Annotated in this window: 48 protein-coding genes, 3 pseudogenes and 1 riboswitch (1 of these 52 running past the window's edge); of the genes and pseudogenes, 39 read left to right on the top strand and 12 right to left on the bottom strand. The window is 72.8% G+C overall.

Annotated elements, in window-relative coordinates:
* The 13 genes from infB to dapB all read left to right on the top strand — a co-directional run.
* Positions 1–401: the final stretch of a translation initiation factor IF-2 gene (infB, locus tag AB0B85_RS19410; RefSeq protein WP_357409086.1), read on the top strand. It extends 2,620 nt beyond the left edge of the window; 401 of the gene's 3,021 nt are visible here — the last part of the coding sequence; its start codon lies off the left edge, out of view; it ends in the stop codon at positions 399–401.
* 90 nt (positions 402–491) lie between these two features.
* The gene (locus tag AB0B85_RS19405) at positions 492–788 is read left to right on the top strand and encodes a DUF503 domain-containing protein (protein ID WP_357409084.1); all 297 of its coding nucleotides are present in this window, start codon (positions 492–494) and stop codon (positions 786–788) included.
* Positions 789–913: 125 nt separating this feature from the next.
* On the top strand, positions 914–1,414 hold the full coding sequence (gene rbfA, locus AB0B85_RS19400) for a 30S ribosome-binding factor RbfA (RefSeq protein WP_357409082.1): 501 nt from the start codon (positions 914–916) through the stop codon (positions 1,412–1,414).
* A gap of 53 nt (positions 1,415–1,467) precedes the next feature.
* Positions 1,468–2,469 carry a bifunctional oligoribonuclease/PAP phosphatase NrnA gene (locus AB0B85_RS19395; protein WP_357409191.1) on the top strand — a complete coding sequence of 334 codons (1,002 nt, stop codon included), beginning with the start codon at positions 1,468–1,470 and terminating at the stop codon, positions 2,467–2,469.
* Between the two features lie 102 nt (positions 2,470–2,571).
* Positions 2,572–2,979 carry a hypothetical protein gene (locus AB0B85_RS19390; protein ID WP_357378125.1) on the top strand — a complete coding sequence of 136 codons (408 nt, stop codon included), beginning with the start codon at positions 2,572–2,574 and terminating at the stop codon, positions 2,977–2,979.
* The gene (locus AB0B85_RS19385) at positions 2,979–3,188 is read left to right on the top strand and encodes a DUF6186 family protein (RefSeq protein ID WP_357409189.1); all 210 of its coding nucleotides are present in this window, start codon (positions 2,979–2,981) and stop codon (positions 3,186–3,188) included. Before AB0B85_RS19390 ends, AB0B85_RS19385 begins: the two co-directional genes overlap by 1 nt.
* Before the next feature lie 726 nt (positions 3,189–3,914).
* Entirely contained in the window at positions 3,915–5,237 is a 1,323-nt protein-coding gene (locus tag AB0B85_RS19380) for an MATE family efflux transporter (protein ID WP_357409080.1), read from the top strand.
* 112 nt (positions 5,238–5,349) lie between these two features.
* Positions 5,350–6,234, top strand: coding sequence for a tRNA pseudouridine(55) synthase TruB (gene truB / locus AB0B85_RS19375; RefSeq protein ID WP_357409078.1), 885 nt, complete (start codon positions 5,350–5,352; stop codon positions 6,232–6,234).
* Between the two features lie 25 nt (positions 6,235–6,259).
* Positions 6,260–7,189 carry a bifunctional riboflavin kinase/FAD synthetase gene (locus AB0B85_RS19370; RefSeq protein WP_357409075.1) on the top strand — a complete coding sequence of 310 codons (930 nt, stop codon included), beginning with the start codon at positions 6,260–6,262 and terminating at the stop codon, positions 7,187–7,189.
* Positions 7,190–7,383: 194 nt separating this feature from the next.
* Entirely contained in the window at positions 7,384–7,653 is a 270-nt protein-coding gene (gene rpsO, locus AB0B85_RS19365; RefSeq protein WP_030337594.1) for a 30S ribosomal protein S15, read from the top strand.
* 227 nt (positions 7,654–7,880) lie between these two features.
* On the top strand, positions 7,881–10,268 hold the full coding sequence (locus AB0B85_RS19360) for a polyribonucleotide nucleotidyltransferase (RefSeq protein ID WP_357409073.1): 2,388 nt from the start codon (positions 7,881–7,883) through the stop codon (positions 10,266–10,268).
* A 47-nt stretch (positions 10,269–10,315) separates the two neighbouring features.
* Positions 10,316–11,746 (top strand): pitrilysin family protein, encoded by a 1,431-nt coding sequence (locus tag AB0B85_RS19355; protein ID WP_357409071.1) that lies wholly within the window; start codon positions 10,316–10,318, stop codon positions 11,744–11,746.
* 117 nt (positions 11,747–11,863) lie between these two features.
* The gene (dapB, locus tag AB0B85_RS19350) at positions 11,864–12,616 is read left to right on the top strand and encodes a 4-hydroxy-tetrahydrodipicolinate reductase (protein ID WP_357409069.1); all 753 of its coding nucleotides are present in this window, start codon (positions 11,864–11,866) and stop codon (positions 12,614–12,616) included.
* A 42-nt stretch (positions 12,617–12,658) separates the two neighbouring features.
* Here dapB and AB0B85_RS19345 read toward each other — a convergent pair whose 3' ends face one another.
* The gene (locus tag AB0B85_RS19345) at positions 12,659–13,234 is read right to left on the bottom strand and encodes a GNAT family N-acetyltransferase (RefSeq protein ID WP_357409067.1); all 576 of its coding nucleotides are present in this window, start codon (positions 13,232–13,234) and stop codon (positions 12,659–12,661) included.
* A 35-nt stretch (positions 13,235–13,269) separates the two neighbouring features.
* Here AB0B85_RS19345 and AB0B85_RS19340 point away from each other — a divergent pair, with 35 nt between their 5' ends.
* Positions 13,270–14,544, top strand: coding sequence for a glycosyltransferase family 87 protein (locus AB0B85_RS19340; protein WP_357409065.1), 1,275 nt, complete (start codon positions 13,270–13,272; stop codon positions 14,542–14,544).
* On the opposite strand, the gene AB0B85_RS19335 is transcribed toward AB0B85_RS19340, so the two are convergent.
* A complete protein-coding gene (locus AB0B85_RS19335) occupies positions 14,443–14,994 on the bottom strand; it encodes a GNAT family N-acetyltransferase (RefSeq protein WP_357409063.1) in 552 nt (183 codons plus the stop codon). The genes AB0B85_RS19340 and AB0B85_RS19335 overlap by 102 nt on opposite strands.
* A 79-nt stretch (positions 14,995–15,073) precedes the next feature.
* Here AB0B85_RS19335 and AB0B85_RS19330 point away from each other — a divergent pair, with 79 nt between their 5' ends.
* From AB0B85_RS19330 to AB0B85_RS19310, 5 genes and pseudogenes are all read left to right on the top strand, one after another.
* A complete protein-coding gene (locus AB0B85_RS19330) occupies positions 15,074–16,303 on the top strand; it encodes a crosslink repair DNA glycosylase YcaQ family protein (protein ID WP_357409061.1) in 1,230 nt (409 codons plus the stop codon).
* Positions 16,304–16,667: 364 nt separating this feature from the next.
* Positions 16,668–17,105: pseudogene (locus AB0B85_RS19325) on the top strand (DUF2752 domain-containing protein); the annotation flags it as partial.
* Between the two features lie 895 nt (positions 17,106–18,000).
* On the top strand, positions 18,001–18,741 hold the full coding sequence (thyX, locus tag AB0B85_RS19320; protein ID WP_357409187.1) for an FAD-dependent thymidylate synthase: 741 nt from the start codon (positions 18,001–18,003) through the stop codon (positions 18,739–18,741).
* A 47-nt stretch (positions 18,742–18,788) separates the two neighbouring features.
* Complete coding sequence (dapA, locus tag AB0B85_RS19315) at positions 18,789–19,715, top strand: 4-hydroxy-tetrahydrodipicolinate synthase (RefSeq protein ID WP_357409059.1); 927 nt, start codon at positions 18,789–18,791, stop codon at positions 19,713–19,715.
* 52 nt (positions 19,716–19,767) lie between these two features.
* Positions 19,768–21,456 (top strand): ribonuclease J, encoded by a 1,689-nt coding sequence (locus AB0B85_RS19310; RefSeq protein WP_357409057.1) that lies wholly within the window; start codon positions 19,768–19,770, stop codon positions 21,454–21,456.
* Between the two features lie 202 nt (positions 21,457–21,658).
* Here the strand turns inward: AB0B85_RS19310 and AB0B85_RS19305 are convergent, their stop codons facing one another.
* Positions 21,659–23,257: a YbjN domain-containing protein gene (locus tag AB0B85_RS19305; RefSeq protein WP_357409185.1), complete on the bottom strand. Its 1,599-nt coding sequence runs from the start codon at positions 23,255–23,257 to the stop codon at positions 21,659–21,661.
* A gap of 104 nt (positions 23,258–23,361) precedes the next feature.
* The gene (locus tag AB0B85_RS19300; protein ID WP_357409054.1) at positions 23,362–23,841 is read right to left on the bottom strand and encodes a YbjN domain-containing protein; all 480 of its coding nucleotides are present in this window, start codon (positions 23,839–23,841) and stop codon (positions 23,362–23,364) included.
* Between the two features lie 113 nt (positions 23,842–23,954).
* On the opposite strand from AB0B85_RS19300, the gene AB0B85_RS19295 reads away from it, so the two are divergent.
* On the top strand, positions 23,955–26,411 hold the full coding sequence (locus AB0B85_RS19295; RefSeq protein ID WP_357409052.1) for a DNA translocase FtsK 4TM domain-containing protein: 2,457 nt from the start codon (positions 23,955–23,957) through the stop codon (positions 26,409–26,411).
* Positions 26,412–26,480: 69 nt separating this feature from the next.
* On the opposite strand, the gene AB0B85_RS19290 is transcribed toward AB0B85_RS19295, so the two are convergent.
* Together AB0B85_RS19290 and AB0B85_RS19285 are read right to left on the bottom strand one after the other, a co-directional pair.
* A complete protein-coding gene (locus tag AB0B85_RS19290; protein ID WP_357409050.1) occupies positions 26,481–26,723 on the bottom strand; it encodes a hypothetical protein in 243 nt (80 codons plus the stop codon).
* Between the two features lie 82 nt (positions 26,724–26,805).
* Positions 26,806–27,120: an SMR family transporter gene (locus tag AB0B85_RS19285; RefSeq protein ID WP_357409183.1), complete on the bottom strand. Its 315-nt coding sequence runs from the start codon at positions 27,118–27,120 to the stop codon at positions 26,806–26,808.
* Positions 27,121–27,179: 59 nt separating this feature from the next.
* Positions 27,180–27,244, bottom strand: a riboswitch (guanidine-III (ykkC-III) riboswitch).
* A gap of 114 nt (positions 27,245–27,358) precedes the next feature.
* Between AB0B85_RS19285 and AB0B85_RS19280 the strand changes: the two genes are divergently transcribed.
* The 7 genes and pseudogenes from AB0B85_RS19280 (at position 27,359) to AB0B85_RS19250 (ending at position 33,875) form a co-directional block, all read left to right on the top strand.
* A complete protein-coding gene (locus AB0B85_RS19280) occupies positions 27,359–28,282 on the top strand; it encodes an ornithine cyclodeaminase family protein (RefSeq protein WP_357409048.1) in 924 nt (307 codons plus the stop codon).
* 104 nt (positions 28,283–28,386) lie between these two features.
* Complete coding sequence (rimO, locus tag AB0B85_RS19275) at positions 28,387–29,895, top strand: 30S ribosomal protein S12 methylthiotransferase RimO (RefSeq protein ID WP_357409046.1); 1,509 nt, start codon at positions 28,387–28,389, stop codon at positions 29,893–29,895.
* A gap of 65 nt (positions 29,896–29,960) precedes the next feature.
* Positions 29,961–30,551, top strand: a complete 591-nt coding sequence (gene pgsA / locus AB0B85_RS19270) for a CDP-diacylglycerol--glycerol-3-phosphate 3-phosphatidyltransferase (RefSeq protein ID WP_357409044.1) — start codon at positions 29,961–29,963, stop codon at positions 30,549–30,551.
* 129 nt (positions 30,552–30,680) lie between these two features.
* A pseudogene (locus AB0B85_RS19265) lies at positions 30,681–31,199 on the top strand (CinA family protein); the annotation flags it as partial.
* A 372-nt stretch (positions 31,200–31,571) separates the two neighbouring features.
* Positions 31,572–32,012 (top strand): helix-turn-helix transcriptional regulator, encoded by a 441-nt coding sequence (locus AB0B85_RS19260; protein WP_357409042.1) that lies wholly within the window; start codon positions 31,572–31,574, stop codon positions 32,010–32,012.
* Between the two features lie 202 nt (positions 32,013–32,214).
* Positions 32,215–33,087: a PspA/IM30 family protein gene (locus AB0B85_RS19255; protein WP_357409040.1), complete on the top strand. Its 873-nt coding sequence runs from the start codon at positions 32,215–32,217 to the stop codon at positions 33,085–33,087.
* 23 nt (positions 33,088–33,110) lie between these two features.
* Entirely contained in the window at positions 33,111–33,875 is a 765-nt protein-coding gene (locus AB0B85_RS19250; RefSeq protein WP_357409038.1) for a hypothetical protein, read from the top strand.
* Between the two features lie 39 nt (positions 33,876–33,914).
* Here the strand turns inward: AB0B85_RS19250 and AB0B85_RS19245 are convergent, their stop codons facing one another.
* Together AB0B85_RS19245 and AB0B85_RS19240 are read right to left on the bottom strand one after the other, a co-directional pair.
* Entirely contained in the window at positions 33,915–37,532 is a 3,618-nt protein-coding gene (locus AB0B85_RS19245) for a hypothetical protein (protein WP_357409036.1), read from the bottom strand.
* A 164-nt stretch (positions 37,533–37,696) separates the two neighbouring features.
* A complete protein-coding gene (locus AB0B85_RS19240; RefSeq protein ID WP_357409181.1) occupies positions 37,697–38,506 on the bottom strand; it encodes a DNA-formamidopyrimidine glycosylase family protein in 810 nt (269 codons plus the stop codon).
* A 109-nt stretch (positions 38,507–38,615) separates the two neighbouring features.
* Between AB0B85_RS19240 and AB0B85_RS19235 the strand changes: the two genes are divergently transcribed.
* Positions 38,616–39,875, top strand: coding sequence for a hypothetical protein (locus AB0B85_RS19235; protein WP_357409034.1), 1,260 nt, complete (start codon positions 38,616–38,618; stop codon positions 39,873–39,875).
* 25 nt (positions 39,876–39,900) lie between these two features.
* Here AB0B85_RS19235 and AB0B85_RS19230 read toward each other — a convergent pair whose 3' ends face one another.
* Genes AB0B85_RS19230 through AB0B85_RS19220 form a run of 3 tightly spaced genes read right to left on the bottom strand, consistent with a single transcriptional unit; the run spans position 39,901 to position 41,476 of the window.
* On the bottom strand, positions 39,901–40,143 hold the full coding sequence (locus AB0B85_RS19230; RefSeq protein WP_110566168.1) for a CPCC family cysteine-rich protein: 243 nt from the start codon (positions 40,141–40,143) through the stop codon (positions 39,901–39,903).
* A 25-nt stretch (positions 40,144–40,168) separates the two neighbouring features.
* A complete protein-coding gene (locus tag AB0B85_RS19225) occupies positions 40,169–40,969 on the bottom strand; it encodes an SAM-dependent chlorinase/fluorinase (protein WP_357409032.1) in 801 nt (266 codons plus the stop codon).
* A gap of 9 nt (positions 40,970–40,978) precedes the next feature.
* Positions 40,979–41,476 (bottom strand): GNAT family N-acetyltransferase, encoded by a 498-nt coding sequence (locus tag AB0B85_RS19220; RefSeq protein ID WP_357409030.1) that lies wholly within the window; start codon positions 41,474–41,476, stop codon positions 40,979–40,981.
* Positions 41,477–41,620: 144 nt separating this feature from the next.
* On the opposite strand from AB0B85_RS19220, the gene AB0B85_RS19215 reads away from it, so the two are divergent.
* Positions 41,621–42,226 carry a hypothetical protein gene (locus AB0B85_RS19215; protein ID WP_357409028.1) on the top strand — a complete coding sequence of 202 codons (606 nt, stop codon included), beginning with the start codon at positions 41,621–41,623 and terminating at the stop codon, positions 42,224–42,226.
* A gap of 89 nt (positions 42,227–42,315) precedes the next feature.
* Here AB0B85_RS19215 and AB0B85_RS19210 read toward each other — a convergent pair whose 3' ends face one another.
* Positions 42,316–47,088 (bottom strand): DEAD/DEAH box helicase, encoded by a 4,773-nt coding sequence (locus AB0B85_RS19210; RefSeq protein WP_357409025.1) that lies wholly within the window; start codon positions 47,086–47,088, stop codon positions 42,316–42,318.
* Positions 47,089–47,264: 176 nt separating this feature from the next.
* Between AB0B85_RS19210 and AB0B85_RS19205 the strand changes: the two genes are divergently transcribed.
* From AB0B85_RS19205 to AB0B85_RS19160, 10 genes and pseudogenes are all read left to right on the top strand, one after another.
* Complete coding sequence (locus AB0B85_RS19205; RefSeq protein ID WP_357409023.1) at positions 47,265–47,651, top strand: hypothetical protein; 387 nt, start codon at positions 47,265–47,267, stop codon at positions 47,649–47,651.
* 250 nt (positions 47,652–47,901) lie between these two features.
* Entirely contained in the window at positions 47,902–50,733 is a 2,832-nt protein-coding gene (locus tag AB0B85_RS19200; RefSeq protein ID WP_357409021.1) for a Na+/H+ antiporter subunit A, read from the top strand.
* 58 nt (positions 50,734–50,791) lie between these two features.
* Positions 50,792–51,271, top strand: coding sequence for a Na(+)/H(+) antiporter subunit C (locus AB0B85_RS19195; protein ID WP_357409019.1), 480 nt, complete (start codon positions 50,792–50,794; stop codon positions 51,269–51,271).
* The gene (locus AB0B85_RS19190) at positions 51,271–52,776 is read left to right on the top strand and encodes a Na+/H+ antiporter subunit D (RefSeq protein WP_357409017.1); all 1,506 of its coding nucleotides are present in this window, start codon (positions 51,271–51,273) and stop codon (positions 52,774–52,776) included. The genes AB0B85_RS19195 and AB0B85_RS19190 overlap by 1 nt, the downstream gene beginning before the upstream one ends.
* Complete coding sequence (locus tag AB0B85_RS19185; protein WP_357409015.1) at positions 52,773–53,384, top strand: Na+/H+ antiporter subunit E; 612 nt, start codon at positions 52,773–52,775, stop codon at positions 53,382–53,384. Before AB0B85_RS19190 ends, AB0B85_RS19185 begins: the two co-directional genes overlap by 4 nt.
* Positions 53,381–53,644, top strand: a complete 264-nt coding sequence (locus AB0B85_RS19180; protein ID WP_030489433.1) for a monovalent cation/H+ antiporter complex subunit F — start codon at positions 53,381–53,383, stop codon at positions 53,642–53,644. The genes AB0B85_RS19185 and AB0B85_RS19180 overlap by 4 nt, the downstream gene beginning before the upstream one ends.
* Entirely contained in the window at positions 53,644–54,003 is a 360-nt protein-coding gene (gene mnhG, locus AB0B85_RS19175; RefSeq protein WP_357409179.1) for a monovalent cation/H(+) antiporter subunit G, read from the top strand. Before AB0B85_RS19180 ends, mnhG begins: the two co-directional genes overlap by 1 nt.
* A 171-nt stretch (positions 54,004–54,174) precedes the next feature.
* Complete coding sequence (locus AB0B85_RS19170; protein WP_357409013.1) at positions 54,175–55,530, top strand: hemolysin family protein; 1,356 nt, start codon at positions 54,175–54,177, stop codon at positions 55,528–55,530.
* A complete protein-coding gene (locus AB0B85_RS19165) occupies positions 55,527–56,591 on the top strand; it encodes a hemolysin family protein (protein WP_357409011.1) in 1,065 nt (354 codons plus the stop codon). Before AB0B85_RS19170 ends, AB0B85_RS19165 begins: the two co-directional genes overlap by 4 nt.
* A 123-nt stretch (positions 56,592–56,714) precedes the next feature.
* Positions 56,715–57,581, top strand: a pseudogene (locus AB0B85_RS19160) (sporulation protein); the annotation flags it as partial.
* Positions 57,582–57,671: the final 90 nt, after the last annotated feature.

Genomic DNA, 57,671 nt, shown 5'->3' with positions numbered 1-57,671 from the left:
TGGCCGACCGCGAGGGCGTGGAGATCCGGTACTACACCGTCATCTACCAGGCCATCGAGGAGATCGAGGCAGCGCTCAAGGGCCTGCTCAAGCCGGAGTACGAGGAGGCCGAGCTGGGCACCGCGGAGATCCGCGACGTGTTCCGCTCGTCCAAGATCGGCAACATCTCCGGTTGCATCGTCCGGTCGGGCATCATCCGGCGCAACGCGAAGGCTCGACTGCTTCGGGACGGGACGGTCGTGGCGGACAACCTCACGATCACCTCGCTCAAGCGGTTCAAGGACGACGCCACCGAGGTCCGCGAGGGCTTCGAGTGTGGTCTGACCCTGGGTGGTTACAACAACGTCCAGGTCGGCGACGTCATCGAGACCTTCGAGATGCGGGAGAAGGTTCGCGCCTGATCCGGCAGTGACACGCTGATCAAGGGGTTTACGCCGTACGGCGTAAACCCCTTGATCATGCGGGGCGGGTTGGCGGTATCGTCCGGGGCGATGTTCACCGGAACCGCGGTCTTCGACCTGCTGCTGCCGGGCGACTCCAGGTCGCTCAAAGCCAAGAGATCATATGTACGGCCGATCGTGGCGGCGCTGCGCCGCTTCGAGGTGTCGGCCGCCGAGGTGGGTGCGCTCGACCTGCATGGTCGAGCGCAGCTGGCGGTGGCCGTGGTGGCCGCCGAGACGGCGCACGTCCGCGAGGTGCTCGACTCCTGTGAGCGCCTGGTGGCCGGTCGCCCCGAGGTCGAGTTGCTGTCGGTCCGACGCCGGTTGTACGGCGAGGACGACGACTGACCCCGGAGCCGGCTGTGCCGGGCGACCGGTGCGGCCGCGAAGGTAGTGTTCGAGATGTTGGCCGGTCGGCCGGAGACCCCCGGGTCACCTGCCGACCGGGAGCAGGACGCCGTGGAGGTGGCGAGATGTCTGATCCGGCCAAGGTACGCCGGCACGCGGAACGGGTGCGTGAGCTGGTCGCGTCGGTGGTGCGGAGCCAGATCAAGGACCCGCGGCTCGGGATGATCACCATCACCGACGCCCGGATCACCGCTGACCTGCGCGACGCGACGGTCTTTTACACGGTGCTCGGCGACGCGGTGGCCCAGGCGGACACCGCCGCCGCGTTGGAAAGCGCCAAGGGGATGCTGCGCAGCACTGTCGGCAAGGCGCTCGGGCTGCGCCACTCGCCGACCCTGACCTTCGTCCTCGACGACGTGCAGGACCAGGTCAAGCACATCGACGACCTGCTCGCCGCCGCCCGTAACGCCGACGCCGAGGTGCAGCGGCTGGCCGCCCAGGCGAAGTACGCGGGCGAGGCTCAGCCGTACCGGGTTGACGACGAGACCGATGAGGACGACGAGGCGGATGAGGCCGACGCGGCCACCGACGTGAAGGACGCCGCACGGGGTGGGGAAACGCGGTGACCAGCACCGCCAGCGTTCCGCTAGCCGGTGCGGCCGGGGTCGACCCGGCCGAGATGGACTGGGCTGCGGCCGAGGCGCTGGTGCGGGCTGTCCCGCCGGCTGGCCGGGTGCTGCTGATCTGCCACGTCAACCCGGACGGTGACGCGCTGGGCAGCATGCTCGGCTTCGGTCTGGGCCTGCGGCAGTTCGGTATCCACCAGGTGCAGGCGACCTTCCCCGGGCCGCCGGAGGTGCCCGAGCCGTTCCGGGAGCTGCCCGGGCTGGACCTGCTGGTCCCGGCGGGCGCCGCCGACCCGGCACCCGACCTGGTGATCTGCTTCGACGCGGCGAGTGAGTCGCGACTCGGTGAGCTGGCCGGGCGGTTGTCGTCGGCGGGCGCGGCGCTGGTGCTCGACCACCACGCGTCGAACCGGGGCTTCGGCACTGTCAACCTCGTGGACCCGGGTGCGGCGGCGACCTCGGTGGTGGCGGAGCAGTTGCTGTCCCGGCTCGGGGTGGTGGTGGATCCGGCAATCGCGGAGTGCCTCTACGTGGCGCTGACCACCGACACTGGTTCGTTCCGGTTCGCGGCGACCACCCCGGCGGTGCACGAGATGGCTGCCCGGTTGCTGGCCACCGGCATCTCGCCCGGGGACATCTCCCGCCGGGTCTTCGACACCCGGCCCTTCGGGGCGGTGCGGCTCTTCGGTGAGGTGCTCGGGCGGGCCCGGCTGGAGCCGGCGGCTGCCGGCGGCCGAGGGTTCGTCTGGACCTTCGCCACCCTCGATGACCTGGCCCGCCACGACCAGCGGCCGTACGTGCTCGAGGCGCTTATCGACTCGGTGCGATGCACCGCCGAGGCGGATGTGAGCTGTGTGGTCAAGCAGACCGCGCCCGACGAGTGGGCGGTGTCGATGCGCAGCAAGGGTGCGGTGGACGTCAGCCGGGTCGCGGTGACGCTTGGCGGTGGTGGCCACCGGTTCGCGGCCGGGTTCACCGGTCGGGGCACCGCCGAGCAGGTGGTCGAGTCGATCCGCGGCCAACTGGACAGCGCGCTGCTCCGCCCCGACGCCTGACCCGGACGATCGCCGTCATCGATCGTTCGATCCAAAGGATCAGGGTCAACTCCGGGGAGTGTCGGTCTTCCCGCGCTCGGTGAGACCGGGAAGAATTGCGGGATGGAGCAGCCGCACGACCTCACCGTGGAGGCCCCCCGCGCCTGGGACCGGCCCGCCGTCTCCGTTCCCGTTCTCGTCTGCCTGTCGCTTGTCGGCGGCCGGTTCGCGTCGTTCTCCACCGAGGCGAATCTGTTCACCATCGGCACCGGCGGAGTGCTGATCTGGCTCGGTCTGAGCAACCGGGTGCCACGCCGACCGGCACCGCGCCGGCTGGGCTCGGGGGCGGTCTGGTGGGCGGTGCCGGTGGTGGTCTTCGGGGTCTTCGAGGGCGTGACCTTCGTGATGGCCGCCGGTGACGACTTTCCCACCTTCTCCCGGCTGGCAGATCCACTCCTGGAAGATCATCTGACCCGGTCGGCGGTGTGGTTCGCCTGGCTGGCCGCCTTCTGGGGGCTGGTGCGCCGATGATGCGGGCGCTCGCCATCGGCGGTTTCCTCACCGCGTTGGTGCTCTTCGCGACTGTCGAGTGGATGGCCCGGCGGGAGGGTTCCCGGATTCCCACCCTCGGCGAGGTCTGCGCGTACGTGATGCGCTACGAGGTCGGCTCGGTGCCGGTGGGCCGGATCGGTCTGTTCGGGTTCTGGTGGTGGCTGGGCTGGCACTTCCTGGCCCGCTGAGCCGGGTCGCCGTATGTCCAAATGGCGGGAACCGAGAGCAGCATATGGACCTGAACGATAACTTGGGAGAAGGCCGGGTACCGCGTAGCGGTGCAGGTCATGGGTGGTGGCGCCACACCTCGTGCTGCCTCCCTCCAGGGTCGGATCGACCCGGGCTCACGCTGCCCAGTCGGCTGCTCCGGTAATCCCGGACCGCCGTGGGGCGCGCAGGACGACCGCCCGCGAGGGCCGCCGCGCGCCGGTGGCCTGCTCCCTGGAAGGACCACCGCCATGCCGAACAAGCCCAAGCCCGAGACCACCGACGACGCCCGCGAGCAGGCCCGCCGCGCGTTGCAGACGTCGATGGACACCCGTCAGTGATCCGAGCTGTCCGGCGGTGCCCCTCCCGCGGACTCGGTCGGGAGGGCGTCGGGCGTCTCCGCCTGAGCCTTTGGAGCTGAATCGTCTGCGACATCGCGACCTGATTCGTCTGCGAGGTCACGGCGTGATTCGTCTGCGACCGTCGCGACGAGATTCGGGCACACGTCACGGCGTGATTCGTCTACGACATCAGCTCCAAAGCCTCTGACCAGAGACCCACGCCCCGACTGCCCGGCAGGTGCTGCGCGGGGGCCGCGCTGAGACGGACTACCAGCCGCCGACCGGGCCCAGCGGTCCAGGCGCCGGTCGAGGTAAGCGCTCGGCAGGATTGCGCTCCTTACGTAGCTCGTGCCAGGATCGGCGGCGATGAGCCAGACCGTCACCGCCCACCGCTCCGCCTCACCCCGGCGGATCGCCAGCCTCGCCCTGCCGGCCCTCGTGGTGCTCGCCGCCGAGCCGCTCTACGTGCTTGTCGACACCGCGGTGGTCGGCCACCTCGGCCGGGTGCCGCTCGCCGCGCTCGCCGTCGGGGGCACGGTGATGACGCTCACCGCGTGGGTCGGCACCGTTGTCGCGTACGGCACCACCGGGCGCGCGGCCCGTCGCTTCGGGGCAGGTGACCGGGCAGCCGCGGTAGCCGAGGGAGTCCAGTCGTCCTGGCTGGCGTTCGGTGTCGGCCTGCTGATCGCGATCGGCATGCAGTTCGGCGGTGGCGCGCTCGCGCGTACCCTCGCCGGCGGTGGTGGCGACGTGGCCGACGCCGCCGCGCACTGGCTGCGGATCGCGGCCCTCGGCGCCCCCGGCCTGCTGCTCGCCGCCGCCGGCAACGGCTGGCTGCGCGGCGTGCAGGACACCCGCCGCCCGTTGTACTTCGTGCTCGGGCCCAACCTGCTCTCCGCGCTGCTGTGCCCACTGCTCGTCTATCCCGTCGGGCTGGGCCTGATCGGCTCGGCGGTGGCCAACGTCGTCGCGCAGACGCTCTGCGGGGTGCTCTTCGCGGCGGCGCTGGTCGCCGAGCGGGTGTCGCTGCGGCCCCGGCCTCGCGTGATCCGGCAGCAACTGGTGCTCAGCCGGGACCTGCTGATCCGAGGGGTGGCGTTCCAGGCCAGCTTCCTCTCCGCGACCGCCGTCGCCGCCCGCTTCGGGGCCGCCGCCGTCGGCGCCCACCAGATCGCCCTGCAACTCTGGTTCTTCACCGCGCTGGTGCTCGACGCCCTCGCGATCGCTGCCCAGTCCCTGGTCGGCGCCGCGCTCGGGGCCGGCGACGACGCGGGCGCGCGGGCGCTCGCCCGCCGGATCGGGCTGCTCGGCGGTGGCTGCGGCGTCGCCTTCGCGCTCGTCGTCGCCGCCGGCGCCGGCGTCGTACCGTCGTGGTTCAGTTCCGACGCGGGGGTACGCGAGCAGGCCATGGTGGCCTGGCCGTGGTTCGTCGCCATGCTCCCGCTGGCCGGGGTGGTGTTCGCCCTCGACGGCGTGCTGATCGGCGCCGGTGACGTGCGTTACCTGCGCGACCTCACCATCGTGGCGGCGCTCGGCGGCTTCCTGCCGGCCATCTGGCTGGCGTACGCGCTGAACCTCGGGCTGGGCGGCATCTGGGCCGGGCTCACTCTGTTCGTGGTGATCCGGCTGGTCGCGCTCCTGCTGCGCCTGCGCAGCGGCGGTTGGGCGGTGACCGGCGCGGTTCGCTGACCAGGTCGCCGGCCGCCGCGATCCGGCCCGCACCGCACGGCGCGGCCGCGGGCCTCACCGCCGGCCTGCCCAGCCACCAGCCGGTACGGGCCGTCTGGCAGGCTTGGGCGTCGTGAGCACCGATGGTCTGATCGTGGTCGACAAGCCCGGCGGCATGACGTCGCACGACGTGGTGGCGCGGATCCGCCGGCTGGCCAGGACCCGACGGGTCGGGCACGGCGGCACCCTCGACCCGATGGCGACCGGGGTGCTGGTGATCGGGGTCGGCCGGGCCACCCGGCTGCTGACCTACGTGATCGGTGCGGGCAAGAGCTACACCGGCACCATCCGGCTCGGTCAGAGCACCGTCACCGACGACGCCGAGGGCGACGTGATCGCCACCACCCCGGCCGGGCTGGTGACCGACGAGGCGATCCGGTCCGCGCTGGCCGGGCTGAGCGGCGAGGTCGACCAGGTGCCGAGCGCGGTGAGCGCCATCAAGATCAACGGACAGCGGGCGTACAAGCGGGTCCGCGACGGGGAGAGCGTCGAACTGCCCGCCCGGCGGGTCACCATCTCCCGGTTGGCGGTGCTGGCGATCCGCCGCACCGAGCCGGACGTGGTGGACGTGGACGTGGACGTGACCTGCTCCTCCGGCACGTACATCCGGGCCATCGCCCGGGACGCGGGCCTGGCGCTCGGCGTCGGCGGCCACCTGACCGCCCTGCGGCGGACCGCGGTGGGTGGCTTCACCCTCGCCGAGGCGGCAACCCTCGACGAGTTGGAGCAGCGCGCCCCGGACGTGGTGAACCTGCCGTTGGACGCGGCGGCCGACCGGTTCTTCCCGCGTCGGGAGGCCACCGCCGACGAGGCCCGGGTGCTGGCCCACGGTGGGCCGCTGGACCCGACCGGCCGCGCCGGGCCGTACGCGGTGTTCGGGCCCGCGGGCGGCCTGATCGCTATCGTCAGCGAGCGGGACGGGCGGGCCCGCGCGGAGATCGTGCTCGCCCCGGCCTGAGGCCGGGCGACAGGGGAGGAACAGCATGCAGCGGTGGCGGGGGTACGAGGCGGCGCCCGGTGGGTGGGGGCGCTCGGTCGTCACCATCGGCGTCTTCGACGGCGTGCACAAGGGGCACCAGGCGACCATCGGGCACACAGTGGCCCGGGCCCGGGAGTTGGGCGTGCAGTCGGTGGTGGTCACCTTCGACCCGCACCCGGCCGAGGTGGTCCGCCCCGGGTCGCACCCGGCGGTGCTCAGCGAGCAGGCCCGCAAGGCGGAACTGATCGAGGCGCTGGGCGTGGACGTGCTCTGTGTGGTGCCGTTCACCGCCGAGTTCTCCCGGCTGTCGGCCGAACAGTTCGTCCACGACGTCCTGGTCGAGAACCTGCACTGCGCGCTCGTGGTGGTCGGTGGCAACTTCCGGTTCGGGCACCGGGCTGCCGGCGACGTGGCGCTGTTGGAGCGGCTCGGTCAGACCTTCGGCTTCGGGGTGGAGGGCAGCCCGCTCGTTGTCGAGGAGGGCACCGTCTTCTCCTCCACGTACATCCGCTCCTGCGTCGACGCCGGTGACGTCGGCGCGGCCGCCGCCGCGCTCGGCCGCCCACACCGGCTGGAGGGTGTGGTGGTCCGCGGCGACCAGCGGGGGCGGGAACTGGGCTTCCCCACCGCCAACCTGCTCTGCCACCGGTACGCGGCGGTCCCGGCCGACGGGGTGTACGCGGCGAGGCTGATCCGTCGCGGGCGGCACGAGCCCCTGATGGCGGCGGTGTCGGTGGGCACCAACCCGACGTTCTCCGGTCGGGAGCGGCGGGTGGAGGCGTACGCGCTGGACTTCAGCGGCGACCTGTACGGCGAGCGGCTGGCCCTGGACTTCGTGGCGCACCTGCGTGGCCAGGTCCGGTACGACTCGATCGAGCCGCTCATCGCCCAGATGAATCTGGACGTCGAAAGCACCAGGCGCGCGCTGGCCTGAGCATCGTGCGGCGACGCCGCCGAGGCCCTTCGCCGGGTGTTACCAGCGAGTGCTGGTAGTCTTGCCGAGACGTCGGGTGACCGGCGTGGGGCCTCGCGTGCCTGCTCGACGCCGCGGGTGCGAGGTACCGGTCCGTTCCCGGTCCATCTGGACGACGGACACCCACTTGATCAACCCATCGAAACAGGGAGAACATGGCGCTCGACCAGGAAGCCAAGGCCAGCATCCGCGCGGAGTACGCGACCGCCGAGGGCGACACCGGTTCGCCGGAGGTCCAGGTCGCGGTCCTCACCAAGCGGATCGCCGAGCTGACCGAGCACCTGAAGGTGCACAAGCACGACCACCACAGCCGCCGTGGGCTGCTGCTGCTGGTCGGCCGTCGCCGTCGGCTGCTCAACTACGTCCAGAAGAAGGACATTGCCCGCTACCGGTCGCTCATCGAGCGGCTCGGCCTGCGCCGGTGACGTGACGGGGGAGTGGCCTGTTGGCTGCTCCCCCGTACCGCGTCCCACCTGAAGAAACACGGGCCGCGCGACCACCCGAGAGGGAGCCGGTCAGCGTACCGGTCTCCGGTAGTGGCCCCCGGGAACCCCGGCATCATGCCGGCCACCCGGGCGCTTCGATCGAAGACCGGCCGGCTGAGCAGCTCCCCGATGTCGTGGGCCCACGACGCGAAGGAGCACGACAGCACATGACCGAGACCAAACTCGGCACCGAATCCCGCACCGCCGTGATCGACAACGGGTCCTTCGGCACCCGCGAGATCACCTTCTCCACCGGCCGGCTGGCTCGTCAGGCCGCCGGTTCCGTCATCGCCCAGCTGGGCGAGACGGTCGTTCTCTCCGCCACCACCGCCGGTAAGCACCCGAAGGAGCAGTTCGACTTCTTCCCGCTCACCGTCGACGTCGAGGAGCGGATGTACGCCGCGGGCCGCATCCCCGGCTCGTTCTTCCGCCGTGAGGGTCGGCCCAGCGAGGACGCGATCCTCACCTGCCGGCTGATCGACCGGCCGCTGCGCCCGTCCTTCGTGAAGGGCCTGCGCAACGAGGTCCAGGTCGTCGAAACCATCCTCGCGCTCGACCCGCAGCACCCGTACGACGTCGTGGCGATCAACGCCGCCTCGATGTCGACCAAGCTCTCCGGCCTGCCGTTCTCCGGCCCGATCGGGGCGACCCGCGTCGCCCACATCGACGGCCAGTGGGTCGCCTTCCCGACCCTGGAGGAGCTGGCCCGCGCCACCTTCGACATGGTCGTGGCCGGCCGCACCCTCGAGGACGGCGACGTCGCGATCATGATGGTCGAGGCCGAGGCCACCCCGAACGCCGTCGCGCTGATCTCGGCCGGCGCCGCCGCCCCGACCGAGGAGGTCGTGGCCAGCGGCCTGGAGGCCGCCAAGCCGGCGATCCGCGAGCTGTGCCGCGCGCAGAGCGAGCTGGCCGAGGTCGCCGCCAAGCCGGTCACCGAGTTCCCGGTCTTCCTGGACTACCAGGACGACGTGTACGACGCCGTCGCCGACCTGGCCCGCGGCGACGTCGCCGAGGCGATCACCATCGCCGGCAAAGCCGACCGCGAGGAGGCCCTGGACCGGGTCAAGGCGCGGGTCGCCGAGGAGCTGGGCGCCCGGTTCGAGGGCCGCGAGAAGGAGCTGTCCGCAGCCTTCCGCTCGCTCACCAAGTCCGAGGTGCGCAACCGCGTGCTGCGCGAGCAGGTCCGGATGGACGGGCGTGGCCCGCGCGACATCCGGCCGCTGACCGCCGAGGTCGGCGTGCTGCCCCGGGTGCACGGTTCGGCGCTGTTCGAGCGGGGCGAGACCCAGATCCTGGGCGTCACTACGCTGAACATGCTCCGGATGGAGCAGATGGTGGACACGCTGTCCCCGGAGAACCGCAAGCGCTACATGCACAACTACAACTTCCCGCCGTACTCGACAGGTGAAACCGGCCGAGTCGGCTCGCCGAAGCGGCGCGAGATCGGCCACGGCGCGCTCGCCGAGCGGGCCCTGATCCCGGTGCTGCCGTCGCGCGAGGAGTTCCCGTACGCCATCCGGCAGGTGTCCGAGGCGCTCGGCTCCAACGGCTCCACCTCGATGGGTTCGGTCTGCGCGTCGACGCTGGGCCTGCTCTCCGCGGGTGTCCCGCTGAAGGCGCCGGTCGCCGGCATCGCGATGGGGCTCATCTCCGACGAGGTGGACGGCAAGACCCAGTACGTCACGCTCACCGACATCCTCGGTGCCGAGGACGCGTTCGGTGACATGGACTTCAAGGTCGCCGGCACGCCGGAGTTCGTCACCGCGCTCCAGCTCGACACCAAGCTCAACGGCATCCCGTCGGACGTGCTGGCCGCCGCGCTGCAGCAGGCGAACGAGGCCCGGCAGGTCATCCTCGGCGTCATGAAGGCCGCGATCGAGGCTCCGGCCGAGATGTCGGACTACGCGCCGCGGGTCACCACCGTCAAGATCCCGGTCGACAAGATCGGCATGGTGATCGGCCCGAAGGGGCAGACCATCAACGCGATCCAGGACGAGACCGGCGCCGAGATCTCCATCGAGGACGACGGCACGATCTACGTCGGTGCCACCAACGGCCCGTCGGCCCAGGCGGCCGTCGACCGGATCAACGGCATCGCCAACCCGACGCTGCCGAAGCAGGGCGAGCGGTTCCTCGGCACGGTGGTCAAGACCGCCGCTTTCGGTGCGTTCATCTCGCTGCTGCCGGGTCGTGACGGCCTGCTGCACATCTCCAAGGTGGGCGACGGCAAGCGGGTCGAGCGCGTCGAGGACTTCCTCAACGTCGGCGACCGGGTCGAGGTCGAGATCGCGGACATCGACGCCCGCGGCAAGATCTACCTGGACAAGGTCCGCCCGGAGGGCGCCGAGGCGCCGGCCGCCGGTGAGGCCGCTGGCGGCGACCGGCCGGCTGGTCGGGACCGGGGCGACCGGGCTCCGCGTGACCGCGGCGACCGCGAGCGTGGCGGCGACCGGGGCGGCCGTGGTCCGGAGCGTGGCGGCGAGGGCGGCAACGGCGGGGGCGAGGGTGGCGAGGGCGGCGAGCGTCCGCGCCGCCGGACCCGGCACAGCTGACCGTCGTACATCGCATCACCCACCCCTCGTCGAACCGGGAGCAACACGTGAGTCGGGCCTTCAGTGCGCCGTTTCCACCGGATCGACGGGGGGTGGCCCCGTCTGGCTGGCAAGCCAGTGAGTCGGGTCGAGCCCGGGCCGCCGGGACGGGCGGCCGCTCCGGCGGCACCGCCCGCGCGGTGACCCGGACGCTCAGCGACGACCCGCTGGGTGGCACGGTACGACGTACCGTGCTGCCCAGCGGCCTGCGCGTCCTCACCGAGGCGATCCCGACGATGCGCAGTGTCTCGTTCGGCATCTGGGTGGCGGTCGGCTCCCGCGACGAGACCGGCCCGCAGGCCGGCGCCGCGCACTTCCTCGAACACCTGCTCTTCAAGGGCACCCACAAGCGCACCGCGCTGGAGATCTCCTCGCAGATCGAGGCGGTGGGTGGTGAGACGAACGCGTTCACCACGAAGGAATACACCTGCTACTACGCCCGGGTGCTGGACGAGGATCTGCCGCTGGCGATCGACGTGATGTGCGACCTGGTCGCCGACTCGCTGCTCGAGCCGGCCGACGTCGAAACCGAGCGCGGCGTCATCCTGGAAGAGATCGCCATGCACGACGACGAGCCCGGTGACGAGGTGCACGACCTCTTCGTCGAGGCCGTCTACGGCGACCACCCGATGGGTCGGCTGATCTCCGGCACCGCCGCGACAGTCACGCCGATGACCCGCAAGCAGATCCAGAACTTCTACCGGAGCCGCTACACCGCGCCGCAGATCGTCATCGCCGCCGCCGGCAACCTGGACCACGCCACGGTGGTCAAGCTGGTCCGCCAGGCGGTGCAGGGCACCCCGCTGGACAGCGACCCGGCCACCCCGGCACCGCACCGGGCGGCCACCCCGGCGGTACGCACCAAGCCGGCGACCACCAAGGTGGAGCCGAAGGAGACCGAGCAGGCGCACGTCATCCTCGGCTGCCCCGGCATCGACCGCCTGGACGACCGGCGCTTCGCCCTCGGGGTGCTCAACAACGTGCTCGGCGGTGGCATGTCGAGCCGCCTGTTCCAGGAGATCCGTGAGCAGCGCGGCCTGGCGTACTCGGTCTACTCCTACGCCAGCCAGTACGCCGACACCGGCCTGTTCGCCGTCTACGCCGGCTGCGCGCCGGGCAAGGTGGACGAGGTGCTGGCCCTGACCCGCGCCGAGCTGGCCCGGGTCGCCGCCGACGGATTGACCGAGGCCGAGGTGGCCCGCGGCAAGGGGATGAGCAAGGGCTCGTTCGTGCTCGGCCTGGAGGACACCGGCTCACGGATGAGTCGGCTGGCCAAGGGTGAGCTGCTCTACGGCGACCTGATGCCGGTGGACGAACTGCTGCGCCGCGTCGACGAGGTCACCGTGGCGGACGTCAACACCCTCGCCGCCGAACTGCTCAGCAGGCCGATGTCGCTGGCCGTGGTCGGCCCCTTCGGCGCGGGCGACTTCGCGGTCTGAGGTTCTGCCGCGCGGCACGGTGTCCCGGTCCGGGTGTGCCGGTCCCGGCGTCCCGGCCGGTGGAGCGCACCCGATCCGGCCGGAGGGGCACGTCCCGATTGGGATAGGTTGTGCCCCGTGACTGACGAGCAGGGCAAGACCCGGGTCGGCGTTTTCGGTGCGCGGGGCCGGATGGGCATCGAGGTCTGCAAGGCCGTCGCCGCCGCCGACGACCTCGACCTGGCGGCGTCGATCGACCAGGGCGACGACCGCTCCGCCGTGTCCGGCACCGACGTGGTCGTCGACTTCACCACGCCGGACGTCGTCATGGACAACCTCCAGTGGTGCATCCAGCAGGGCATCAGCGCTGTCGTCGGCACCACTGGCTTCACCGAGCAGCGGTTGGAGCAGGTGCGCGCCTGGCTGGCCGGCAAGCCCGAGGTGGGCGTGGTGATCGCCCCGAACTTCGGCATCGGCGCGGTGCTGATGATGCAGTTCGCCGCGCGGGCCGCCCGGCACTTCGAGTCCGTCGAGATCATCGAGCAGCATCACCCGCGCAAGTTGGACGCCCCGAGCGGCACCGCCACGCACACCGCCCGGCAGATCGCCAGGGCCCGGGCCGAGGCCGGCCTCGGCCCGGTGCCGGACGCCACAAAGGACGAGGTGCCGGGTGCGCGCGGTGCCGACATCGACGGGGTACGCGTGCACGCGGTACGCGCCACCGGCCTCGTCGCGCACCAGGAGGTGCTCTTCGGCGGCACCGGCGAGACGCTGACCATCCGGCACGACTCGTACGACCGGGTGTCGTTCATGCCCGGTGTGCTGCTTGCCGTCCGCGCGGTGCGCAACCGGCCCGGCCTCACCGTCGGCCTGGACGCCCTGCTCGACTGAGCGGGGCGGCTGGACCGTCCCGGTGCGGAAGCCGGACCTCCGTCACTCGACCTTCTCGGTCGGCACCGCGACGTGCAGGCGCACCTGCGGCACCAGCATGTCGTCGACGTCGAGCGCGCGGGCCGCGCCGTCAGCCTCCCAACCGGTGCTGGTGAGAAACTTCCGGGTCGCCTCGTCAGCGTCGAACGCCCAGGCCACCGCCCGGCTCATCCCGTCCTCCCGCCACAGGTCGACGGCGGCGGCGAGCAGCCGACTGCCGTGCCCCCGCCGACCCCAGCGCGGCTCGACAAGCAGGTCGGTCACCGCCGCCACGTCCGGGCCGAGCGCGTCGGCCGGCTCTCCGGGAGCCAGCGCCTCGCCGTCGGCCGGGCCGGAGGCGGCGAACCCCACCAGATACGATTGCTCGGCCTGTTCGACGGCGACCAGCACCCGGTGCGCGCCCGAGGGCGGCTCCAGCACCGCGGCGTTCCACCGCCGGGCGAGGAACGCCTCGTCCAGGTTGTCGAGCACGTGCCGAGGCAGGATCCGGCGGTACGCGACCCGCCAGGTCGCGAGTTGGATGCGTGCGATCTCGCCGGCGTCCTCAGGACGCGCCGGGCGGACGTACCCGAGAGCCATGGGACGGAAGCCTACGCAGGGCGAGGGAGGCGACGGTGGTGCAGGGTGCCAGGAGGACGACCGCGCAGGTCGTCGGGGTGGTGGTGCTCGCCGCGGCGGTCGCCGCGTTCCTCGCCGTCGCCGCCGTGCGGCACGGCTTCTTCGACCTGAAGGTCTACTACGGTGCGTTGACCTGGTGGGTGCACGACGGCGGCGAGATCTACGACTACCTCAAGCCCGGCACCCAGTACGGCTTCACCTATCCGCCGTTCGCCGCGCTGGTCATGCTGCCGATGGCGTACCTGCCGTGGTCGGCCGCGATCGTGGTGAGTGTGCTCGCCAGCGTGGTCAGCACCACGGTGCTCATCTGGTGGCTTGTCGACCCGATCGCCCGCCGCGCCGGCTGGACCCGGTGGTTCGCCCTCGCGGTGGCGCTCTGCCTGGCCGCCGCGTTCGAACCGATGCGCGAGACCGTCAACTTCGGTCAGGTCAACACGCTGCTGCTCTTCCTGGTGGCGGTGGATCTGCTGCGCCTGCTGCCGGCCGGCAACAGGTGGGCCGGGGTGGGCATCGGGCTCGCCACCGCGATCAAACTGACACCCGGTGTCTTCATCGTCTACCTGCTGGTGACCGGGCGTTGGCGGGCGGCGCTCACCGCCTCCGGCACCGCCGCCGGGGTGTCGTTGCTGGCTGGTGCGCTCTTCCCGGACGCGTCCCGGGAGTTCTGGACGGAGGCGCTGTGGAACACCGGTCGGGTGGGTGAGCTGGCCTTCGTCTCCAACCAGTCGCTGCGCGGGGTGGTCGCCCGACTCGACCCGCAGCACCCGAGCACACTGCTGTGGCTGCTGCTGGTGCTCGGCACCCTGGCACTCTGGGCCTGGCGGTCCCGGGCCGCCGTCCAGGCCGGTGACGAGGCCACCGGCCTGGCGTTCACCGGCGCGGTGATGTGCCTGGTCAGCCCGGTCACCTGGGTGCACCACCTGGTCTGGCTGCTGCCCGCGCTGATCCTGCTTGTCGACAACGCGATGGCCGCGCCGGCCGGCCGCCGCCGGCGGGTCCTGCTTGTCGCCGCGACCATCGGGTACGCGCTGCTGATCAGCCGCACCGTCTGGTTCTGGGAGAAGGACTTCACCGGGTTGGACGGCTTCCTGGGCAGCAACGCCTACGTGTGGATCAGCCTGGCGCTGCTGGCCTTCCTGCCGATCCGCCGCTGGCTGACCTCGAACGGGTCAGCCGTCGAGGCGTCCGGCGTACCGCAGCTCGACCAGCCCGACCGGCGGACTCCCACCGGCCAGCGGCACCTGGTAGGTCGACCGCTCACCGTCCGCTGACAGGCCGGCGCGCTCGCAGAACCGGCGGGCCCGCCGGTTGTCCGCCAGTACCCACGCCCGGTAGTCACCCCAGCCCCGCTCGGCGAGCCCGGTCCGAGCGGCGGCCAGGAGCGCGGCTGCGCTCCCGTCCCCCCAGTACACGGGCTCCACGTACAGCGCCACCACCTCACCGACCGTCGGGTCCAGGTCGTCCCGGTCCTGGTTGCGGCGGTACGGCCCGAAGGTGGTGAAGCCGACGACCAGCCCGTCCACCTCGCCGAGGAGCGTGGTGAACGGATGTTCCGGGTCGGCGGTGCCGATGTCCCGGCGGCGCTGCGCCCAGGCCGCCACGTTCAGCCGCCCCAGCACCTCGGCTGGCATGAAGCCGGCGTAGCCCGCCTGCCAGCCGTGCACGTGCACCCGGGCGACCGCCTCGGCGTCGTCCGGCTCCTCCCGACGGATGGTCAGCATTGCACCGTTCTATGCCCCGTTGGTCCTCACGTCCAGCTTCCCGCACCGGCGTCGTACCGATGAATTAGGGTCGCCGACGATGACCGCACCGGAATCACTCTCGCTCGCCCAGGCCCGCCGCGTGGCACTCGCCGCCCAGGGCTTCGCCGACCCGGCGCCTGCCGGCGTGCCCACCCGCCGGCACCTGCGCCGGGTGCTCGACCGGGTCGGGTTGATCCAGATGGACTCGGTAAACGTGCTGCAACGCGCGCACTACCTGCCGCTCTACAGCCGGCTCGGGCCCTACCCGACCACGCTGCTCGACCAGGCCGCCTACCGCCGTCCGCGCGAGCTGTTCGAATACTGGGGCCACGAGGCGTCGCTGGTGCCGGTCGAGCTGCACCCGGTGCTGCGCTGGCGGATGGAACGCGCGCACAGCGAATCCTGGGGCGGCATGCGGCGGATCGCCCAGGAGCAGCCGGAGTTGGTCGCCTGGGTGCGGGACGAGGTGGCTGCCTGCGGCCCGCTGACCGCTGCCGAGATCGAGCACGACGCGCCTCGGGAGACCGGCAACTGGGGATGGAACTGGTCGGCGGTCAAGCGGGCATTGGAGTTCCTCTTCTGGGCCGGCGAGGTGACCGCCGCGGAACGCACCACCTCCTTCGCCCGCCGCTACGACCTACCCGAGCGGGTGCTGCCCGCAGCGGTGCTGGCCGCGCCCACCCCGACCGACGCCGAGGCGTACCGCACGCTGGTCGCTCTTGCCGCGCGGTCGCTCGGGGTGGCCGCCGAGCCGGAACTGCGCGACTACTTCCGGCTGCCGCTGGCCGGTGCCCGACAGGCCGTCGCCGAGCTGGCCGAGGCCGGTGAGCTGGTGCCGGTCACCGTGGCGGGCTGGCGTCAGCCGGCCTGGCTGCACGCGTCCGCCCGGCTGCCCCGGTGGATCCGGGCCAACACCCTGGTCAGCCCGTTCGACCCGCTGGTCTGGGAACGGGCCCGCACCGAGCGGCTGTTCGACTTCAGCTACCGGATCGAGATCTACGTCCCGGCGCCCCAGCGGGTCTACGGCTACTACGTGCTGCCCTTCCTGCAGGGCGACCGGTTCACCGCCCGGGTCGACCTGAAGGCCGACCGCAAGGCCGGGGTGCTGCTGGTGCCGGCCGCGTGGGTCGAGCCCGGCGCCGACCCGGGGGAGACCGCTGTGGCGCTCGCCGCCGAGCTGTACCGACTCGCTGGCTGGCTCGGCCTTGACGCGGTGGCGCCGCCGCTGGCCGGCGACCTGGCCGGCCCGCTCACCGCCGCCCTGGCCGGCGTGTCCGGTGTAGCGTGAGAGCGTGACGAGCGCTCCCGGACCGCTAGACATGCCGCAGCCCGCCCCCGGGGCGCTGCACACCGTGCCGGCTGACCCCGGCGCCGCCGCTTCCGTCGGAGCCGATCCGGTTGGCGCTGGTTTTGTTGGCGCCGATCCGGGTGGCGCCGCTTCGGTTGGTGTCGGTCCGGGTGGTGCTGGTCCGGGTGGCGCCGCTTCTGTTGGGGCCGGTCCGGTTGGTGTCGGTCCGGGTGGTGTCGGTCCGGTTGGGGCCGGCCCGGTTGGTGTCGGTCCGGGTGCTTGGTCGGCGTCCCCGCCGGGTGGCTACCCGGCGCACGAGTCGGACCGCTTCACGCAATACCGGCGGGAGGTGCCGGCGGACGTCCTCACCCGGTTCGTGCTGCGCCTCCACGCGCGTTCACCGCGCTGGGCGGCGCCGCTTGCCGCACTCGGCTGTGTCGGCGTCGGCATGGGCTACGCGCTGCTCAGCAACCCGGCCCACGCCGCCCCGGACGCCGCGCCCACCTGTCTGCTCAAGCTGACCACCGGGCTGGACTGCCCGGGCTGCGGCGGCACCCGCGCACTCTGGTACGTGCTGCACGCCGACCTGCCGGCCGCCGCCCGGCACCACTTCCTGTTCGTCTTCGCCCTGCCCTTCCTCGCGTACCTCTTCGTGGCCTGGGCGGGAAACCAGGCGTTCGGGTGGCGACTGCCCGAGCTGCGGCTCAGCTCGAAGGTCATCGTCGGGTTCATGGGCGCCTGGCTGGCCTTCTCGGTGCTGCGTAACCTGCCCTGGGCGCCGTTCACCTCGCTCTACGTCTGAGCGCCCCCGCTGCTCGCCGCGCCGCTCCGTCGATCCGGCGCTCGACCGGCATGCCCTGTGCGGACGTCCTTTGGACCTGACTCGTTTACGACATCACGTGCCGCCGCCTCCGCCTCCCGCGCCCTCCTCCCGCCCTCCGCCTCCGCCTCCGCCTCCCGCCCTCCGCCTCCGCCGCCTCCGCCTCCCGCCCTCCGCCTCCGCCGCCTCCGCCTCCCGCCCTCCGCCGTCTCCGCCTCCCGCCCTCCGCCGCCTCCCGCCCTCCGCCTCCGCCTCCGCCTCCTGCCTCCTCCCGCGCTCTCCTGCCGCGCCCCCGTGATCGACTCGATATTCAGGAAACCGGGCGATCCACTCGCCCCGGACACCCCGACTTCCGGAAACCCGAGTCGATCACCCGGTTATGTCCGGCCCTGGCTCGGCACTGTGGCACGGCTCGGCCTCGCCGCACACTCGCGCCCTCGCTGCACAGTCGCGCCCTCGCTGCACACTCGCGCCCTCGGCGCACGGCGGCGGCCGATCCTGTCCCAAGATCGTGCTCGATTCCGGATGTGGTGGGGTCAGGTGCGCCGGAGGCCACTACATCCAGGATGTTGTTACCGATCTTGCGGATGGCGGCGGCTGACGGGGCAGTCGGGCGCTTGGGCGGCGCTTGTCGGTCGGGCGCTTGGGTGGCGCTTGTCGGCTTGGTGGTTCGTCCGCGGGGCTGATGTCGCAGACGATTCAGCTCCAAAGGACCCGTTGGAGGCGTCCGCCCCCGGCCTCGGCGACGATGCGCGGACCCGCCCCTCGCCCAGGGCGTCGTCGGCTTCCATCGCTGACCGAGTGATCGACATTGCAGGAGGCGTGCCTGAGTTGGGCCGGGAGGGGCCTCGCCACTACAGTCCCAGGAATGCCGGAGATGGTGCAGCCCCAGGTCAAGTTGATCGCGTGGACCCAGTTCGCGGCCCCGGACGATGTGCCGTGGTCGACCGATGCGGAGGGTGGCCAGGCGCTTGCCGAGTTCGCCGGCCGGGCCTGTTACCAGTCCTGGAAGAAGCCGAACCCGGCCACCGCCACCAACGCCGGCTACCTGGCGCACATCCTGGATGTCGGTCACCTGTCGGTGCTGGAGCACGGCTCGGTCACCTTCTACTTCACCGGGGTGTCCCGCTCCTTCACCCACGAGCTGATCCGGCACCGGCACTTCTCGTACTCCCAGTTGTCCCAGCGCTACGTACCGGAACGGGACGCGGCAATGGTCGAACCGGCGGTCATCGCCGACGACCCGGAGCTGCACAAGAAGTTCGTGGCCGCCGCCGAGGCGAGCGTTCAGGCGTACACCGAGTTGCTGGAGGGCCTCGAACAGCGCTTCTCCGACGAGCCGAACCCGACGCTGCGCCGCAAGCAGGCCCGGCAGGCCGCTCGGGCGGTGCTGCCCAACGCCACCGAGACCCGGATCGTGGTCAGCGGCAACTACCGGGCCTGGCGGCACTTCATCGCGATGCGGGCCACCGAGCACGCCGATGTGGAGATCCGCGAGCTGGCCGTGGAGTGCCTGCGCCAGCTGCAGGGCGTCGCCCCGAACGTGTTCGCCGACTTCGCGATCTCCACGCTGCCGGACGGCACCGAGGTGGCCGCCAGCCCGCACGAGGCGTCCTGAGCCCTTCCCTGGCGGGCCCCGGCTGGTCGTCCGCTAGGTTGGAGGGTATGACGCACGACCACCTCGACGCCGCCGCCCGACCGGTGTCCCGGCCCTTCGGCCGGCTGCTCACCGCCATGGTGAGCCCGTTCACCCCCGACGGCTCGCTCGACCTGGACGGTGCCGCCCGGCTGGCCAGCCACCTGGTAGACGAGCAGGGCAACGACGCGCTGGTGGTCAACGGCACCACCGGCGAGTCGCCGACCACCACCGAAGCGGAGAAGGAACAACTGATCCGGGCCGTGGTGGAGGCCGTCGGGGACCGGGCCAAGGTGGTCGCCGGGGTCGGCACCAACGACACCCGGCACACCATCGAGTTGGCCGCCGCCGCCGAGAAGGCCGGTGCACACGGCTTGCTGGTGGTCACCCCGTACTACAACAAGCCGCCGCAGAGCGGGTTGCTGCGACACTTCACCGCCGTCGCGGACGCCAGCGGCCTCCCGGTGATGCTGTACGACATCCCACACCGCTCCGGCGTGCCGATCGACACCGAGACGCTGGTCCGGCTCGCCGAGCACGGCCGCATCGTCGCGGTCAAGGACGCCAAGAGCGACCTGATCGCCACCGGCTGGGTGACCAGCCGGACCGGCCTCGCCTTCTACTGCGGCGAGGACGCCCTCACCCTGCCGGCGCTGGCCGTTGGCAGCGTGGGCGTGGTCGGTACCTCGACGCACTTCACCGGGGCACTGACCGCGCAGATGATCGAGGCGTACGACGCGGGGGACATGCCGGCCGCGCTTGCCCTGCACCGCCGGCTGCTGCCACTTTTCACCGGCATCTTCCGCACCCAGGGAGCCATCCTGGTGAAGGCGGGCCTGGCATCGCTGGGCCTGCCGGCCGGCCCGGTGCGCCCCCCGCTCGTGGACGCCACCACCGACGAGATCGCCCAGCTGCGCGCGGACTTCGCGGCAGCGGGCCTGGAGCTGCCCGAATGAACGAACGACACGATGGGCGCCGAGTAACGGCGTCGCAGAATGAGGTGGACGCGTGACCGAGGCGCACATCGAGGCGGAGCTACCCCCGCCGCTGCCGGAAGGCGGCCTGCGGATCATCCCGCTCGGCGGGCTCGGCGCCATCGGTCGGAACATGACCGTCTTCGAGTACGACGGCAAGTTGCTGATCGTCGACTGCGGGGTGCTCTTCCCCGACGTCGAGCAACCGGGCGTGGATCTGATCCTGCCCGACTTCGGTCCGATCCTGGACCGGCTCGCCGACGTCCAGGCCATCGTGCTGACCCACGGCCACGAGGACCACATCGGCGCGGTGCCGTACCTGCTCGCCCACAAACCCGACATCCCGCTGGTCGGCTCACAGTTCACCCTCGCGCTGGTCGAGGCCAAGTTGGCCGAGCGGCGGATCCAGCCGTACACGCTCACCGTGCGGGAGGGCGGCCGGGAGCGGCTCGGCCCGTTCGAGTGTGAGTTCTTCGCTGTCAACCACTCGATCCCGGACGCCCTCGCGGTGGCCATCCGCACCCCCGCCGGCCTGGTGCTGCACACCGGCGACTTCAAGATGGACCAGCTGCCGCTGGACGGTCGGATCACCGACCTGGCCGGCTTCGCCCGGCTCGGCGCCGAGGGCGTCGACCTGTTGTTGTCCGACTCCACGAACGCGGAGATCCCCGGCTTCGTCACCCCGGAGCGGGAGATCGGGCCGGTGCTCGACTCGATCTTCGCGAAGGCCAAGGGTCGCATCATCGTGGCGTCGTTCGCCTCACACGTGCACCGCGTGCAGCAGGTCTTCGACTCCGCCGCGGAGCACGGCCGTAAGGTCGCGCTGATCGGCAGGTCCATGGTCCGCAACATGGGCATCGCGCGGGACCTGGGTCTGCTCAACATCCCGAACGGCCTGGTCATCAGCATCGACGAGGCGACCACGCTGCCGCCGGACGAGATCGTCCTGATGTCCACCGGTTCCCAGGGCGAGCCGATGAGCGCGCTGGGCCGGATGGCCAGCGGCGACCACCGGCACATCACCATCGCCCCCGGCGACACCGTGGTGCTGGCCTCCTCGCTGGTGCCCGGCAACGAGACCTCGGTCTACCGGGTGATCAACCGGCTCGCCCGCGCCGGCGCGGTGGTCGTCCACAAGGACGTGGCTAAGGTGCACGTCTCCGGGCACGCCCCCGCCGGGGAACTGCTCTACCTGCTCAACGTGGTCCGGCCCAGCAACCTGATGCCGGTGCACGGTGAGTGGCGTCATCTGCGCGCCCACGCCCGGCTCGGCATCGAGTCCGGGGTCGCCGCCGACCGGGTGGTGATCTGCGAGGACGGCGACGTGGTCGACCTGGTCGAGGGCCGCGCCAGCCTGGTCGGGCGGGTGAAGAGCCGGTACGTCTACGTGGACGGCCTCGCCGTCGGTGACGTCAGCGAGTCGCTGCTCACCGAGCGGCGGATCCTCGGTGACGGGGGCTTCATCGCCACCACGGTGGTCGTGGACTCGGTCACCGGCAAGGTGGTCGCCGGCCCGACGCTGTCCGCGAAGGGCTTCTCCGAAGACCCGGAGGCGTTCAACCCGGTGGTCCCGCTGGTCACCGAGGCGTTGAACCGGGCCGCGGCGGACGGCGTCACCGACCCGCACCAGCTCCAGCAGATCGTCCGCCGGACCGTGGGGCGGTGGGTGAACGACAAGTACCGTCGTCGCCCGATGATCGTGCCGACCGTCGTCGAAGTCTGACCTGTGTGACCGGGCCGGTCGCCGACATCCCCCGTGGTTGTCGGTGGCCGGCCCGGCCCATCCCGGGCGGTTCGGCTCAGTGCCGGACTCCCGGGCGTGCGGTTACTGATGCTGGTAGCACCGCTGCGGGGCCCTTCCGGTTGCGCGCTGTCGGATGTCGCACAATCGCGCGCCGCGCCCAACCATTGACGAGGGTCGTGACTCAGGGGAGCGCGGCGACCGCCTCGGCGTAGGCGACCCCGGTGGCGATGGCGGCGTCCACGAGCACTGTCAGCTGCGCCGGGGCCACACCGTGGCTCAGGTCGGTGGCGACGTCCCCGGCCAGCACCAACTCCCCGCCGAGGTCGTGCACGTACGCCTTGGGTAGCAACCGGTCGTGGTTCCAGGCGTTGCAGAAGGCGTACGCCTCGGCGCGTCGGGTCGCCGGCAGCCGGCGGGCGGCCATGGCCCGGGCGTGCAGCACCGCACGGCGTTCACCGGCCCGTTGGAACTCGACCACCACGCCATCCCACCGGCCGACGACCCGCTCGCCCTCCTCGACCAGGTACCCGTCGCCGCGCCGGTCAAGGGCCGCGGTGATCAGGTCGAGCGTCAGCGCCATCAGCTCCCGCCCGCCCGACCCGATCCGCCCGTCGGACCCGCCGGCGTCGGGCTCGCCGGCGTCGGACCCGGCGGCGTCGGGCTTGGCGGACCCGTCCGGCTCGTCGTCGACGGGTAGCGCGACCGGTGCCGTGAGCGGTCGCTCGGCGAGCCAGGCCGCCATCCGTCCCGAGTGGTGGCCCGTGCCGTTGCGGGCGTCGAAGCTGCCGGCCAGCTCGTTTGCCACGGCGAGCAGCAGCCCGCCGAGGGCTGCCACGTCCGGTTCGGTGGCGGGCCGCTCGCCGTACGCCGGGCGTGGCATCGTGCGCCCGCCCAACCCGGCCGCCACGGCGAGACCGCAGACCAGCGCCCCGGCAGCGGCGAACTCCATGGCGGCGAAATCGTCTGTGGGCCGATCCAACCGGGGCAGTTGCTCGGCCAGGATGGTCAGCCCGCGTTCCAGGTGCCCGCCCAGGGCGCAGAACCGCAGATGCGCGGCGAGGTGCGCGAACGCGGCGGGTTCGTGCCGGTGCCGGCGGTACGCCCGCACGTGTGCCGCCGCGGCCCGCTGTTGCTCGCCGACCCGCAGAGCGGGCAGCAGGCTGGCGACCAGGTTCCGTTCGGGCTGGTCGGTGCAGGCCGCCGGGGCATCGTCGGTCTCCGCCAGCTCGTCCAGCGCGGCTCGCCACTCGCCCCAGCCGGCCAGCAGTTCCGCGCGCCGGGCCGGGGCGCAACCGGGGCAGCCGCCGGCCGGACCGGGCGGCCGGGCGGACCACCGCTCGTACCAGTGCCGGGCGGTGGGTTCGTCGCCCAGGTGGTCGGCGATCCGACAGTGCAGCTCCGCGACGGTGGGCGCGTCCGGACCGGCCGCGCCGACCCGGTGGGCCAGGTCGTGCAGCAGGGCGCGGGTCTGGTCCAGCCCGACCCGCGGGGTGCCGAGCAGCGCCTCCACCGCGTACCGCTGGTAGCGCAGCAGCAGCCCGGTCTCGACGTCGGTGAGCAGTTCGGGCCGGTGGTCGGCGGCGGCCCGGCACCGCCGGACCGGCTCGACCAGGCGCCACCGCTCCCCGTGCAGCAGGTACGCCTCGATCAGCGCGAACCGGGCGTCCACGCCGGACCGGACGTCCCCGGTGGCGTCGGCGCGTTCGGCGAGCCGTTCCAGGGCCACCTGCCGGGCCGGGCCGTCGGGCAGGTCCCGGGCGTCGGCGAGCGCGACCGCCAGGGCCGGCGGGGCGGCCCCGTCGAGCCGGCCGACGGGACCGGCGGGCGGTGCGACGCGGCGGCCGGCCCGGTCGGTACGACCGGCGGTGAACTCGTCCCGGCCGGTCACGACGGCACCGCGCCGGGCAGTCGACGGACCGCCACGGCGAGTTGGCAGCCGGTGGAGATGCCACAGTCGAGCAACTGGTCGAGCTGGTGCGGGGTCACCCCGCGTTCCAGGTCGGTGACCACCTCGCCGTAGACCCGGGCCCGACCACCGTCGTCGACGTGGACGAAGGCCTTGGGCCAGAGCCGGTCGTGGTTCCACGAGTTGCAGAACGCGTACAGTGCGGGCACCTGCTCGATGCCGAAGGTGGGCGTGACCATCGTGCGGACCTGGAGCAGCTCGCCGTCCCCGCCGAGGCGCAGGAACCAGATCGTGTTGTCGTCGAAGCGACCCACCAGTTCGCCGTCCACGCTCAGGGCGACGGGCCGGCCACGGGCGGCGAGCACAGCGGCGACCAGTTCGCCGCTCAGTGGGCGTAGCGCGCCCGGGTGCCCGGCCAACACATCGTCCGGATCGCCCTCGAACTCCGGCGACGCCATGGGGCATCCCTTCTGAGGCGGATATCACGACCGGCGGCGGGGCCAGTGTTGCGACGCGCGGACACGACCCGGAAAAGCGGGGATCTGCCCGGCCCCACCGTTACCGTGACTCTATGGCGGGCCGTACCTCTCAGGCGAGTCGGCGGCGCGGCGCGTCGCCGCGCGGTGGCACCAACAGTCGTGCCCGTCAACCGGCGAAGAAGACCCGGGCGCCGGTCCGTCGTCGTACGGCGCCGGCCCGGCCCGGCCCGGCCGTCTACCTGGGCCGCGCGGTGGGCGCACTGTGGATGGGCGTGGCACACGGGATGGGCTGGGCGGTGCGGGCCGCCGGTCGGCAGGCGGCCTCCGCCCGCGACCTCGACCCGGAGCACCGCCGGGACGGCGCCGGGCTGCTGATGTTCGGGCTCGCACTGCTCACCGCCGTGGCGCTCTGGCTGTCCGGGGCAGGCCCGGTGGGCGCGCGACTGGCCGACTCGATCCGGTTGTTCCTGGGCGCGATCTCGGTGGTCGTACCGGTGCTGTTGATGATCGGGGCTTGGCGGTTGATGCGTCAGCCGGCCGACCCGGAGCACCGGGGCCGCGGGTTGATCGGTTGGAGCTCGCTGCTCGTCTCGACCGCCGCGTTGCTCCACATCGGGCAGGCCCCGGACAACCCGTTGCAGCGGGACTTCGCGGGCGGGCTGGTCGGTGCGGGCATCGGTGGGCTGCTGGAGCGTGCGGTCACCGCCTGGGTGGCGGTGCCGCTGCTGGTCCTGCTGCTGCTCTTCGGTCTGCTCGTGGTGACGGCGACACCGATCAACAAGATCCCGGAGCGGCTGGGCCTGTTGGCCGGCGGGCTGGTCGCCGCGCCGGAGGCCACCGAGGAAGCCGACGAGCCGGTCGCCCCGCGGACGCGGAAGCGGCCGGCGAAGCGGATGCCGCCGCCGGTGGACCCGGACGACTTCGCGGACCTGGACGACGCGGACCTCCAGGAGACCATGGTGCTGCCGCGCAAGTCGCCGGCGAAGGTGCCGGCGAGCCGCCGGCCGCCGGTCGAGCCGCCGGAGCACTCGCCCGCGCCGACCCGGGCCGAGCAGCTCGCGTTGACCGGGCTGGCCGGTGACTACACCCTGCCGCCGGCGAACATGCTCAGCGCCGGGGCCGCCGCGAAGACCCGCAGCAAGGCCAACGACGAGGTGATCGCCGCGCTGACGGGGGTGTTCGACCAGTTCGACGTGGACGCCGCGGTCACCGGCTTCACCCGTGGCCCGACTGTCACCCGGTACGAGGTCGAGTTGGGTCACGGCGTGAAGGTCGAGCGGATCACCCAGCTGTCCCGCAACATCGCGTACGCGGTGAAGTCGCCGGACGTACGGATCCTGAGCCCGATCCCGGGCAAGAGCGCGGTCGGCGTGGAGATCCCGAACACCGACCCGGAGAACGTGGCGCTCGGCGACGTGCTGCGCTCACGGGCGGCGACGAGCGACCACCACCCGATGGTGGTGGCGCTCGGCAAGGACATCGAGGGCGGCTACGTGGTGGCCAACCTCGCGAAGATGCCGCACATCCTGATCGCCGGAGCCACCGGCGCGGGCAAGTCGAGCTGCCTCAACACCCTGCTGGTGTCGATCCTCACCCGGGCCACCCCGGACGAGGTCCGGCTGCTGCTGATCGACCCGAAGCGGGTCGAGATGACCGGCTACGAGGGCATCCCGCACCTGGTCACCCCGATCGTGACGAATGCCAAGAAGGCCGCCGACTCGCTGGACTGGGTGGTCCGCGAGATGGACATGCGCTACGACGATCTCGCCGCCAACGGGGTCCGACACATCGACGACTTCAACCGCAAGGTCCGCAACGGCGAGATCAAGGCCCCGCCGGGCAGCGAACGGGAGATGCGCCCGTACCCGTACCTGTTGGTGATCGTGGACGAGCTGGCCGACCTGATGATGGTCGCCCCGCGCGACGTGGAGGATTCGGTCGTCCGGATCACCCAGCTGGCCCGGGCCGCCGGCATCCACCTGGTGCTGGCCACCCAACGTCCCTCGGTCGACGTGGTGACCGGTCTGATCAAGGCGAACGTGCCGTCCCGGCTGGCGTTCGCCACCTCGTCGCTCGCGGACTCCCGGGTCATCCTCGACCAGCCCGGCGCGGAGAAGCTGCTCGGCCGTGGTGACGGGCTCTTCCTGCCGATGGGCGCCTCCAAACCGGTCCGCATCCAGGGCGCCTGGGTCACCGAGCGCGAGATCGCCGACGTGGTGAAGTTCTGCAAGGACCAGCGCGAGCCGGAGTTCCGCCCGGACGTGCTGGCCCCCGCCAAGGACAGCCAGAAGAAGATCGACGAGGACATCGGCGACGACCTCGACCTGCTGGTGCAGGCCGTGGAGTTGGTGGTCACCTCGCAGTTCGGCTCGACCTCGATGCTCCAGCGCAAGCTGCGTGTCGGTTTCGCGAAGGCGGGCCGACTGATGGACCTGATGGAGACCCGGGGTGTGGTCGGGCCGTCCGAGGGGTCGAAGGCGCGCGACGTGCTGGTCAAGCCGGACGAGCTGGACGAGGTCCTGGCCGGCCTGCGCGGCGACGTGGACTGACCGGCGAAACCGCTCCCGGGAAGCGCGACGGGCCCGCCGGTAGCCGGCGGGCCCGTGACCGGGGAAGCGTTAGTTGAGCACGGCGGCGGCGATGACGGTGCCGAGGATCGCGCCGACCAGGCTGGCCGCCGCGGCGTACCAGCCGAGCGGCTTGTCACCGAGCACCGCGCCGACGATGCCGGCGACGATGCCGAGCACCCCGAAGACGATCGGGGGAAGCAGCAGGGCGAGGACTGCGAAGACGAAGCCCACGATGGTGAGGATCCGGGCAGCGTTGGCGCGGGGGCGTGCGTTGCTGGGCAGGTCGGCCATGTCTTCCTCCGGGTGAGAGCCTGTCGTGACGCATTGATCACTACCCACTGTGGGCGGTGGCCACGCCTGCCCGGGTGGCTTCTCAGTGGAAGATCTTCAGACCGATCACCCCGGCGACCACAAGCAGCAGGCACAGGATCCGGGGCAGGCTCGCCGACTCGCCGAGCGCAAGCATCCCGACCAGCGCGGTGCCGACCGCGCCGATGCCGACCCAGACCGCGTAACCGGTGCCGACCGGGATCTCGCGCAGCGCGTACGCCAGGCCGGCCATGCTCAGCACCAGCGTCGCAGCGAACACCAGGGACGGGACCAGCCGGCTGAGGCCGGCGCTGCGGTCCAGGGCGACCGCCCAGGCCGTCTCCAACAGTCCGGAGATCACCAACACCAGCCAGGCCATCTGTACCTCACGGGGGAGTGCCCGGGCCGCCGGGGCCGGGACGAGTCGGGTCTGCACGTCGCGGGGCGTCTTGGCCTGACCGGGTACGCCCACCACTCGTCCGGGGTGGCCGCAGGCCACCGACGCCGACGCTAGCACCGGTCGGCCGGCGTGCCGACTGACTCGGGTGCCGATGACGCAGTGACTCCCGCCACCCCGTATTGACCTGCACTTGACTCTAACTTGCAGGATGGCCACCATGACGCTGATCTATGCCGACTCCGAGGTCGCCGCCGCGCTGGACGCGGCCACCACCGTCGACGTCATGCGGGCCGCCCTGCTGGCCGCGTACGAGGGACGACTCGTGGCTCCGCCCCGGGCCGCGGCCCCGCTCGGCGGTGGGCGGCTGGTGCTCACCGCCGGGCACCTGGTCGGCGAGTGGTACGGCTTCCGCTCCTACGACACCTTCGGCTACCCGCAGAGCGAGCAGGTGGTGGTGCTGCACGACGCGGGCACCGGGGCGGTCCGGGCGGTCGCGGTGGGCGAGGAGCTGGGTTCCCGGCGTACCGGAGGGTTGGGTGGCCTGGCGGTCGACGCCCTGGCCCGCCCGGACGCGGCCACCCTCGGCGTGATCGGCTCCGGCCGGCAGGCGTGGACCCAGGTCTGGGCCGCCGCCGCGGTCCGCCCGTTGCGCGAGGTGGTGGTGCACAGCCGCTCCGCCGCCCGGCGGGACGCCTTCGCCGCGCGGGTCCGCGCCGAGCTGGGCGTGGCCGCCCGCACGGTGGCGGACCCGGGCTCGGCAGTGGCCGGGCGGGACATCGTGGTGCTCGCCACGACCAGCCCGACGCCGGTGCTCTGCGCCGCCGACCTCAGCCCCGGCACGCACCTCAACGCGGTCGGCTTCAAACAGCGTGACCGCAGCGAGTTCGGCACCGACCTGCTGGACGCCGCCGACCTGCTGGTCACCGATTCGCCGGCCCAGGCGGCGGACTACCAGCCGCCGATGCTCGCGGCCACGCCCCCGTACGCCGGGCGGTTGGCCGACCTGGGCGCCATCCTGGCCGGCGCGGCCCCCGGCCGGACCACCGCGGACCAGCTCTCGGTCTTCTGCTCCACCGGCCTGGCCGGCACCGAGGTCTTCCTGCTCGATGCGTTGACCCGGATGGGCGCCGTGGCCCGCTGAGCGCCGGCGGAGGGCGGGGTGACCGATCGGGCGCCGAGCCGCCCGCCCGGCCACCGCCGCAGCCCCGCGTGCGTGGGCTCACCCGGACGGCCCGGTACCCTCGGATGGTGTCTGCCACCTCTCCTTCTCCCGCTGACCACGCCGAGGGCCGTCGCGTCGCCCTGCTCACCCTGGGCTGTGCCCGCAACGAGGTCGACTCGGAGGAGCTGGCCGCGCGCCTGCACGCCGACGGCTGGCAGGTGACCACCGACGGCGAAGGCGCCGACGTGGTGGTCGTCAACACCTGCGGCTTCGTGGAGAAGGCCAAGCAGGATTCCATCCAGACCCTGCTCGCCGCCGCCGGGACCGGCGCCAAGGTGGTAGCGGCGGGCTGCATGGCCGAGCGGTACGGCCGGGAGCTGGCCGACAGCCTGCCCGAGGCGCAGGCGGTGCTGAGCTTCGACGACTATCCGGACATCGCCGCCCGACTGAACGCGGTGGTCGCCGGTGAGCAGATCACCGCGCACACCCCTCGGGACCGGCGTGAGCTGCTGCCGCTGACCCCGGTGAAGCGGCGCGACAGCGCCGTGTCGCTGCCCGGTCACGGCACCGTGAGCCGCACCGTCGTCGACACCGACGAGCACACCCCCGCGCACCTGCGCCAGGTGCTGCGCCGCCGGCTGGACACCGGCCCGGTGGCCTCGTTGAAGCTGGCGAGCGGCTGCGACCGGCGCTGCGCGTTCTGTGCCATTCCCGCGTTCCGCGGGGCGTTCGTCTCGCGTACGCCGGACGAGTTGCTCGCCGAGGCGGAGTGGCTGGCCAAGACCGGCGTACGGGAGTTGGTGCTGGTGAGTGAGAACTCCACCTCGTACGGCAAGGACCTCGGCGACCCCCGCGCGTTGGAGAAGCTGCTGCCGCAGCTCGCCGCGGTGACCGGCATCGTCCGGGTGCGGGCGAGCTACCTCCAGCCGGCGGAGACCCGACCCGGGCTGGTCGAGGCGATCGCCAACACCCCTGGGGTGGCCGCGTACTTCGACCTGTCGTTCCAGCACTCGAGCGAGCCGGTGCTGCGCCGGATGCGGCGTTTCGGCTCCACCGACCGGTTCCTGGAGCTGCTCGCGGGTGCCCGGGCGTTGGCTCCGGACGCGGGTGCCCGGAGCAACTTCATCGTCGGTTTCCCCGGCGAGACCCGCGCCGATGTCGATGAGCTGGTCCGGTTCCTGACCGAGGCCCGGCTGGACGCGATCGGGATGTTCGACTACAGCGACGAGGACGGCACCGAGGCCGCCGGCCTGCCCGGCAAGGTCTCCGCCGCGACGATCAAGCGGCGCTACGACCGGTTGAGCGCGCTCGCCGACGAGCTGTGCTCGCAGCGGGCCGAGGACCGGCTCGGCTCGACAGTCGAGGTGCTCGTCGACTCGATCTCGGACGGCGTGGTGGAGGGTCGGGCGGCGCACCAGGCGCCGGAGGTGGATGGTTCGACCACCCTGGTCGCCCCGGCCGAGGGTGCTGTCGATCTCGCCGCGCTGCGCCCGGGTGACCTGGTACGCGCGACGGTGACCGGCACCGAAGGGGTGGACCTGCTGGCGGTGCCGGATGAGATGATCTCGGCGACGCCCGGCGCGGCACGGTGACGGTGGGCCCAGACGGAGCGGGGGAGCCCAGTAATGCGGTGCCGGGAACGCCACGGAGTGCGGCGGTGACCGGGGCGGCGGAGTCGACGCCGGCCCGGGTGGTCGCCGTGGTGCCCGTCGTCAACGCGGCAAACGCGTTGACCGCCCTGCGGCTCGCGCTGGTGCCGGTCTTCGCCGCCTCGGTGATCATGTCGGGGATGACCCACGCCGGCTGGCGGATGGCCGCCTGCCTGATCTTCGCGGTGGCGTCGGCGACCGACCTGGTGGATGGCTGGATCGCGCGCCGGTTCGGGCTGGTGACGTCGGTCGGTAAGGTGGCCGACCCGATCGCCGACAAGGCGCTCACCGGTGCCGCCCTGGTGTTGCTCTCCTGGTACGACAGGCTGCCCTGGTGGGTGACCGCGCTGATCCTGGTCCGCGAGCTGGGCATCACCGGGCTGCGGTTCTGGGTGATCCGGCACGGCGTGATCGCGGCCAGTCGAGGCGGCAAGGTCAAGACCGCGCTGCAGATCCTGGCCATCGCCTGGTATCTCTGGCCGATGCCCGCCGCCCTCGCCGCCGTCGGTCCGTGGATCATGGCTGCCGCCGTCCTGGTCACTGTGGCCACCGGCTTCGACTACATCGCCCAGGCACTCCGCCTCCGCCGCCCCCGCTGACCCCACCCCGTCCGCTGCCCTTGACCATGGGGAAGTCGGCACCGGGGCGGCGTGTCGCGGGGCTAACCTCATGATCGACGCGACCGGGTGGGCAGGGTTGGGGGCCGTTGGGTGGGGAAGGACGGGTTCATGCGGGATGCGGGTGTCGAGCGGCCGGCGGCAGGCGCGGCGTCGGAGGATGCCACAGCGGGCAGTGCGGCAGCGGGCGTGGTGCACCGGTTGGCGCAGCGGCACGAGACCCTGGCCACCGTCGAATCGCTCACCGGCGGGTCGCTGGCCGCGTCGATCGTCGACATCGCCGGGGTCAGCGGAATCTACCGGGGCGGCCTTGTGGTCTACGCCACCGAGTTGAAGGGCAGCCTGGCCGGCGTACCCGCCGACCTGCTGGCCGAGCGGGGCCCGGTGGACCCGGAGGTGGCGGCGGCCCTCGCCGAGGGCGGTCGCCAGCGTTGCGGGGCGGACTGGGGGGTGGCCACCACCGGCGTCGCCGGCCCGGAACCGCAGGACGGCAAGCCCGTCGGCCTGGTCTACGTCGCGGTCGCCGGCCCCAACGGCGGGGCGGTCCGGCAGCTCGACCTGGACGGTGGGCGGGACCACGTTCGCGCGGCGGCGGTGGTCGAGGCGCTGCGGCTGCTCATCGAGCGGATCCACGACGCCGACGTCCAGGACCCCGACCTCGACCCCCAGGCCCGCCCGGGCGCCCCAGCCGACGGTCCCGAGGCCCGGAAGGCAGCCGGTGGTCCCGAGGCCCGGGAAGCGGCCGGTGGTCCCGAGGCCCGGGAAGTGGGCGACGACCCGGAAGGTCCCGTCGATACCGCCACAGGCACCCGGGGCAGGGCCGGGACGGCCGATGCCGCCCGCCGGTGAACCGGTGCCGACGAACCGACGGGCGGGGCGGGATGTCGGTCGGGCTCGCAACGGGTACGGTTGCGGGAAGGCTCCGACGTTTCGGGGTCGGCGCGGTCCGCCGCAGCCGGCCGCCCAGCGCCGGGCGCGAGGTATCCCTCAGGGGGAGGTGCGATGATCCTGCTACGCCGGGTGATCGGTGACGCACTGCGGGCGCGCCGGCAGGGGCAGCAGCGCACGCTGCGTGAGGTCTCCACCGCCGCCAACGTCAGCCTCGGTTACCTCTCCGAGATCGAGCGGGGGCACAAGGAGCCGTCAAGCGAGCTGCTCGCCGCGATCTGTGACGCCCTCGGTGCCCGCCTGTCCGAGCTGCTCCGCGAGGTGAGCGACACAGTGGCGCTCGCCGAGCAGATGCCCGACGTGCTCGTCTCGATGCAGGAGGAGCCGGCCGACGCCGCGGCCGTGCCCAAGAGCACCAGCCGGGGCGTCCGTCAGGTCACCTCCGATGGCAAGGTCGCCGTCTCGGTCCGCCAGGATTCGCCGCTCAAGGCCACGCTGCGCAGCGCGCGTGTCCGCCCGACCGAGCGCGACCGGGACGTGGTCTGCGCCGCCTGAGCCCGCCGCCCGGTTGACAATGGGAGGGGTGGCTCCGGCCGCGTAGGCTGGCCCACAGGAGCTGCCGGTGTGGTCGACCGACCGGTACGGATGCCTCGTCGGTGTTCGGCTGGGACCATGAAGCTCGGCCGGTGGTGGCCAGTCAGTCCATCCGGCCCGGCCGGCCGTGGTGGAGCGACGCTACTGAGGGGATACGGCGGAGATGGCGAACCCGTTCGTCAAGGGTTGGAACTACCTGATGGCGCTCTTCGGCGCGAAGATCGACGAGCATGCCGATCCGAAGGTGCAGATCCAGCAGGCCATCGAGGATGCCCAGCGGCAGCACCAGGCGCTGGTGCAGCAGGCTGCCGCGGTGATCGGCAACCAGCGTCAGCTGGAGATGAAGCTGTCCCGGCAGATGTCCGAGGTCGAGCGGTTGCAGGGCAACGCCCGGCAGGCCCTGGTGCTGTCCGACCAGGCCCGGGCCAAGGGCGACGAGGCCGAGGCGACGCGGTTCGAGCAGTCGGCGCAGACCCTGGCGACCCAGTTGGTCTCCGCCGAGCAGGCCACCGAGGACCTGAAGACCCTGCACGACCAGGCGCTTGGTGCCGCCGCCCAGGCCCGTCGTGCGGTCGAGAACAACTCCATGATCCTCCAGCAGAAGCTCGCCGAGCGCACCAAGCTGCTCAGCCAGCTGGAGCAGGCCAAGATGCAGGAGTCGGTGGCCCGCTCGCTGGAGTCGATGTCGTCGCTTACCGCGCCCACCAACACCCCGTCCCTGGACGAGGTGCGCGACCGCATCGAGCGGCGGTACGCCACCGCGATGGGGCGCGCCGAACTGGCCGGCAACTCCGTCGAAGGTCGGATGTTGGAGATCCAGAAGGCGACTATCGACTCGGCCGGCTCGGCCCGGCTGGAGCAGATCCGCTCAAGCATGGCGGGCGAGCAGCTCGGCGGCTCGTCGCAACGACAGGCAGTGCCGCAGGCCGAGCCGGCCAGCCCGGCCACCGACCCGACGGCCGCTGCCCGGCTCGACGAGCTGCGTGCCAGCATGGCCCGCGAGCGGGGCACCGGCGACCCGACCGCCGCCGGCTGAACGACCGGACCGAGGAGGCCAGGGTGGCAGACGAGCGGACCCGGTACTTCCGGCGGCTGGATCGACTCCGCCGGTCCGCCCGACGGTGGAGCGTGCTGGCCGGTGGGCTCGGAGGAGCGGCGGCGGTGCTGACCCCGTACGCCGGCCTTGGTCTGCCCGACGCGGCCTGGGCCGGCGCCGCGGGCAGTGCGGTGGCGCTCGCCGCCTGGCGCTGGATCGACGTGCGTGCCCTCGCCGCCCAGCCCGCACCGCCCGCCCTCGACCCCGCGGAGGCGGCGGCCCGGTCGCGGGCCCGCCTGGTCGCCGCCGTCGAGCGGCTGCCCGTCGGCCCGGGGATGCTGGCCGAGGTTCGCCGGGTGCGCTCCCGGATCGCCCTGCGCGGCACCAGCGCGGGCGAGCAGTGGGCCCGACTGGACCGGGCGGCGCTCACCCTGGCCGGCATGGCCCCCCGGCTCACCGGGCTGGCCGAGCCGGCGGTGCTGGAGGCCGCCGACGCCGACCGTTCGCTGCGCGACCTGGCCGCCCGGGTGGCGAGTGTCGAACGTGCGCTGCGGTTGGCCCCGGCCGACGCCCGCCCGCCACTGGCCGAGGCGCACGCCGTGCTGACCGCCCAGCTGAAGGCCGGGGTCGCCGCCTACGAGCGGCTGGTGGTGGCCGCCGCCGGTTACCTGGCCGAGGAGGCCCGACCGGAGGCCGCGCACCCGGCCGCCGACCGGCTCACCGAGGCGACCGACCTGTTGCACGGGGTGGCCGGGGCGCTTGCCGAGCTGCGCGCCCCGACCCGCTGAGGAACGCCGCCGCCGCACCAGGCACCCGCCCCGCGCTGGTCACGGTGGCGTCGTGACCCGGATCGGCTCCGTGTACGGCGAACTGCCAACGACGTTGAACGACCGGATCCGGTAGTGGTAGGTGACGCCCCGGGCCAGTCCCGTGTTGCTGAAGCCACGACCGGTCACCGTGAAGGTGGCCACCTCCCGGCCGAACGCCGGGTCCAGCGCCCGCTGCACGATGAACCCGGCCCCGGGGCCGGCGGGGGTGCTCGCCGCCCAGGCCAGGACCACAGTCGCGGTGTCCGGCCCGGGTGAGCTAGCGGTGGCGCCCACCCCGTGCGGAGTGCCCGGCGGGGGCGGGGCGGTCACCGTGGCGACAGTCGACCAGGCTGAGGCGGCACCCAGGTAGGTGGTCCGTACCCGGTAGTAGTACGTGGTGTCCGGTGCGATCGTGACGTCCAGGTGGCTGTCGCCGGCACCGATCGCCGTGGTGCCCGGCCCGCTGGTGAACGTCGGGTTGGTGGCCCGCTGCACGTCGATGCCGGTGGCGAACGAGCGGTTCGTCCAGCGCAGGGCCACCCGCAACGGCGCGGCGGGCGGCAGCGCGGCGACCAGGCCGCTCGGCGCGGCCAGGTGCACCGAGGCGGGCACCCCGTTGGACCAGGACGAGTAGCTGACCGCGTTCTCCGCCCGGATCCGGTAGTGGTAGGTCACCCCGGGCGTGACTGACGCGTCGGTGTACCGGGTGGCGGCCGCCGCGACGGTGATCGTGGTGATCTCGCCGTCGAAGGTCGCGTCGGTGGCTCGGTGCAGCAGGTGACTGGTCGCCGGTGGCCGGCCGCCGTTGCTGGTCCAGGCGAGTGTGATCGCGGGTAGCGCGGTGGCCGAGCCCGGTACCGGCGTGGCGGTCAGCCCGGTCGGTGCCTTCGGCGTCACCCGCAGCACCAGTGGCCGGGTCATCCCGCCGTCCCGGTGGCCGGCGAGCTGGCTGTGCCAGCGGTACTCCCAGCCGAGGTTGACCAGGTGGTTGACCACGGTGGCGGGTCGCCCGTCCGCCGGGCTGACCGGGGTCGAGCCGGTCCGCGCACCGGCCGGGCGGCACGGGTCGAGCAGCCGGACGCTGTCGCCGAGCTTGAACGGCAGCGCCGGGGCGACCGGGCGCAGCGCCACCACCACGTCCTCCCGGGGGTTGACCCGGACGATCTGCTTCCAACCCAGCTCGGTGCCGTGCGGGAGGCGCAGTGTGCCGTCCCAACCGACCCGGTTGACCAACTGCACGTCGCAGCCGCCGAAGTGCAGCGGTGCGGTCTGCCGGACGTTGCCGCTGATCCGCCAGAGTTGGATGCCGTCGGTGGCGGTGCCCAGCGGCACGGCCGGGTCGGTGGCGAAGAGCACCTCGGTGACCGGGTCGGTGGGACCGAGGGGCAGGGTCGTCGGGTTGAGCGGTCCGGCGTGCGGGTGTCCGACGCCGAGCCGGCCGACCAGCCGGCCGTGGTCGGGTTCGAAGACCTGCTGTACGGCCTTGACCGCGATCGGCAGCGTCACCGGCCCCGCGCCGGCCGTCGGTGTGATCGTCAGCGAGGTGGCGTGCACCGGCACCGTCGTCGTCGAGGCGGTGCGGGTGCCGAACGCCGGGTCGTACGCCGGCTGCGGCACGATCGGCGGGCGTTGACTGGCCGCGTACGCCACGGGCAGCCGCTCGCGTAGCCGGCCCAGGTCGTACGGCGGTGCCGGGGTCCCCGCGACCCGGAACTGGAGCAGGGTGCGGGTGTTCGGGCCGTACCCCGGCTCGGTGCCCGGCGGCCCACCCTCGGCGGTCCGGTCCGGTGCGTCGGTGTGCTGGTCGTAGCGGGGGTCGAAGCCGGGCAGCGGTGCCGGGGCGTCGTTGTACAGGATCAGCGTGGTGCCCGGCGGCACGGCGGCGAAGTCGACGAGCACGTCGGCCCGTTCACCCGGGGCGAGCAGCAGGGTGTGCCCGTCGACGTTCAGCACTGTCGGGTCGAGCCGGTCGTAGCGGTAGCCGACCGGCCGGTTCGGCAGCACCACCGGGGCGGGCAGCAACCCGGCCTCGTTGCCGATCTGGATGAACTCCGGCCCGGCGGCGAGCGGATCCGGCACACCGCCGTCGCGTCCGTCGGTCGGCCACCCCGGCGGCCGGTCCGGTGCCCGCACCGCCGGCACCATCGGCACCTCCCCGGCCTCGGCATCGGCCAACGCCCCGTCGACCGTCCACATCGGCGCGTCGGAGCAGGCCCGGTAGAGCTGGAGATTGAGGCTGCGGTCCAGGCAGGCGTTCAGGATCCGGAACCGGTAGGTGCGCGGCAGCACCTCCAGGTACGGGTAGGCGACACCGTTGACGAGGGGGGTGTCGCCGTACGCCTCGGGCACCGCCGACGGGTGCGGCACACCGGGGTACATCGGCGGCTCGTCCGGCGCATCGACCGGGTCGTGGTGCGGGTTGGCGACGCAGCCGTCGGTGCGGTTGCTGTCCGCGGCGGGATCACGCGACCAGGGGCCGTAGTCCCACCTGCCGGTGGGGTTGCGTCCGCCGGACCGGTACGGGTTCTGCCGCGGCTGGTAGACGTGCGGGTGCCAGAGGCTGCCCCGGGCGCCCCAGCGGTCCCGGTCCCAGGTCGGGTCCTCGGCGGCGAGTTGGGCGTCGTCCGGCACGAACGTCTTGTCCTCGATCACCAGCGGCAGTTGGTCGGCCGGGAGCACCGCGTCGGCGACGAGCTGCTCCTCGGCGGGATCGGTGAGCAGGTAGAGCGCGAGTTGCCCGCCGTAGACGGTGAGCCGGGCCAGGCCGAGGGTGTTGTCGTGGAACCACAGCAGCCGGCCACTCTGCTCGTTCGGGTAGTACAGGGTGGTGGCCCCGGCACCCGGCGGCGGCATGTCCGGCACGTGGGTCACGCCCACCCCGTTCGGGTACGGGGTGATCTCCCCGGCCGGCGTGATCCACTGCCCCGGGTTGCCGGCGCTGTTCCAACCGGTCTGCGCTCCGGCCAGGTGCAGCACGGCGCGGTTCTGCGGGAACGGGGCGGGCCCGTCGAGCGGGCCGATCCCGGCGCCCTCGATGGTGTCGTCGACAGGCAGGAACAGCTCACCGGCCCGGCCGGTCGGGAGGTGGTTGATGAACTTCACCCGGACCGGTCGGCCGCGCCGGGCGAGGATCATCGGGCCGAGGTGCCAGGGCCGCTCCGGGGGTGCCACAGTGTTGTGCCCCGCCGGGTCGGTGCCCAGGTTGAGCTGTCGGTAGCCGCGCAGCCGGGTGGCCGGCAGGTCCCGGTGCAGCCGTTGCGCGTACTCCTGCACGACGATCTCGTAGTAGTCGCAGCCCGGATAGCTGATCGTGTCCGGCGTCGCCACCGGTAGGTGGCCGCCGAGGTCGGTGCCGTCGCGTTGGCCCGGGACCGGCAGTGGGTCGACGAACTTGCGCAGCCCGGTCCCGGGCACCACCCGCCCGTCGGGGTCGCACGTCGGGCGGGGGCTGTGGGCGAAGTTCGGCACCGGGCCGAAGCAGCGGGGCACCACTGCCGGGTCCAGGCTCGGCGTCGGGGCGGTCTCCTCGGCGGTCCGCGCGGAGGGTACGGACGCCGCCCGGCCCCCGGCGCGGTCGTCGGTGTCGGGGGTGGCCCGTTCGAAGAAGGTGGAGCGGAGTCTGCGGAACAGCGCCATGACTCTCCCCGGGTCGGGGCGCGAGGGTGGCCACCCCGGCGTGGCTGCCTCGGCGCTCTGCTGACGATCGGTGAGCACTCAACCGCAGCATGCGACTCCGGCGGCCGGATAGGAATTACCCAATCGTCCGTATCTGGGCCGGCCTTGGTCGACGGCCGCCCTGGTCAGCCGGATTCTGGGGTGCCCTGGTGTTCGGGCTGGCAGACCGGGCACCAGTAGGTGACCCGGTCGCCCAACTCCTGCTTGCGGATCGCGGTCCCGCAGCGCCGGCACGGCTGGGCGCGGCGACCGTACACGTAGCTGGTCTGCCCCCGGCGCAGGGAGCCGGTGCTGCTCTGCGTCCACCGGCCCCGGTTGGCGGCGAGCAGTCGCTGCGCGAGGGCCACCAGGCCGGGCAGGTCGGGCACCGCGCCGACCGGCGTCCACGGCGACACACCGCGCAGGAACAGCACCTCGCACTTGTAGAGGTTGCCCACTCCGGCCAGGTTGCGCTGGTCGAGCAGCGCCTCGCCGATGGTCTGCTCCGGGTGACCGGCGAGTCGACGGGTCGCCTCGGTCGGGTCCCAGTCCGCGCCGAGCAGGTCGGGGCCGAGGTGGCCGACCAGTTGGTCCTCCTCGGCGGTCGGCACCAGGGCCAGCTCGTGCAGGTGATAGCCGACCGCGACCGCACCGGGACTGCGCAGCACCACGCGGATCAGGTGCGCGGGCCGGCCGGTCCAGCGTTCCCCCGGGGCGTACGCCCGCCAGGCGCCGTCCATCCGGAGGTGCGAGTGCAGGGTCCAGGGCGCCCCGTCCGGGGCGCCGAGGCGCAGCAGCAGGTGCTTGCCCCGGCTGGCCGACTCGTGCACTGTCCAACCGGTGAGATCGGTGGTCGCCAGCTGGGGCACCCGGAAGTCACTGTCGGTGATCCGCGCGCCCGCGAGCGCGCGATGCAGCACCCGCGCGGTGTTCCAGACGGTGTCGCCTTCGGGCACGCTGTCATCCTCTCTCATTTGAGCAGGATTCGCATGTGTCGCTATTTGTACACAGGTTCCACCTGATCTCCCGACATGCGATGGTCAGGGGGTTCTGAGGAGAATAACCATGACGCGACCTCGTCGTCGTATTCCCATCGTCGCCCTCATCGGCACCATTACCCTCGGGCTCACCGCAGCGCTCCTGCCCGTCACCAACCCCATGCCGGTCGCCCCCGTCGCCGGTCCGATCATCCTCACCGCCGTCGCCCCGCACAGCGAGCAGTGGGCCGCCGACCTGGCCGTCGACCGCGACGACGTGAACGTCCGGCGTACCGCGGCCGGCCTCCGACTCGGCGCTGGTCGGCCCAGGGGTGGCGGCGCGCGCAGCCCGCACAGCGCGGTCGTCGAGGGGATGCTCCTGACCGCTCCCCGCACCCTGTCCCGGCCGGCCACCCGCGTCCGCGCCGAGATCAGCGCCTCGATCCCCGCCAAGGCCACAGTGGAGGCGCAGGTCCGTGGCTGGCGGGCCGCCGGCTGGACCGAGTGGCGGGCCGCCACCGGGGGCGCGGTCTTCGACCGGCCGGTCATCCGGGTGCAGACCCGGGTGGTGCTCACCGCACCCACGAACGGCGGCACCGCGACGGTTCGTGGCGTGCAGCTCACCGCCGACGCGGCCGCCGCCGTCTCCGCCGCCACGCCCGGCCGCACCTACCGGGTGTACGCCACCCGGATCGGCCTGGTCGGTGAACTGACCGCCAACGGCCGAACCGTCCAACCCCGGGACCACTTCGTTGCGTTGCCGTCGCGGCGCGGGCTCTCCCCCCTCAACACCGGCGACTACACAGTGCGGGTCTGCACCACCAGCGGGTCCCGCTGCGAGTACGCCCCGGTCTGGGACGTCGGGCCGTGGAACACCCGCGACGACTACTGGAACCCCTCGTCGGTCCGGGAAAACTGGAAGAACCTGCCGCAGGGCCAGCCCGAGGCGCAGGCCGCGTACCAGTCCGGGTACAACGGCGGACGGGACCAGTTCGGGCGGACGGTGCTCAACCCGGCCGGCGTCGACCTGGCCGACGGCACCTTCTGGGATGGCCTCCAGTTGACCACGAACGCGTGGGTGGACGTCGCCTACCTGTGGACCGGTGGCGGGCCGCGTGGTGTGGTCGGTGACGGCCCGCTGAACATCCGCACCGGTGCCAGCACGTCGTACCCGATCCGTGGCCTCGCCGCCCGGTTGGCGCACGTGCCGCTCCAGTGTTACGTCACAGGCCAGTCGGTCGCCGGGCCGTACCGCACCACCACCCGGTGGAACCGCCTGGCCACCGGCCAGTACGTCAGCCACGCGTACATCTCCGGGGTGTACGGCGGCAGCGTGCCCGTGTGCTGAGCAGCCCGCACCCGTCGGGCGTCGATCAGGGGCGCTCGTCGGGGCGGGCCGGGCGCACCATGTCCTGGTAGCGCGGGTGGCTGGCACCGTAGACGGCGTAGTTGAGTCGAGCGTGCGAAAGGCTCAGGTCGCCGTTGGGGCCGCCCCGGACGGCGTCGGCGTCGGCGTCGGTCTGGCCGTCGTCGGTCCAGAAACAGACCGGGCAGGTCCCCCCACCGGTCCGGGACGCACAGCAGGGACAGCCCACGGGAACCACTTGTTCACCCACCGGGGCAGCATTCCACAGTCGAATATCAGCGGGAAACCCGTAGGAGGTCACCCGGGGCCACCCGGAGGAGGTCCACCGCCCGCCCGCCGTTGACCGCGACGGCGACCAGGTCGGCCGAGTCGACGTACACCACAAGGCCGCCCGCCGGGGCGGCGCCGAAGGTCCGACCCCGGATGGCCGGTCGGGCCGGTGCCGGACCCGGCGGCCCGACCCGCAGCGCCGCCGGCAGCGCGTCGAGCAGGTGCGCCGGTGCGGCCAACTGGACGTTGCCGAACTGGTCCACCGTCGACACCTCGGCGGTGAAACCCTCGTCGTCGCAGCTCAGCGCCGGCCTGGGTAGCCGGACCAGGCCATCCGGATCGACCGGCGGCCCCGCGTCGGCCAGGGGCGCGCCGAGCGCCAGCCGGGCCGCCACCGGCGCGAAGACGTCCCGCCCGTGGAACGTGCCGGACACCCGATCGGCCAACCAGCGCGGCTCGGTCAGCTCCACCGCTGCGGTGATCCCGCCGAGCGCGGCGGCGGCGTCCGGCAGCAGCCCGTTGTCCGGGCCGACAAGCAGCCCACCCGGGGTGGCCAGCGCGATGCCCCGCCGGGCGGTGCCCACCCCCGGATCGACCACCGCGACGTGCACGCCCACCGGCAGGTACGGCACGGTCTGCGCCAGCACCGCCGCACCCCGCCGCACGTCCGCCGGCGGCACCAGGTGGGTCACGTCGATGACCCGGGCCGTCGGCGCGATCCGGGCGATCACCCCGTGGCAGGCCGCCACGAAACCGTCGAAGAGGCCGTAGTCGGTGGTCAGTGAGATCCAGGGCGGGACGGACATGTCCGCAGGTTAACCCCGCGCGTCGATCCGCAGTTCCAGGACGAGTTCGTCGTGCAGCGGGATGCCGTGCTCGCCCACCAGCGGAATCTCCGGCTTGAGTCGGCGGGCACGATCCACAGCGCCCGGATCCACGCCGACCAACCGCATCCCGCGCCGCTGGTAGAACCGCAGCGCCCGCAGGTTGTCGTTCGAGGTGATCAGCCACACCCGGGCCAGGCCCGCCTCGGCAGCGATCGAGGTCGCCGCCGACAGGAGGGCGGTGCCGGCGCCGCCACCGGGCTCGGCCGCGACCACTGTGACCACCTCCAGGCCGTCCCCCTCGACCCGGTACGTCAGCGCGCCGGCCACCGTCGCGGTGGCGTCCAGCGCCACCAGGGTCGGCAGGGTACGCACGTCGTGCCGGGTGTCGTGGGCCACCACGTACGGGCCACCCCACTCGCGCTCGTGCAGGGCGTCGACAGTCGTCCGCTCGGTGGCGCCCGCCGCCCGTACCTCGAAACCGTCCACGGTCCACCTCGCCCTGCGTCGCGTCTGCTGCCGGTTCCGGAGCGTACCCACGAGCGGGAGTCGGGCGTGGGTGGCGGATATGGGACAGCGCGGTGGCCGACCGGCCCCTCCCGCTGCCGGGCCTGGTTGGGCAGACTTGCGCAGGTGACACTTCGGAGCCTGCCCGCTGTCGGGGTCCTGCTGGTCGCCGTCGCCCTCACCGCCGGCTGCGGCGGTGACGAGGCCGACCCGTCGAGCGCGGCTCCCACCTCGTCGCCCACCGCGTCCGCCCCGCCCGCGGTGGCCCCGTCGTCCGCGGTGCCGTCGAATGCACCCACGCCCTCGGTGACCCCGTCCCGCACCGGCGGTGCGCCACCTGCGTCGATCCCGCCCTCCACTGCCCCGCAGGGGCCCACGCAGCACCGACCGGCGAGTCCACCGCCGGTGGTGCTGCCCCAACGCCCGGTCGGGGCACCCGGGGCGCAGCAGATCGTCGAGGCGTTCAAGGCCGCCGGCCTGAAGGTGGCGCACCCGAAGGACCGCTCGGTCGACTGCGGACCGGACGGGCTCGGCCTGGGTTGTTCCGAGCTGATCGCCACCGACGCCGTCACCGTGTACGTCTTCCCGGACGAGACAAGCGCCGGCGACATCGCCGAGACCTGGGCCGGGCAGTCGTACCGCCGGGGCGCGGTGGTGCTCAACTACCTCGAGGCGAAGACCCCGGCGGCCAACCGCCCCCGCTACGAGCAGGTGCTCAACGGCCTTCGCTGAGCACGGGTGCGGGGCATCGTCCGATCGAACCCGTCCCCGGTTCGGCCCTCGCGGGCGCACGGGGTGCGGCAGTGGTCGCGGCGGACGGATCAGCCGCGCAGCCGCAGGCCGCGCGGGGTAGCCCGGAAACCGGCGGCGGTGAGCGCGTCGCGCAGCGGCGAGGAGTGCACGGCCTCGCCGTCGGCCCGCTCCACCGACAACGCCCCCAACGCGCCGGAGTGCACGGCGTCGGCGAGTGCCTTGCCGGCCACCGCGAGCGTCTCGGTGTCGTCGCTGAAGGACAACAGTGTCCGGCCGCCACGTTCCACGTAGAGCACCAGGTCACCACCGACCTGCACCACAAGCGCGCCGGCCTTGCGGCCGGCCCGGTGCCTGGTCGCCGGGGTGGCCCCGTCGCCGGAGTCGACAACCCGTTCCGGCCAGGGCAGCGCCGCGCCGTACGGGTTGGCCGGGTCGGTGGCGGCGAGGACGGTGGCCGGCGCACCCCTACCCCGGTTGCCGTCCATCGGCTCGGCCAGCGCGCGCAGCCGGTCCACCGCCCCGGGCACCGCGAACTGCGCCGCGCCGAGCCCTTCGACGAAGTAACCCCGGCGGGCCGCGCCGCGCTCCTCAAGCGCCGACAGCACCGGGTAGACCGCCGAGAACCCGCCGACCACCTGCTCGGCCACCACCGCGCCCCGGGTGACCACCCCGTGTCGCTCCAGCAGGACGTCGGCGAGCGCGGCGGCCCGCCGGGTCGGGTCGACGTCCCGTTCGGGCAGGCGCGACCACCGGCCGGCGACTGTCGGCGGACCACCCCGGGTGGGCAGCGCCACCCGACCGGGCCGCCGGTACCGGGTGCGCGGCGCGGACGGCCGGGCCCGGTGCGCACCCCCGGCGCCGAGCACCGCGCGCAGCGGCGCGAGGGTGTCGTTGGTGAGGTGCCCGGCCCAGACCAGGTCCCAGATCACGGTGGTCAGGGCGGCGTCGTCGGTCGAGCCGACCCGGTCCGCGAGCGGCCGGAAGAACAGCGCCTGCCCGTCGCCGAGCGCGTCGAGCACCGCGTCGTGCAACGGGGTACGCGTCAACGCCTCGTCCGGTGGCGGCAGCAGCAGCGGCGCGGCGTCCGCGTACGCCAGGGTGACCCAGCCGTCGCCGCCGGAGATCGCCCCCGACCCGGCCCAGAGCACCTCCCCGCTGGCGCACAGCTCGTCGAGCTGGGCGGGGGAGTAGTCGGCGACCCGGCCGGGCAGCACCAAACGCTCCAGCGCGGACGCCGGCACCGCCGCGCCCTGCAACTGCTCCACAGTCGCGGCGAGGGCCTCCACCCCCCGGGCGGACGACCCGACCTGCTGCCAGCGGGGCAGGAACGTGGCGAGCGCCCGGGGCGGCACCGGCTCGATCTCGCGGCGCAGCGCCGCGAGCGAGCGACGACGCAGCATCCGCAGCACCTCGGCGTCGCACCACTGGGCGCCGGCCGAGTCCGGGGTGAACTCCCCGGAGACCACCCGCCCGGTGGCGCCGAGCCGGCGCAACGCCTGCTCGACGACGAACACGCCGAGCCCGAAGCGGGCCGCGCAGCTGGCCGCCGCGAACGGGCCGTGGGTGCGGGCGTAGCGGGCCACCAGGTCACCGAGCGGGTCGGCCACCGGGGCGAGGTACGCCTCGGCCACCCCGACCGGCAACGCCACGCCGAGCGCGTCGCGCAGCCGGGCGGCGTCCTCGACACCCACCCACCGCTGTTCGCCGGCGATCCGGACCCGCAGCACCCGGCGGGTCGCCTCCAGCTCGGTCAGCCAGCCCTCGGGCACACCCCGCTCGGTCAACTCGGCGTCGCTCAGGTCACCGAGCACCCGCAGCAGCTCGACCACGTCCTCCGCGTCGCGGGGGCGGCGTTGCTCGGTCAGCCACCGCAGCTGCCTGTCGGTCTCGGCGAGCACCGCCGGGTCGAGCAACTCGCGCAGGTCGACCCGGCCGAGCAGCTCACCGAGCAGCGTGGAATCCAGGGCGAGCGCGGCGGCACGGCGTTCCGCCAACGGGGCGTCGCCCTCGTAGAGGAACGCGCCGACGTAGCCGAAGAGCAGCGACCTGGCGAACGGGGACGGTGCGCTCGTCTCGACCTCGACCAGTCGCACCTTGCGGGCGGCCAGGTCGCGCATCAGCCCGGCCAGCGCCGGCTGGTCGAAGACGTCCTGCAGGCACTCGCGGGCGGCCTCCAGGGTGACCGGGAAGTCCGCGTACTCGCGGGCGACGTCGAGCAGCTGCGCGGAGCGCTGCCGCTGCTGCCACAGCGGTTGGCGGCGGCGCGGGTCGCGGCGGGGCAGCAGCAGGGACCGGGCGGCGCACTCGCGGAAGCGCGCGGCGAACAGCGCCGAGGTGCCTACCGACTCCTCCACCAGTTGGGTGATCTCGTCGGGCTCGAAGACCACCACGTCGGCGCCGGGCGGCTCGTCGGCGGTGTCCGGCAGCCGCACCACGATGCCGTCGTCGGAGGGCATCACCTGGGCGTCCACCCCGTACCGTTCGGCAAGCCGGCGGCCCACCGCGAGCGCCCACGGCCCGTTGACCCGGGCCCCGAGGACGCTGTGCACGGCGAGCCGCCAGTCGCCCAGCTCGTCGCGGAACCGTTCGACAACTACCGTGCGGTCGTCGGGCAGCGAACGGGTGGCCTCCCGCTGCTCGCGCAGGTACGCCATCAGGTTGCCGGCGGCCCAGTCGTCGAGCCCACCGTCGCGCAGCGCGGCCAGCGCCGCCTCGTCGGTCTGCCGCAGCAGGGTGCGCACCCGGGCGCCGATGGCCCGGCCCAACTCCACCGGGCGGCCCAGCTGGTCGCCCTTCCAGAACGGCATCCGGGCGGCCTGGCCGGGGGCGGGCGAGACCAGCACCCGGTCGGGGGTGATCTCCTCGATCCGCCAGGAGGAGGAGCCGAGCAGGAAGACGTCGCCGACCCGGGACTCGTAGACCATCTCCTCGTCCAGCTCGCCGACCCGGGCGGCGCGCTCGGCACCGGCCAGGAAGACGCCGAACAGCCCTCGGTCCGGGATGGTGCCACCGCTTGTCACAGCGAGTCGCTGCGCGCCGGGACGGCCGGTGAGCAGGTCGGTGGCCCGGTCCCAGACCAGTCGGGGACGCAGCTCGGCGAAGGCGGTGGACGGGTAGCGGCCGGAGAGCATGTCCAACACGGCGTGCAGTGCGGAGTCGGGCAGCTCGGCGAAGGGCGCGGCCCGGCGGACCAACACGGCCAGGTCGCCGAGCGGCCACGGCTCCAGCGCCACCATCGCGACGATCTGCTGGGCCAGCACGTCGAGGGGGTTGCGCGGGTAGTGCAGCTCCTCGATCGCGCCGTCGGTCATCCGTTCGGCCACGACCGCGCAGGAGAGCAGGTCGCCGCGGTGCTTGGGGAAGACCACCCCTCGGGAGACCGCGCCCACCTGGTGCCCGGCCCGGCCGACCCGTTGCAGGCCGGCGGCCACGCTCGGCGGGGCCTCGATCTGCACCACCAGGTCGACAGCGCCCATGTCGATGCCCAGCTCCAGGCTGGAGGTGGCGACCACGGCGGGGAGTTGACCGGACTTGAGGGCCTCCTCGATGTGCTTGCGCTCCTCCCGGGAGACGCTGCCGTGGTGGGCGCGGGCGATCACCGGCGCCGCGCCGGTCGCCGCGCCGGACTGGGCCATCACCTCGGCCGGTGGTCGGTTGCGCAGCGGACCGGCGGGGCCAGCCCACCGCTGTCCGCCGGGCACCTGGCCGCCGTCGGCTCCCGGCCCGTTCCCCGCCGACAACCCCTCGGGTACGCCGACTGCGCCCTCGGCCGACGCGGAGCCCGCTGCCCCGGCGGTCGGCGCCTCGGCAGCCGTCGCCTCCGCAGCCACCGCCTCGGCAGCCGTCGCCTCCGCAGCCACCGCCTCGGCAGCCGTCGCCTCCGCAGCCACCGCCTCGGCGGCCAGCTCGTTGAGCCGGGCGCAGAGGCGCTCGGCACTGCGGCGGGAGTTGGTGAAGACGATTGTCGAGCGGTGCTGCCCGATGAGGGTGAACACCCGCTCCTCGACGGCCGGCCAGATCGAGGCGCGGCGTGGGCCGGGGCCGCCCAGGTCGTCCTCCGGTGGCTGCTCCTGCTCGTCCAGGCGGGTCATGTCCTCCACCGGGACCTGCACGCTGACCTCGATGGTCTTCGGGGTGGCCGGCTGCACGACGTCCACCGGACGGGCGCCGCCGAGGAACTGCGCGCAGGCGTCGATCGGCCGGACGGTCGCGGAGAGGCCGATGCGTTGCGCCGGAGCGGGCAGCAGCTCGTCGAGGCGTTCGAGGGAGAGGGCGAGATGGGCGCCGCGTTTGCTGCCGGCCACCGCGTGCACCTCGTCGACGATCACCGTCTGGACGCCGCGCAGCGAATCCCGGGCGGCGGAGGTGAGCAGCAGGAACAGCGACTCGGGCGTGGTGATGAGGATGTCCGGTGGGGTGCGGGCGAAGGCTCGTCGCTCGTCGGCCGGGGTGTCGCCGGTGCGCATGCCGACGGTGATGTCCGGCGGTGCGACGCCCAACCGGGTGGCCGCCTGCCGGATGCCGGCCAGCGGGGCGCGCAGGTTGCGCTCGACGTCGACGGCGAGGGCCTTGAGCGGGCTGACGTAGAGCACCCGACAGCGCTGCCGCGCCTCGGCCGGTGCGGGCTCGCGGGCCAACCGGTCGAGTGACCAGAGGAAGGCCGCCAGCGTCTTGCCGGAGCCGGTGGGTGCGACCACGAGGGCACTGCGGCCGGCGGCGACCGAGCGCCAGGCTCCGGTCTGTGCGGCGGTGGGGGCGGCGAAGGCGGCCTCGAACCAGGCGCGGGTGGCCGGGCCGAAGCCGGCGAGCACCGCGCCGGCGTCTGCGTCTGCCCCGGTCACCGGTCCATCCTGCCCCGCCGGTACGACAACGACGACCGACCGACGGTGGAATGTGCCGGACAAAAGCAAAAAGCATGGAACGTGCGCTTAATACGTTAAGTCTCACTTAACTGCTTGCTTGTACCTGGCAACATAAAGTAACTTCACTGCCAACGCGAACGGGGTGAGGGGGTTTGATGGCCGGCGAGCAGCGCACCGTCGAACCGGGCACCGACGTGCTGATTCGCAAGGTCGACAGCCATCTCGCCGCGCTCCGCGGTGGCCTGCAGGGCGCCGAGTTCGAGCTCGCCGAACGTCTCGCCCGCTGCCTACGGGAGCTGGTCCTGTGCACCGCCCAGGCCAGCGCCGCCGATCGCGGCCAGGTCCGCGCCGCCGTCCACTACTTCGTGCTGCGCCGGGAGAGCCGTGGTCGGTTGCTCTCGGTGCGGTCGTTGGCCGCCGCGGAACGGGTGGTCGACCGGGTGGCACGTCAACTCGGCCGCGCCGACCTGCTGACCGAGCTGCGCCAAAACCGCCCCGCCCCCGACGACACCAAACCCCGCCCCAACGCCCTCCTCCGCTGACCCAACCCCGCTGACCAGCCCCGCTGACCGGCCCCGCTGACCCGACCCCGCTGACCGGCGTCGATCATGGAGTTGTGGCGGGTGGCAAAGCTGGATGCTCCCTACCAAAGCGGACACCACCACTCCATGATCGACCGGAGTTGGGGTGGGGGAATTCCGGTAAAACCGCCCGAGCGGCGACAAACTGGCGTCTGATCGCTGCTAGGGGCCGCCGCTGCACGGGCGTCGGCCACCTGGATCGGGAGCGCAGGTGCTGGTACTGCTCATCCTCCACCTCGTGGCGGCCCTCGTCGCACCCCTGCTCGTCCGGTGGTGGGGATCCGGCGCGTGCTACCCGCTGGCGCTGGCGCCGGCCGCCGCCTTCTGCTGGGCGCTGGCCCGCACCCCGGCCGTCGGCCACGGCGGGGCGGTGGTCGAGACGTACCGGTGGATCCCGCAGTTGGGCCTCGACCTCGCGTTCCGGCTCACCACGCTCTCCTGGCTGCTGACCCTGCTGATCGGGGGCGTCGGCACGCTCGTGCTCGTCTACAGCGCCCGCTACTTCAGCGCCGGCTCGCAGGGGCTGGCCCAGTACGTCGGGGTCCTGGTCGCCTTCGCCGGTGCGATGCTCGTCCTGGTCTTCGCCGACGACCTGCTGCTGCTCTACGTCGGCTGGGAACTGACCACGATCTTCTCGTACCTGCTGATCGGGCACAGCACCGAGCGGCGGTCCAGCCGGTGGGCGGCGGCGCAGGCGTTGACCGTCACCACGCTCGGCGGGCTCGCCATGCTTGTCGGGTTCATCATGCTGGGCGTGCACGCCGGCACCTACCGCTGGTCGGAGATCTCCGCCCAGCCGTTGCCCGGCGGCGGGTACCTGGTGGTGGCAGTGCTGCTGATCCTGGCCGGCGCGCTGTCCAAGTCGGCGGTGCTGCCGTTCAACTCCTGGCTGCCGGTCGCGATGGCGGCGCCCACGCCGGTCAGCGCGTACCTGCACGCGGCCGCCATGGTCAAGGCCGGCGTCTACCTGGTCGGGCTGCTCGCGCCGGCCCTCGCCACTGTTGGCCCGTGGCGGCCGGTGGTGCAGATCGCCGGCGTGGCCACCATGCTGTTCGGTGGCTGGGCCGCGCTGCGGCAGACCGACCTGAAGCTGTTGCTGGCGTACGGGACGGTCAGCCAACTCGGTCTGCTGGTCGCCGTGACCGGCTCGGGTACCCCGGACGCCGCCCTGGCCGGCACCGCGATGCTGCTGGCGCACGCACTGTTCAAGGCGGCGTTGTTTCTGGTGGTCGGCATCATCGACCACGGTGCCGGCACCCGCGACCTGCGCGAGTTGACCGGGCTGCGGCACTGGTCCCGACCGCTGTTCGTGGTCGCCGTGCTGGCTGCGGCGTCGATGGCGGGGGTGCCGCCGCTTGTCGGTTTCGTGTCCAAGGAGGCGGTGTTCGGGGCGTTCACCGACCAGCCCCTGCTCCTCACCGGCCTGGTCGTCGGGACGGTGCTCACCGTCGCGTACAGCGTCCGGTTCCTCTGGGGCGCGTTCGCCGACCGGCCGGGGGTGGAACCGGTCCAGCCGGGTCCGATCGCCGTGTCGCTGCTGGTCCCGCCGGCGGTGCTCGCCGGGGTCGGGCTGCTCGCCGGTCCGGCCGCGAGCGTGTTGGACGACCTGCTGCGCCCGTACGCCGAGCTGCTCGGTGGGGTCGACGCGCACCTGGCGCTCTGGTCCGGGCCGACCCCGGCGCTCGGCCTGTCCGTGCTGGCCCTCGTCGGCGGCGGCCTGCTCTTCGCCGTGCGGGGGCCGCTCGCTCCGGTGCTGGCCCGGCTCCGTTCGCCGGTGGGCGGCAACCAGGGCTACGAGTGGATCGTGGGCCGGTTCGACAGGTTGGCCATCGAGGTCACCGGCGCGACCCAGCGCGGCTCCCTGCCGCAGTATCTCGGCATCATCCTGGTCACCCTGGTGCTGGTGCCCGGTGCGGCGATGCTCTCCGCCGGCCCGTGGCGGGCCCGGATTCCGCTCTGGGACAACCTGCTCCAACCGGTGGTCGTGGTGGTGATCACGGTCGCCGCGGTGCTTGCGGTCGGTGCCCGCCGTCGGCTGACCGCGATGCTGCTGGTGGGGATGACCGGCTACGGCACCGCGATGATCTTCGTCCTGTACGGCGCGCCCGACCTGGCGCTCACCCAGTTCCTTGTGGAGACCGCGACGATCGCGGTCTTCGTGCTGGTGCTGCGCCGCCTGCCGGAGCGGTTCTCGGCCCGTCCGTTGCGGCGGACCCGCTGGATCCGCCGGACGATCGGGGTGGCGGTGGGTGTGGTCGCCGCCGGGCTGGCCCTCACCGCCGCCGGGGCCCGCCGGGCCCCGGACATCTCCGCCGCCTTCCCGGATCTGGCGGTGGCCGAGGGGTACGGCCGCAACGTGGTGAACGTGACCCTGGTCGACATCCGGGCCTGGGACACGATGGGTGAGCTGGCGGTGCTGGTGGTGGCCGCGACCGGGGTGGCCAGCCTGATCTTCGAGCGGTCCCGGACCGGGCCGCGACCGCGCCGGCCGGAGTCGGGTCAGCGGATCGACGAGCCCGGCCGCCCGGTGTGGCTGCGCGGTGGTCCGACCCTCTACGAGGGGCGTCGCTCGATCGTCCTGGAAGTGGTCACCCGGCTGATCTTCCACACCGTGGTGCTGTTCTCGCTGTTCCTGCTCTTCTCCGGGCACAACGCGCCCGGGGGTGGGTTCGCCGGTGGCCTGGTGGCGGGTCTCGCCCTGGTGGTCCGCTATCTGGCCGGCGGCCGGTACGAGCTGACCGAGGCCGCCCCGATCGGCGCCGGTGCGATCCTCGGCGCCGGGCTGGCCCTGGCGGTGGGCAGCGGGGCGGTGGGCCTGCTGGCCGGCGGGTCCGTGCTGGAGAGCGCCAAGATCGACGCAATGCTGCCGGTTGTCGGTGACGTCCACCTGGTCACGTCGCTCTTCTTCGACATCGGTGTGTACCTGGTCGTGATCGGGCTGGTGCTCGACATCCTGCGCAGCCTCGGCGCCGAGGTGGACCGGCACATCGAGGCCACCGGCCCGGCCGGCGGCGGCCTGGCCGTCGACAAGGGGGATCGGTGAGCGCGAGGAGTGCGCCGTTTTTGCGCGCCCCGCAGTCGCGAACAAAGGGGGACCGGGCATGACGGCGAGCGACGCCGGGCCGACGCTGGTGCTGGTGCTTGCCGTCGCGGTGTTGTTCGGCTGCGGGGTGATCCTGCTGCTGGAGCGCACCCTGACCCGGATCCTGCTCGGGGTGATCCTGCTCGGCAACGGGGTGAATCTGTTGATCCTGTTGGGTGGGCGACCGGGGGACGCGCCGATAGTCGGCACCGGTGCGGTGGCGCGGATGAGTGATCCGCTGCCGCAGGCGATGGTGTTGACCGCCATCGTGATCACCTTCGGGTTCACCGCGTTCCTGCTCGCTGTGGCGTACCGCAGTTGGTATCTCAGCGGCGATGACGAGGTGCCCGACGACCTGGAGGACCGGCAGATCATCAGCCGGGCCGGGCGGAACGAGGTGGGCGCCGTCGACCACGGCGGGGAGGGCCCGGACAGCGATCCGGAGCAGGTCGATCCGGAACCCGCCCGCCGCCGGCTGCGCCGCGGGGAGGAGGCGTGATGAGCGCGCTGCTGCCGCTGCCGGTGGTGGTGCCGCTGCTCGGTGCGGCGCTGACCCTGCTGCTGGCCGGAAAGCCCCGGCTCCAGCGGTCGATAAGCGTGTTCTGTCTGGGCGGCACGCTCATCGTGGCGTTGCTGCTGCTCGTGCAGGCGTACCGGTACGGGCCGGTGGTGGTGGCGATCGGTGGGTGGCGGGCGCCGGTCGGCATCGTGCTTGTCGCCGACCAGCTCGCCGCGCTGATGGTGGTGGTCTCGTCGGCGGTGACCCTCTGCGTGTTGCTGTACTCGATCGGCCAGGGTCGCAGCGACACGAGCGAGTCCAGTCCGGTGGAGATCTTCCACCCGACGTACCTGGTGCTCACGGCGGGCGTCACCAACGCGTTCCTGGCCGGTGACCTGTTCAACCTCTTCGTCGGGTTCGAGATCCTGTTGGCCGCGAGCTTCGTGCTGATCACCCTGGGCGGCACCGAGACCCGGATCCGAACCGGGTCGACGTACGTGGTGGTGAGCATCCTCTCCTCGATGATCTTCCTGACCGGCGTGGGTCTGGTGTACGCGGCCACCGGGACGCTCAACCTGGCCCAACTCGCCCAGCGTCTCGACGATCTCCCCGACGGCGTCCGGCTGGCCCTGGAACTGATGTTGCTCCTGGCCTTTGCGATCAAGGCGGCGGTCTTCCCGCTGTCGGCCTGGCTGCCGGACAGCTATCCCACCGCACCTGCCCCGGTCACCGCCGTCTTCGCGGGTCTGCTCACCAAGGTGGGCGTCTACGCGATCATCCGCACCGAGACGTTGCTGTTCCCCGGCGGGCACGCCCGGGTGCTGTTGATGGTCGTCGCCGGGCTGACCATGGTGATCGGCATCCTCGGCGCGGTGGCCCAGTCCGATCTGAAGCGGCTCTTCTCGTTCACCCTGGTCAGCCACATCGGCTACATGATCTTCGGGGTGGCGTTGAGCACCGCCGCCGGGCTCTCCGGCGCGATCTTCTACGTGGTGCACCACATCACCATCCAGACCACGCTGTTCCTCGTGGCGGGGCTGGTGGAGGAGCGCGCCGGCAGCACCGACCTACGCCGCATCGGCGGGTTGGCCCGGGTGGCGCCGCTGCTCGGGGTGCTGTTCTTCGTCCCGGCCATGAACCTCGCCGGGGTGCCGCCGTTCTCCGGTTTCCTGGGCAAGCTCGGCCTGCTCCAGGCCGGGGTGGCGGCCGGCGGTCCGCTGCCCTGGGTGCTCGTCGCGGCGGGCACGCTCACCAGCCTGCTCACCCTCTACGTGGCCTCCCGGGTGTGGAACATCGCGTTCTGGCGGGCGCCCCGACTGGCCGTCGGCCAGTCGACAGTGCGGTTGCCGAAGCTGATGGTCGGGGCCACCGTGGCGCTTGTCGTCCTCGGGCTGGCGCTTACCGTGCTTGCCGGTCCGCTCTTCGGCGTCACCGCCGACGCGGCCGCCGACCTTCGGCTGCGTACCCCGTACGTGCACGCCGTGCTGCCGGGCGGCGGGCCGTGACCGGCCCCCTTGCGCCGGATCCCGACGCCCCCGCGCCTCGGGTGGTGGGGCGCGGCCGGCTCGGGCGTTGGCGCGACCAGGTGGTGGCGTTCGGCTGGTTGGTGGTGGTCTGGGTCCTGCTCTGGGGGGACATCAACTGGGCCAATCTGCTGGGTGGCCTGCTGGTGGGCGGTGCGGTGCTTGTCTTCTATCCGCTGCCGGCGGTCAGCTTCGGCGGTCGGCTGCGGCCCGGGGCGCTGCTGGTGTTCGCCGGCCGGTTTGTCGTCGAGCTGGTCAGCGCGAGCCTGCACGTCGCCCGGATCGCCGTGCAGCCGGGCTACCGGCCGCGTGGGGCGATCATCGCGGTCCGGCTACGGGTGGCCACCGACCTGAATCTGGCGCTCACCGCCGAGGCGGTCTCGTTGGTGCCGGGCACGGTGATCCTCGAGGTGGACCGGGACTCCGGGACGCTCTACCTGCACGTGCTCGACACCCACGGGCCGGCGGACCTCGACGTGGCCCGCGAACGCGCCCGCACCGTCGAACGGCGCATCATCCGCGCGGTGGGCTCCGCCGCTGAACTGCGCCTCGTCGAGACCGACCGATCCGAGAGGGGAACCAGCCCGTGACCACGTTCCTGGCCGTCGTCCTTACCGCCCTGTTGTCGGTGACCGCGCTGCTCGCGCTTGCCCGGTTGTACCGTGGCCCGTCGCTCGTGGACCGGGTGATCGCCGCGGACATGCTGCTCGCCACAATGGTCGGCGCGGTGGGCGCCGAGGCGGCGGTCAACCGGCACGCCACCACGCTGCCGGTGCTTGTGGTGCTCTCCCTGCTCGGCTTCGTGGGCTCGGTGTCCCTTGTCCGCTTCGCTGTCCGGGAACAGCAGTGATCGCGACGATCGCGGACTGGCTCGGCGCCGGTTGCCTGGTGGCCGGCGCGCTGCTCGCGCTTGCCGCAGCGATCGGCGTGCTGAGTTTCCCGGACGCGCTGTCCCGGATACACGCGGCCACGAAGCCGCAGGTGCTCGGGGTGCTCCTGTTGCTTACGGGTATCGCGTTGCGCCTGCGGTCTCCGGCGGACCTGGGCATGGTCCTGCTGGTGGGGGTCTTCCAGTTGGCGACCGCGCCGGTCGCGGCGCAGATGATCGGGCGGGCCGCGTACCGGTCGGGGCGGCTGGACCGGAGCCTGCTCGACGCCGATGAGCTTGTGGAACGGGGCTGCGGTGGTGGGCCGTCCGGGCCGGCCTGACGGTACGCGAACCGGACGTTGCGCTCCTTCGGCCCACCCCCAGCGAAGTCCCAGCCAGCGCCGATAAAATAGCGGCATGATCGACTCTTCTGCCCAGGAGGGCAGCAGTAGCCAGCCGGGTCGTGCCCGGCATATCCCCGTACCGACGACCCCGGGAGCCCTGAGCGACCCGTGTTGATCGTCGTCGGTCTTCTTCTGATCATCGTGCTCACCGCCGCCACCGGTTACTTCGTGGCGCAGGAGTTCGGCTACGTCGCCGTGGACCGGGGCAAGCTGCGTCAGCTCGCCGATGACGGCGACCAGGCCGCCGCCCGGGCCCTCACCGTCACCAGCCGGCTCTCCTTCATGCTCTCCGGAGCCCAACTCGGTATCACCGTCACCGCCCTGCTTGTCGGTTACGTCGCCGAGCCGTACCTGGGTGGTGGCCTCGCCGACCTGCTCGGCGTGGCCGGCGTCAGCCAGGCGGTCAGCCTGCCGCTGTCGGTGGCGTTGGCCCTGGTCATCGCCACCATCGTGCAGATGGTCCTCGGTGAGTTGGCCCCGAAGAACCTGGCCATCGCCCGGGCCGAGCAACTGGCCCGGGCGCTGAGCCGGTCCACCCTCATCTACCTGGCCGTCGCCGGGCCGCTGATCCGGCTCTTCGACCGCGCGTCGGTACGCCTGCTCCGCCGGATCGGCATCGAGCCGATCGAGGAGCTGCCCAGCGGCGCCACCCCGGCCGACCTGGAACAGATCATCGCCGAGTCCCGCGAGGAGGGCAGCCTCGACGCGGAGATGTCCACGCTGCTCGACCGGGGTCTGGACTTCCGCGAACTGACCGCCGGGGAGGCCATGGTGCCCCGGGTCGACGTGCACACCGTACGGGCGCACGAACCGGTCAGCCGGGTGGTCGAACTGCTGGACACCGGCCACTCCCGCTTCCCGGTGCGCGGCGCGGAGGGCGTCGACGACCTGCTCGGCATCGTCGGCATCGCCGACGTGCTCGGCGTACCCCCGGGGGAGCGGGCCACCACCCCGGTGAGCGCGGTGGCCGGGCCGCCGTTGCTCGTACCGGAGACGTTGCCCCTGCCCACGGTGCTCGACCGGCTGCGTTCCGGGCACCGGCAGATGGCCTGCGTGGTCGACGAGTACGGCGGCTTCGCCGGCGTCATCACCCTGGAGGACATCGCCGAGGAGTTGGTCGGCCCGATCCGGGACGAGGACGACCCGCCGGAGCGGGCCCCCGCCCGCCAGGACGACGGTTCCTGGGTGGTGCCGGCGCGCTGGCGGATCGACGAGGTCGCCGACAGCACCGGCATCGCGCTGCCCGAGGCCCCGGAGTACGACACCCTGTCCGGGCTGGTGATGCGGGAGCTGGGCCGGGTGCCGGAGGTCGGTGACCGGCTGGAGATCAGCCTGCTGCCCGAGGGCGCGGAGGGCGAGGACAACGAGGCCGAACCCCGGGCGCTCGTCGAGGTGCTGGCCGTGGACCGGCACGTGGCCGATTCGGTGCGGTTGCAGTTGACCAAGCCGGGGGTGTCCGCATGAGCCCAGGGATCGCGCTGTTCAGCTCGGTGATCCTGCTGGCGCTGAACGGGTTCTTCGTGGCCGCCGAGTTCGCCCTGGTGGCCAGCAAGCGCTACCGCCTGGAGCAGGCGGCGGCGAACGGCGGCCGAGCGGCCCGGGCCGCGCTTGACGGCGTCCGCGAGCTGTCGCTGATGTTGGCCGGCGCGCAGCTCGGCATCACGCTGTGCACCCTGGGTCTCGGCGCGCTTGCCGAGCCGGCGATCGAGCACCTGCTCAGCCCGCTGCTGCACGCGGTGGGCCTGCCGGACGCGGCCAGTCACCTCGTCGCCCTGGTCTTCGCCCTCGGGGTGGTCACCTTCCTGCACCTGGTAGTGGGGGAGATGGCACCGAAGTCCTGGGCGATCACCGACGCGGAACGTTCGGCGACGCTGCTCGCGCTGCCGTTCCGGGCCTTCGCCCGGGTGTCCCGGCCGGTGCTGTCCGCGCTCAACGCCCTGGCCAACGCGATCCTGCGGCTGGTCGGGGTGAACCAGCAGGATCAGCTGGCCCAGGTGCACGGCCCGGACGAGCTGCGGATCCTGCTTGAGCAGTCCCGTGAGCACGGGTTGCTCGGCGCCGAGCAGCACCAGTTGCTGACCAGCATGTTGGAGTTGCAGGGCACGTCCGTGGCGCAGGTGATGGAACCGTTCGCCACCATGGTCACGGTCCGTCGGGACGAGCCGGCCGAGCGGATCGAACAGGTCAGCCGGGACAGCGGGCGGTCCCGACTGGCGGTGCTCGACGAGGCGGGCGACGTCTGCGGCCTGGTGCACGTCCGGGAGGCGGTACGCGTTGTCACCGCCGGCCGGGTCGCCACCGCCGGGTCGCTGATGACGCCCGCGTTCACCCTGCCCGCGACCTCCTCGGTCACCGAGGCGGTGGCGGCGATGCGGGCCCGGCAGTCACAGCTCGCGTTGGTGCGCAACGGTGGTGGCCCGGCCCGGCCAATCGGTTTCGTGGCGCTCGAGGACCTCCTGGAGGAGGTCATCGGCGAGTTCGACGACGAGACCGACACTGTGCCGCGCGGGCGGCGGTTGCGCTGAGCCGCAGACCCGGCCGCACCACCGAGGTGCGGCCGGGTCGGTGCGGCGGGCTTGACGTCGCCTCGATGGGGTAGGCGCTGCCGGTGCGGGGCCGGCGGGCCTCGTCCCGGAAGGGGGCGCGCGGTGCGGCTGACGGGGGTGTCCGCGGAGTCCGGTCGGACCGGGCTCTCCGTGCAGACCACGCTGCCCAACCCGAGCACCCGGCCGGGCCTGCGCCTGCCGGGGCGGGTGACCCTCGCCGCAGGGCCGGACGATGTGCTGGTCCGGCACATCCGGCTCGGCCTGGTCACCACCGTCGAACCGGACGACCCGGCTGCCGCCCGGCGGCTGATGCAGTTCCACCAGGTGCCGATCGCCGGCCGGTTCGTCGTACCGGCCGGTCGGCGGCGGGCTGTCGACTTCGCGTTCCCGCTGCCGTGGGAGACCCCGGTGACCATCTTCGGTGGGGTGCCGTTGCTGAGCCTGCGGATGGGTCTGCGGACCGAGGTGTCGGTCGACCCCGACCTTGACCAGGGGGCGATGGTGCCGGTCTTCGTGCACCCGATCCCCACCCAGCAGCACGTGCTGGCGGCGCTTGACACGTTGGGCTTCATGATCCGCCAGTCCGGTCTGCCGGCGGGCGGGTTGCCCGGGGTGGAGCACACCCTGCCGTTGCACCAACGCTGGGGCTACTGGGTGGGGCCGCTCTACGCCGGTCCGATCACCGAGCTGGAGCTGATCTTCGTGACCAACTCGGCGGGCCTGGAGGCGATCCTCTGGATGGACCGCCGGCTGGCGCTGGCCGGGATCACCCACCAAAGCATCAGCCGGTTCCGGATCTGGCACGAGGACGCGGACCGGCGGGACTGGGTCGCCACGGTGGACGGCTGGCTGCGCCAGGCGATCAACAGGCACGCCGCCGCTGCCGCGCACGCCGACTGGTCCGCGCGGATCGGCGGGTCCGCCCACGTGAGCAGGCACCCCGACCAGCCGATCCGGCCCGGCTACGGCGGGAACCCCGTACCACCCCTGCGCCGCGCAGCACCCGCAGGTGCTGGGAGACCAGCGGTTGCGCGGCCCCGAGCTTGTCCACCAGTTCGT

This window comes from Micromonospora sp. NPDC049044 (assembly GCF_040649215.1).
GTDB lineage: Bacteria > Actinomycetota > Actinomycetes > Mycobacteriales > Micromonosporaceae > Micromonospora.
Note: the sequence above shows the minus strand (reverse complement) of the source record. Positions and strands in the feature narration are given on the sequence as shown.

Coding starts and splice junctions, on each gene's coding strand:
- AB0B85_RS19205 (WP_357409023.1), top strand. CDS start 47,265: ATGGCCGGCGAGCAGCGCACCGTCGAACCGGGCACCGACGTGCTGATT.
- AB0B85_RS19255 (WP_357409040.1), top strand. CDS start 32,215: ATGGCGAACCCGTTCGTCAAGGGTTGGAACTACCTGATGGCGCTCTTC.
- AB0B85_RS19235 (WP_357409034.1), top strand. CDS start 38,616: ATGACGCGACCTCGTCGTCGTATTCCCATCGTCGCCCTCATCGGCACC.
- AB0B85_RS19260 (WP_357409042.1), top strand. CDS start 31,572: ATGATCCTGCTACGCCGGGTGATCGGTGACGCACTGCGGGCGCGCCGG.
- rpsO (WP_030337594.1), top strand. CDS start 7,384: ATGGCGCTCGACCAGGAAGCCAAGGCCAGCATCCGCGCGGAGTACGCG.
- AB0B85_RS19285 (WP_357409183.1), bottom strand. CDS start 27,120: ATGGCCTGGCTGGTGTTGGTGATCTCCGGACTGTTGGAGACGGCCTGG.
- AB0B85_RS19245 (WP_357409036.1), bottom strand. CDS start 37,532: ATGGCGCTGTTCCGCAGACTCCGCTCCACCTTCTTCGAACGGGCCACC.
- AB0B85_RS19190 (WP_357409017.1), top strand. CDS start 51,271: ATGAGCGCGCTGCTGCCGCTGCCGGTGGTGGTGCCGCTGCTCGGTGCG.
- AB0B85_RS19295 (WP_357409052.1), top strand. CDS start 23,955: ATGGCGGGCCGTACCTCTCAGGCGAGTCGGCGGCGCGGCGCGTCGCCG.
- AB0B85_RS19335 (WP_357409063.1), bottom strand. CDS start 14,994: ATGCTGACCATCCGTCGGGAGGAGCCGGACGACGCCGAGGCGGTCGCC.
- AB0B85_RS19345 (WP_357409067.1), bottom strand. CDS start 13,234: ATGGCTCTCGGGTACGTCCGCCCGGCGCGTCCTGAGGACGCCGGCGAG.
- AB0B85_RS19405 (WP_357409084.1), top strand. CDS start 492: ATGTTCACCGGAACCGCGGTCTTCGACCTGCTGCTGCCGGGCGACTCC.
- AB0B85_RS19290 (WP_357409050.1), bottom strand. CDS start 26,723: ATGGCCGACCTGCCCAGCAACGCACGCCCCCGCGCCAACGCTGCCCGG.
- rbfA (WP_357409082.1), top strand. CDS start 914: ATGTCTGATCCGGCCAAGGTACGCCGGCACGCGGAACGGGTGCGTGAG.
- rimO (WP_357409046.1), top strand. CDS start 28,387: ATGGTGTCTGCCACCTCTCCTTCTCCCGCTGACCACGCCGAGGGCCGT.
- dapA (WP_357409059.1), top strand. CDS start 18,789: ATGACGCACGACCACCTCGACGCCGCCGCCCGACCGGTGTCCCGGCCC.
- AB0B85_RS19195 (WP_357409019.1), top strand. CDS start 50,792: ATGACGGCGAGCGACGCCGGGCCGACGCTGGTGCTGGTGCTTGCCGTC.
- AB0B85_RS19225 (WP_357409032.1), bottom strand. CDS start 40,969: ATGTCCGTCCCGCCCTGGATCTCACTGACCACCGACTACGGCCTCTTC.
- thyX (WP_357409187.1), top strand. CDS start 18,001: ATGGTGCAGCCCCAGGTCAAGTTGATCGCGTGGACCCAGTTCGCGGCC.
- AB0B85_RS19280 (WP_357409048.1), top strand. CDS start 27,359: ATGACGCTGATCTATGCCGACTCCGAGGTCGCCGCCGCGCTGGACGCG.
- AB0B85_RS19385 (WP_357409189.1), top strand. CDS start 2,979: ATGCGGGCGCTCGCCATCGGCGGTTTCCTCACCGCGTTGGTGCTCTTC.
- AB0B85_RS19360 (WP_357409073.1), top strand. CDS start 7,881: ATGACCGAGACCAAACTCGGCACCGAATCCCGCACCGCCGTGATCGAC.
- AB0B85_RS19330 (WP_357409061.1), top strand. CDS start 15,074: ATGACCGCACCGGAATCACTCTCGCTCGCCCAGGCCCGCCGCGTGGCA.
- AB0B85_RS19165 (WP_357409011.1), top strand. CDS start 55,527: ATGAGCCCAGGGATCGCGCTGTTCAGCTCGGTGATCCTGCTGGCGCTG.
- AB0B85_RS19395 (WP_357409191.1), top strand. CDS start 1,468: ATGGACTGGGCTGCGGCCGAGGCGCTGGTGCGGGCTGTCCCGCCGGCT.
- AB0B85_RS19300 (WP_357409054.1), bottom strand. CDS start 23,841: ATGGCGTCGCCGGAGTTCGAGGGCGATCCGGACGATGTGTTGGCCGGG.
- AB0B85_RS19380 (WP_357409080.1), top strand. CDS start 3,915: ATGAGCCAGACCGTCACCGCCCACCGCTCCGCCTCACCCCGGCGGATC.
- AB0B85_RS19370 (WP_357409075.1), top strand. CDS start 6,260: ATGCAGCGGTGGCGGGGGTACGAGGCGGCGCCCGGTGGGTGGGGGCGC.
- AB0B85_RS19390 (WP_357378125.1), top strand. CDS start 2,572: ATGGAGCAGCCGCACGACCTCACCGTGGAGGCCCCCCGCGCCTGGGAC.